Origin of the sequence: Mesorhizobium sp. M1406 (genome assembly GCF_040317555.1) — a bacterium.
Lineage (GTDB): Bacteria > Pseudomonadota > Alphaproteobacteria > Rhizobiales > Rhizobiaceae > Mesorhizobium.
The window spans coordinates 1-54,906 of sequence record NZ_JAMYKW010000035.1; the positions used below are offsets into that span (position 1 = coordinate 1).

At 60.7% G+C, this 54,906-nt stretch carries 58 protein-coding genes and 1 pseudogene; 47 read left to right on the forward strand and 12 right to left on the reverse strand.

Annotation, left to right across the window (positions count from 1 at the left end; genetic code table 11):
• A partial coding sequence (locus NKH03_RS23710; RefSeq protein WP_352970845.1) for an alcohol dehydrogenase catalytic domain-containing protein occupies positions 1-253 on the reverse strand: 253 nt, incomplete at its 3' end.
• Positions 254-636: 383 nt separating this feature from the next.
• On the opposite strand from NKH03_RS23710, the gene NKH03_RS23715 reads away from it, so the two are divergent.
• The 5 genes from NKH03_RS23715 (at position 637) to NKH03_RS23735 (ending at position 5,222) form a co-directional block, all read left to right on the forward strand.
• On the forward strand, positions 637-1,875 hold the full coding sequence (locus tag NKH03_RS23715; protein WP_352970847.1) for a lanthanide ABC transporter ABC transporter substrate-binding protein PedA1: 1,239 nt from the start codon (positions 637-639) through the stop codon (positions 1,873-1,875).
• 64 nt (positions 1,876-1,939) lie between these two features.
• A complete protein-coding gene (locus NKH03_RS23720; protein ID WP_502911067.1) occupies positions 1,940-2,866 on the forward strand; it encodes a PQQ-dependent catabolism-associated beta-propeller protein in 927 nt (308 codons plus the stop codon).
• Positions 2,867-2,932: 66 nt separating this feature from the next.
• Positions 2,933-3,721, forward strand: a complete 789-nt coding sequence (locus NKH03_RS23725) for a lanthanide ABC transporter ATP-binding protein PedB/LutE (RefSeq protein WP_352970849.1) — start codon at positions 2,933-2,935, stop codon at positions 3,719-3,721.
• A complete protein-coding gene (locus NKH03_RS23730) occupies positions 3,718-4,593 on the forward strand; it encodes an ABC transporter permease (protein ID WP_502913551.1) in 876 nt (291 codons plus the stop codon). Before NKH03_RS23725 ends, NKH03_RS23730 begins: the two co-directional genes overlap by 4 nt.
• Positions 4,593-5,222, forward strand: coding sequence for a hypothetical protein (locus NKH03_RS23735; protein WP_352970852.1), 630 nt, complete (start codon positions 4,593-4,595; stop codon positions 5,220-5,222). The genes NKH03_RS23730 and NKH03_RS23735 overlap by 1 nt, the downstream gene beginning before the upstream one ends.
• 24 nt (positions 5,223-5,246) lie before the next feature.
• Here the strand turns inward: NKH03_RS23735 and NKH03_RS23740 are convergent, their stop codons facing one another.
• Both NKH03_RS23740 and NKH03_RS23745 read right to left on the reverse strand, forming a co-directional pair.
• Complete coding sequence (locus NKH03_RS23740; RefSeq protein WP_352873240.1) at positions 5,247-5,447, reverse strand: hypothetical protein; 201 nt, start codon at positions 5,445-5,447, stop codon at positions 5,247-5,249.
• 219 nt (positions 5,448-5,666) lie between these two features.
• Complete coding sequence (locus NKH03_RS23745) at positions 5,667-6,656, reverse strand: LysR family transcriptional regulator (protein ID WP_352970854.1); 990 nt, start codon at positions 6,654-6,656, stop codon at positions 5,667-5,669.
• Between the two features lie 121 nt (positions 6,657-6,777).
• On the opposite strand from NKH03_RS23745, the gene NKH03_RS23750 reads away from it, so the two are divergent.
• From NKH03_RS23750 to gph, 10 genes are read left to right on the forward strand one after another with little or no spacing between them, the layout of a single operon-like run.
• Entirely contained in the window at positions 6,778-7,827 is a 1,050-nt protein-coding gene (locus NKH03_RS23750; protein ID WP_352970857.1) for a class 1 fructose-bisphosphatase, read from the forward strand.
• A gap of 8 nt (positions 7,828-7,835) precedes the next feature.
• The gene (locus tag NKH03_RS23755) at positions 7,836-8,708 is read left to right on the forward strand and encodes a phosphoribulokinase (protein WP_352970859.1); all 873 of its coding nucleotides are present in this window, start codon (positions 7,836-7,838) and stop codon (positions 8,706-8,708) included.
• Positions 8,709-8,718: 10 nt separating this feature from the next.
• Positions 8,719-10,725, forward strand: coding sequence for a transketolase (gene tkt / locus NKH03_RS23760; protein WP_352970861.1), 2,007 nt, complete (start codon positions 8,719-8,721; stop codon positions 10,723-10,725).
• Between the two features lie 11 nt (positions 10,726-10,736).
• Entirely contained in the window at positions 10,737-11,816 is a 1,080-nt protein-coding gene (gene fba / locus NKH03_RS23765) for a class II fructose-bisphosphate aldolase (RefSeq protein ID WP_352970863.1), read from the forward strand.
• 35 nt (positions 11,817-11,851) lie between these two features.
• Entirely contained in the window at positions 11,852-13,312 is a 1,461-nt protein-coding gene (locus NKH03_RS23770) for a form I ribulose bisphosphate carboxylase large subunit (protein WP_352970865.1), read from the forward strand.
• Positions 13,313-13,323: 11 nt separating this feature from the next.
• Positions 13,324-13,743, forward strand: a complete 420-nt coding sequence (locus tag NKH03_RS23775) for a ribulose bisphosphate carboxylase small subunit (protein WP_352970867.1) — start codon at positions 13,324-13,326, stop codon at positions 13,741-13,743.
• A 24-nt stretch (positions 13,744-13,767) separates the two neighbouring features.
• The gene (gene cbbX / locus NKH03_RS23780) at positions 13,768-14,706 is read left to right on the forward strand and encodes a CbbX protein (protein WP_352970869.1); all 939 of its coding nucleotides are present in this window, start codon (positions 13,768-13,770) and stop codon (positions 14,704-14,706) included.
• Positions 14,703-15,389 carry a ribulose-phosphate 3-epimerase gene (gene rpe, locus NKH03_RS23785; protein WP_352970871.1) on the forward strand — a complete coding sequence of 229 codons (687 nt, stop codon included), beginning with the start codon at positions 14,703-14,705 and terminating at the stop codon, positions 15,387-15,389. The genes cbbX and rpe overlap by 4 nt, the downstream gene beginning before the upstream one ends.
• Before the next feature lie 22 nt (positions 15,390-15,411).
• Entirely contained in the window at positions 15,412-15,969 is a 558-nt protein-coding gene (locus NKH03_RS23790) for a thioredoxin family protein (protein ID WP_352970873.1), read from the forward strand.
• Positions 15,966-16,667 carry a phosphoglycolate phosphatase gene (gene gph / locus NKH03_RS23795; protein ID WP_352970875.1) on the forward strand — a complete coding sequence of 234 codons (702 nt, stop codon included), beginning with the start codon at positions 15,966-15,968 and terminating at the stop codon, positions 16,665-16,667. Before NKH03_RS23790 ends, gph begins: the two co-directional genes overlap by 4 nt.
• 167 nt (positions 16,668-16,834) lie before the next feature.
• Here gph and NKH03_RS23800 read toward each other — a convergent pair whose 3' ends face one another.
• A complete protein-coding gene (locus tag NKH03_RS23800) occupies positions 16,835-17,215 on the reverse strand; it encodes a c-type cytochrome (RefSeq protein ID WP_352873260.1) in 381 nt (126 codons plus the stop codon).
• 515 nt (positions 17,216-17,730) lie between these two features.
• Between NKH03_RS23800 and NKH03_RS23805 the strand changes: the two genes are divergently transcribed.
• Genes NKH03_RS23805 through NKH03_RS23815 form a run of 3 tightly spaced genes read left to right on the forward strand, consistent with a single transcriptional unit; the run spans position 17,731 to position 20,253 of the window.
• A complete protein-coding gene (locus NKH03_RS23805) occupies positions 17,731-18,720 on the forward strand; it encodes an ABC transporter substrate-binding protein (RefSeq protein WP_502913552.1) in 990 nt (329 codons plus the stop codon).
• Complete coding sequence (locus tag NKH03_RS23810; RefSeq protein ID WP_352970881.1) at positions 18,717-19,544, forward strand: ABC transporter permease; 828 nt, start codon at positions 18,717-18,719, stop codon at positions 19,542-19,544. The genes NKH03_RS23805 and NKH03_RS23810 overlap by 4 nt, the downstream gene beginning before the upstream one ends.
• Positions 19,513-20,253, forward strand: coding sequence for an ABC transporter ATP-binding protein (locus NKH03_RS23815; RefSeq protein ID WP_352970929.1), 741 nt, complete (start codon positions 19,513-19,515; stop codon positions 20,251-20,253). Before NKH03_RS23810 ends, NKH03_RS23815 begins: the two co-directional genes overlap by 32 nt.
• Before the next feature lie 56 nt (positions 20,254-20,309).
• On the opposite strand, the gene NKH03_RS23820 is transcribed toward NKH03_RS23815, so the two are convergent.
• Entirely contained in the window at positions 20,310-20,663 is a 354-nt protein-coding gene (locus NKH03_RS23820; protein WP_352873262.1) for a hypothetical protein, read from the reverse strand.
• Between the two features lie 700 nt (positions 20,664-21,363).
• On the opposite strand from NKH03_RS23820, the gene NKH03_RS23825 reads away from it, so the two are divergent.
• From NKH03_RS23825 to NKH03_RS23870, 10 genes and pseudogenes are all read left to right on the forward strand, one after another.
• On the forward strand, positions 21,364-23,280 hold the full coding sequence (locus NKH03_RS23825) for a methanol/ethanol family PQQ-dependent dehydrogenase (RefSeq protein WP_352970883.1): 1,917 nt from the start codon (positions 21,364-21,366) through the stop codon (positions 23,278-23,280).
• 156 nt (positions 23,281-23,436) lie between these two features.
• Positions 23,437-23,961, forward strand: a complete 525-nt coding sequence (locus tag NKH03_RS23830; protein WP_352873264.1) for a c-type cytochrome, methanol metabolism-related — start codon at positions 23,437-23,439, stop codon at positions 23,959-23,961.
• 1 nt (position 23,962) lies between these two features.
• Positions 23,963-24,835, forward strand: coding sequence for a substrate-binding domain-containing protein (locus tag NKH03_RS23835; RefSeq protein ID WP_352873265.1), 873 nt, complete (start codon positions 23,963-23,965; stop codon positions 24,833-24,835).
• A 195-nt stretch (positions 24,836-25,030) separates the two neighbouring features.
• A complete protein-coding gene (locus NKH03_RS35060) occupies positions 25,031-25,129 on the forward strand; it encodes a pyrroloquinoline quinone precursor peptide PqqA (RefSeq protein ID WP_502911062.1) in 99 nt (32 codons plus the stop codon).
• Positions 25,130-25,279: 150 nt separating this feature from the next.
• Positions 25,280-26,218, forward strand: coding sequence for a pyrroloquinoline quinone biosynthesis protein PqqB (gene pqqB / locus NKH03_RS23845; RefSeq protein ID WP_352970886.1), 939 nt, complete (start codon positions 25,280-25,282; stop codon positions 26,216-26,218).
• The gene (gene pqqC, locus NKH03_RS23850) at positions 26,215-26,970 is read left to right on the forward strand and encodes a pyrroloquinoline-quinone synthase PqqC (protein ID WP_352970889.1); all 756 of its coding nucleotides are present in this window, start codon (positions 26,215-26,217) and stop codon (positions 26,968-26,970) included. Before pqqB ends, pqqC begins: the two co-directional genes overlap by 4 nt.
• The gene (gene pqqD, locus NKH03_RS23855; protein WP_352873271.1) at positions 26,970-27,266 is read left to right on the forward strand and encodes a pyrroloquinoline quinone biosynthesis peptide chaperone PqqD; all 297 of its coding nucleotides are present in this window, start codon (positions 26,970-26,972) and stop codon (positions 27,264-27,266) included. The genes pqqC and pqqD overlap by 1 nt, the downstream gene beginning before the upstream one ends.
• Positions 27,263-28,402 (forward strand): pyrroloquinoline quinone biosynthesis protein PqqE, encoded by a 1,140-nt coding sequence (gene pqqE, locus NKH03_RS23860; protein ID WP_352970892.1) that lies wholly within the window; start codon positions 27,263-27,265, stop codon positions 28,400-28,402. Before pqqD ends, pqqE begins: the two co-directional genes overlap by 4 nt.
• Before the next feature lie 309 nt (positions 28,403-28,711).
• Positions 28,712-29,617, forward strand: a pseudogene (locus tag NKH03_RS23865) (radical SAM protein); the annotation flags it as partial.
• A 599-nt stretch (positions 29,618-30,216) separates the two neighbouring features.
• A complete protein-coding gene (locus tag NKH03_RS23870) occupies positions 30,217-30,669 on the forward strand; it encodes a U32 family peptidase (protein ID WP_502913553.1) in 453 nt (150 codons plus the stop codon).
• A 570-nt stretch (positions 30,670-31,239) separates the two neighbouring features.
• On the opposite strand, the gene NKH03_RS23875 is transcribed toward NKH03_RS23870, so the two are convergent.
• Together NKH03_RS23875 and NKH03_RS23880 are read right to left on the reverse strand one after the other, a co-directional pair.
• Positions 31,240-32,445 (reverse strand): NnrS family protein, encoded by a 1,206-nt coding sequence (locus NKH03_RS23875; protein WP_352970895.1) that lies wholly within the window; start codon positions 32,443-32,445, stop codon positions 31,240-31,242.
• Between the two features lie 86 nt (positions 32,446-32,531).
• On the reverse strand, positions 32,532-32,972 hold the full coding sequence (locus NKH03_RS23880; RefSeq protein ID WP_352873339.1) for a pseudoazurin: 441 nt from the start codon (positions 32,970-32,972) through the stop codon (positions 32,532-32,534).
• A 219-nt stretch (positions 32,973-33,191) separates the two neighbouring features.
• On the opposite strand from NKH03_RS23880, the gene NKH03_RS23885 reads away from it, so the two are divergent.
• The gene (locus NKH03_RS23885) at positions 33,192-33,896 is read left to right on the forward strand and encodes a Crp/Fnr family transcriptional regulator (RefSeq protein WP_352970935.1); all 705 of its coding nucleotides are present in this window, start codon (positions 33,192-33,194) and stop codon (positions 33,894-33,896) included.
• Here NKH03_RS23885 and NKH03_RS23890 read toward each other — a convergent pair.
• Positions 33,893-34,108, reverse strand: a complete 216-nt coding sequence (locus NKH03_RS23890; RefSeq protein WP_352970897.1) for a DUF1858 domain-containing protein — start codon at positions 34,106-34,108, stop codon at positions 33,893-33,895. The genes NKH03_RS23885 and NKH03_RS23890 overlap by 4 nt on opposite strands.
• Positions 34,109-34,472: 364 nt before the next feature.
• Between NKH03_RS23890 and nirK the strand changes: the two genes are divergently transcribed.
• From nirK to NKH03_RS23910, 4 genes are all read left to right on the forward strand, one after another.
• Positions 34,473-35,576, forward strand: coding sequence for a copper-containing nitrite reductase (nirK, locus tag NKH03_RS23895; protein ID WP_352970900.1), 1,104 nt, complete (start codon positions 34,473-34,475; stop codon positions 35,574-35,576).
• 71 nt (positions 35,577-35,647) lie between these two features.
• Positions 35,648-36,520, forward strand: coding sequence for an SUMF1/EgtB/PvdO family nonheme iron enzyme (locus NKH03_RS23900; protein ID WP_352970903.1), 873 nt, complete (start codon positions 35,648-35,650; stop codon positions 36,518-36,520).
• A gap of 21 nt (positions 36,521-36,541) precedes the next feature.
• Entirely contained in the window at positions 36,542-36,991 is a 450-nt protein-coding gene (locus NKH03_RS23905) for a group III truncated hemoglobin (RefSeq protein WP_502913554.1), read from the forward strand.
• A 95-nt stretch (positions 36,992-37,086) separates the two neighbouring features.
• On the forward strand, positions 37,087-37,518 hold the full coding sequence (locus tag NKH03_RS23910; protein ID WP_352873333.1) for a potassium channel family protein: 432 nt from the start codon (positions 37,087-37,089) through the stop codon (positions 37,516-37,518).
• A gap of 13 nt (positions 37,519-37,531) precedes the next feature.
• Here the strand turns inward: NKH03_RS23910 and hemN are convergent, their stop codons facing one another.
• On the reverse strand, positions 37,532-38,902 hold the full coding sequence (hemN, locus tag NKH03_RS23915) for an oxygen-independent coproporphyrinogen III oxidase (protein ID WP_352970908.1): 1,371 nt from the start codon (positions 38,900-38,902) through the stop codon (positions 37,532-37,534).
• A 137-nt stretch (positions 38,903-39,039) separates the two neighbouring features.
• Here hemN and NKH03_RS23920 point away from each other — a divergent pair, with 137 nt between their 5' ends.
• Positions 39,040-39,768 carry a Crp/Fnr family transcriptional regulator gene (locus NKH03_RS23920; protein WP_352873329.1) on the forward strand — a complete coding sequence of 243 codons (729 nt, stop codon included), beginning with the start codon at positions 39,040-39,042 and terminating at the stop codon, positions 39,766-39,768.
• On the opposite strand, the gene NKH03_RS23925 is transcribed toward NKH03_RS23920, so the two are convergent.
• The gene (locus NKH03_RS23925; protein ID WP_352876399.1) at positions 39,765-40,181 is read right to left on the reverse strand and encodes a hemerythrin domain-containing protein; all 417 of its coding nucleotides are present in this window, start codon (positions 40,179-40,181) and stop codon (positions 39,765-39,767) included. The two genes, NKH03_RS23920 and NKH03_RS23925, sit on opposite strands and share 4 nt — an antisense overlap.
• 247 nt (positions 40,182-40,428) lie before the next feature.
• Between NKH03_RS23925 and ccoN the strand changes: the two genes are divergently transcribed.
• The 9 genes from ccoN (at position 40,429) to NKH03_RS23970 (ending at position 49,305) form a co-directional block, all read left to right on the forward strand.
• Complete coding sequence (ccoN, locus tag NKH03_RS23930; RefSeq protein ID WP_352873327.1) at positions 40,429-42,039, forward strand: cytochrome-c oxidase, cbb3-type subunit I; 1,611 nt, start codon at positions 40,429-40,431, stop codon at positions 42,037-42,039.
• A gap of 11 nt (positions 42,040-42,050) precedes the next feature.
• On the forward strand, positions 42,051-42,782 hold the full coding sequence (gene ccoO, locus NKH03_RS23935) for a cytochrome-c oxidase, cbb3-type subunit II (protein ID WP_352873325.1): 732 nt from the start codon (positions 42,051-42,053) through the stop codon (positions 42,780-42,782).
• A gap of 12 nt (positions 42,783-42,794) precedes the next feature.
• A complete protein-coding gene (locus NKH03_RS23940) occupies positions 42,795-42,944 on the forward strand; it encodes a CcoQ/FixQ family Cbb3-type cytochrome c oxidase assembly chaperone (protein WP_023759205.1) in 150 nt (49 codons plus the stop codon).
• Between the two features lie 2 nt (positions 42,945-42,946).
• Complete coding sequence (ccoP, locus tag NKH03_RS23945) at positions 42,947-43,810, forward strand: cytochrome-c oxidase, cbb3-type subunit III (protein WP_352970910.1); 864 nt, start codon at positions 42,947-42,949, stop codon at positions 43,808-43,810.
• Between the two features lie 183 nt (positions 43,811-43,993).
• Entirely contained in the window at positions 43,994-45,559 is a 1,566-nt protein-coding gene (gene ccoG, locus NKH03_RS23950) for a cytochrome c oxidase accessory protein CcoG (RefSeq protein ID WP_502913555.1), read from the forward strand.
• Complete coding sequence (locus NKH03_RS23955; RefSeq protein ID WP_352873321.1) at positions 45,556-46,053, forward strand: FixH family protein; 498 nt, start codon at positions 45,556-45,558, stop codon at positions 46,051-46,053. The genes ccoG and NKH03_RS23955 overlap by 4 nt, the downstream gene beginning before the upstream one ends.
• Positions 46,050-48,338, forward strand: coding sequence for a cation-translocating P-type ATPase (locus NKH03_RS23960; protein ID WP_352970915.1), 2,289 nt, complete (start codon positions 46,050-46,052; stop codon positions 48,336-48,338). Before NKH03_RS23955 ends, NKH03_RS23960 begins: the two co-directional genes overlap by 4 nt.
• Positions 48,335-48,490 (forward strand): cbb3-type cytochrome oxidase assembly protein CcoS, encoded by a 156-nt coding sequence (gene ccoS / locus NKH03_RS23965; protein WP_352873318.1) that lies wholly within the window; start codon positions 48,335-48,337, stop codon positions 48,488-48,490. The genes NKH03_RS23960 and ccoS overlap by 4 nt, the downstream gene beginning before the upstream one ends.
• 116 nt (positions 48,491-48,606) lie before the next feature.
• On the forward strand, positions 48,607-49,305 hold the full coding sequence (locus tag NKH03_RS23970; protein ID WP_352970917.1) for a CBS domain-containing protein: 699 nt from the start codon (positions 48,607-48,609) through the stop codon (positions 49,303-49,305).
• Positions 49,306-49,598: 293 nt separating this feature from the next.
• On the opposite strand, the gene NKH03_RS23975 is transcribed toward NKH03_RS23970, so the two are convergent.
• Positions 49,599-49,868 carry a DUF6455 family protein gene (locus NKH03_RS23975; RefSeq protein ID WP_352873315.1) on the reverse strand — a complete coding sequence of 90 codons (270 nt, stop codon included), beginning with the start codon at positions 49,866-49,868 and terminating at the stop codon, positions 49,599-49,601.
• A 229-nt stretch (positions 49,869-50,097) separates the two neighbouring features.
• A complete protein-coding gene (locus tag NKH03_RS23980; RefSeq protein ID WP_352970919.1) occupies positions 50,098-50,910 on the reverse strand; it encodes a putative universal stress family protein in 813 nt (270 codons plus the stop codon).
• Positions 50,911-51,103: 193 nt separating this feature from the next.
• Here NKH03_RS23980 and NKH03_RS23985 point away from each other — a divergent pair, with 193 nt between their 5' ends.
• From NKH03_RS23985 to NKH03_RS24005, 4 genes are all read left to right on the forward strand, one after another.
• A complete protein-coding gene (locus tag NKH03_RS23985) occupies positions 51,104-52,660 on the forward strand; it encodes a PAS domain S-box protein (protein ID WP_352970921.1) in 1,557 nt (518 codons plus the stop codon).
• Positions 52,647-53,261: a response regulator FixJ gene (gene fixJ, locus NKH03_RS23990; RefSeq protein WP_352873312.1), complete on the forward strand. Its 615-nt coding sequence runs from the start codon at positions 52,647-52,649 to the stop codon at positions 53,259-53,261. Before NKH03_RS23985 ends, fixJ begins: the two co-directional genes overlap by 14 nt.
• Before the next feature lie 442 nt (positions 53,262-53,703).
• A complete protein-coding gene (locus NKH03_RS24000) occupies positions 53,704-54,138 on the forward strand; it encodes a DUF2267 domain-containing protein (RefSeq protein WP_352970924.1) in 435 nt (144 codons plus the stop codon).
• A gap of 159 nt (positions 54,139-54,297) precedes the next feature.
• Positions 54,298-54,744 (forward strand): pyridoxamine 5'-phosphate oxidase family protein, encoded by a 447-nt coding sequence (locus tag NKH03_RS24005; RefSeq protein WP_352873308.1) that lies wholly within the window; start codon positions 54,298-54,300, stop codon positions 54,742-54,744.
• The last annotated feature ends 162 nt before the right edge of the window (positions 54,745-54,906 follow it).

A 54,906-nucleotide genomic window follows, 5' to 3' on the forward strand; every position in this document is an offset into this window, starting at 1 on the left:
TGACGTGATCGCCCTTCTTGACCGAGGTGACGCCCTTGCCGACATCGACGACGATGCCGGCACCCTCATGGCCGAGGATCGCCGGGAACAGGCCTTCAGGGTCGGCGCCAGACAGCGTGAACTCGTCGGTGTGGCAGATGCCGGTCGCCTTGATCTCGACCAGCACCTCGCCGTCGCGCGGACCCTCGAGGTCGACCTCCATGATCTCCAACGGCTTTCCGGCGGCGACTGCGACTGCGGCACGCGTTTTCATCAGGCATTCCTCCCAAGGCAGTCGAAGAATTTCATGTTCCGGCGGGTTTGCGGCCTGCCTCGCAATACAAAATGTCCGTTTCCAGGTTGCCGTGAGATCGTAATAATCCAACGATCCACCTCATAAGTCTATTCTACCAAGGTCCTCCACCTCACCCGCCTCAAGGCAGCCGCGTTATGGACACGATGCTGATCAGTTCGGAACTTTCCGACAGTTCCGGGGAAGCCCTGACGGCTACCTCATTGCCGCGGGAGTAGGACTAAAGCAGAGCCAGAACGCCTGCTCAAAAGGTTGATAAATCCCTCAGGTTCACTAAGCTCACCTGGGGCACCTTGGCTTCGCTCGGCAACGATCGAGTAAGCGCAAGAAGTGGTAATTTGTCGATGACAAGTGCGGTGCCGGGCACCTTGGCGGCCCTTTTGTGCTTTCTGTCCCTAACCGCTGGTGCGTTGGGCCAGCAAGTGACTTTGCAGCGGGCGGGCGCGATCAAGCCGGACGCAAAGATAACCGAAATCAAGATAGGCTATTTGCGGGCCTACGCGCCGCGACTGATGCTTTCGCTGCTCGACGTGCCGCCGCGTGACGAAGGTCTCGCCGGTGCCAATGTCGCTATCGGCGACAACAATACGACCGGGAAGTTCATCAATCAGAAATTCAGCCTCGACGTTACCGAGATAAGCCCGGAATCGGACGCGGTTCAGGCATTCGACGACCTAGTCGCCAAGGGCGACCGCTACGTGGTTGCGGACGTCTCGGCCAAACAATTACTGTCGATCGCCGACATCGCCCTCGACAAGAGCGTGCTGATCTTCAACGTCGGCGCCCCCGACGATAGCCTGCGCGAAGAGGACTGCCGCGTAAATGTCTTCCACATCGCGCCGACGCGAAGCATGCTCGCCGACGCGCTGGCGCAGTATCTCATGGTGAAGAAATGGCCGAACTGGGTGCTGCTTTACGGTTCGCATGAGCAGGACCACCTCTATGCGGACGCGTTACGCCGCGCGGCAGCCCGCTTCGGTGGCCAGATCGTCGCGGAGAAGGAATTCAAGGACACCGGCACGGCGCGCCGCACCGATACCGGAGCCACGCAGATACAGCAGCAGATCTCGGTATTCACGCAAGACTTCCCGGAGCATGACGTGCTGCTTGTGGCCGATGAAAGCGAGGTGTTCGGGACCTACGTACCGTACCGCACCTGGACGTCGAGGCTGGTCGCAGGCACGGCCGGTATCGTGGCATCATCATGGCACCCCGCGAGTGAGCAGTGGGGCGGCATCCAGATGCAAAGTCGCTTCCTGAGGACGACAGGTCGGCGAATGCTGTCCAAGGACATGTCGGCCTGGACGGCCGTGCGTGCCATCGGCGAAGCCACCACGCGCACCAATGGCGACGATCCGAAAAAGATCAGCGATTATATCCGCTCGGACGATTTCTCGGTCGCCGCCTTCAAGGGACAGAAGCTGACCTTCCGCAAATGGAACCTCCAGCTTCGCCAGCCGATCCTGCTTGGCGATGCCAAATCGGTCGTTTCGACATCTCCCCAGGAAGGCTATCTCCATCAGGTCTCCGAGCTCGACACCCTCGGCATCGATCAACCGGAAACGAAATGCGTTCTCAAGTAGCGCCAATCGGGAGGAATTCGTGCAGAGCCGAGCTTGCGTATTCGCCATTGTCGCATTCGGCCTCATGGCCGGCTCGGCATCGGCCTACACGGCCTATGTCTCCAATGAGAAGGACAATACGATGACTGTCGTCGATACGGCAACCATGCAGGTTGTCAAGACGGTCGACGTCGGCCAGAGACCGCGCGGCGTCACCATCTCGCACGACGGCAAGTTCATCTACTTGTGCGCCAGCGACGACAACGCAATCCAAATCATCGACACCGCGACGCTGCAGGTCGTCGGCACGCTGCCCTCCGGCGACGATCCCGAATTGTTCGTGCTTTCGCCCGACGGCAAGACGCTCTACGTCGCCAACGAAAACGACAATCTGGTCACCGCGATCGACGTCGACAGCAAGGAAATAAAGACCGAGATTCCGGTTGGTGTGGAGCCGGAGGGCATGGCCGTCAGCCCCGACGGCAAGACCATGGTCAACACCTCAGAGACCACCAGCATGGCGCATTTCATCGACACCGAGAGCCATGACGTGACCGACAACGTGCTGGTTGACACGCGCCCGCGCTTCGCTGCGTTCACGCCCGACGGATCGCAGATCTGGGTCAGTGCCGAGGTCGGCGGCACCGTCAGCGTCATCGATAACGCCAGGCGCGAGGTCGTGAAGAAGATCAAGTTCGCGATTCCGGGGTTACGGGCCGAAACTATTCAGCCGGTAGGCATCGCCATCAGCGCCGACGGCAAGAAGGCCTATGTCGCGCTCGGCCCGGCGAACCATGTCGCGGTGATCAACACCGAAAGCTACGGCGTGGAAAAGTACATCCTCGTCGGCCAGCGCGTCTGGCATCTGGACTTCACCCCCGATCAGAAAACACTGATCACCACAAACGGCAATTCCAACGACATCACTTTCATCGACACGGCGACCGACGAACCGGTTCAGTCGGTCACCGTCGGCCAGCAGCCCTGGGGCGTGGTCATATCGCCCCAATGAAAGCAGCCGGAAGACTGACGCCGGCGACGTCGAGCGCGCTATGCAAACATCCTGAAGGAGCCATCCATGCAGCATGTCAGGGCGGGGCAAGACGGAGATGAGGTAGCGGCGCTCGACGTCGCCGGCGTCTGCCATTCCTATGGTCCGAAGCGGGCGCTCAACGACGTCTCGTTTTCGATCGCGCCGGCGACTTTCACCGCCCTGCTTGGTCTCAATGGTGCCGGCAAGACAACTCTGTTCTCGTTGATCAGCCACCTTTACGACACGCGCCGGGGATCGATCCGCATCTTCGGCCATGACGTCAGCCGTGCTTCCGGCGAGGCGCTCAGACGTGTCGGCATCGTGTTCCAGGCACGCACGCTCGACCTCGATCTGAGCGTATACCAGAACCTTTCCTATCACGCCTCGCTGCACGGCATCGGACGGCATGAAGCCCGGCAGCGCATTGCAGCGCTGATCGAGACAGTCGACATGCGGGGCCGTCAGCACGACAAGGCTCGCAGCCTTTCCGGCGGCCAAATGCGGCGCATCGAGATCGCCAGGGCGCTGCTCCACCGTCCCCCCCTGCTGCTGCTCGACGAGGCGACGGTTGGTCTCGACATCCAGTCGCGCGCGGGCATTCTTGCCACCATCCGGAACTTGGTCGAAAGCGAGGGCATCGGCGTGCTTTGGGCCACCCATCTGATCGACGAGGTTGATGACGGCGACCATGTCATCGTGCTGCGGCAGGGTGACCTGGTCGCCAAGGGCAAGGTGGCCGACGTCGTCAAGGCAAGCGGTGCTGGTTCGATCCGCGACGCCTTTTCGAGGCTCAGCCGCAGCGAAGCAGCCGGCATTGCGGAGATCTCGCCATGAGCGCTTCCGCAATGCCGGAAAAGGTCGCCGCCGTCACGCCGGCGACATCCGGCGCATTCGGCCTTCGTCACTATCTCATCTGTCTCAAAGGTGTCGTCGTACGGGAATGCCTGCGCTTCCTGCACCAGCGCGAACGTTTCATCTCATCGCTGGTTCGCCCGCTCGTCTGGCTGTTCATTTTTGCCGCCGGATTCCGGCAGGTGCTCGGCGTCTCGATCATCCCGCCCTACAAGACTTATGTGCTCTATGAGGTCTACATCACGCCAGGCTTGTGCGGCATGATCCTGCTGTTCTCAGGCATGCAGTCTTCGCTGTCGATGGTCTACGACCGAGAGATGGGCAATATGCGCATCCTGCTGGTCAGTCCATTCCCCCGGTGGTACCTGCTGTTATCGAAGATGCTCGCCGGTGTTTCCGTGTCGATCGCGCAGGTCTACGCGTTCCTGATCATTGCCTGGTTCTGGGGCGTCAAGGCGCCGCCGCTCGGCTATTTGTTCGTGCTGCCGGCCCTGTTCCTGTCAGGCATGATGCTTTGTGCGCTCGGCATGCTTTTGTCCTCGATGATCAAGCAGCTCGAAAACTTCGCCGGCATCATGAACTTCGTCATCTTTCCCGGCTATTTCGCTTCTCCGGCACTTTATCCCTTGTGGCGCATCCAGGAAGCGAGCCCGCTTCTTTACAAATTCTGCCTTGCCAACCCTTTCACCTACGCCGTCGAACTTATCCGCTTCGCCTTCTACGGGCAGGTCGACTGGGTGTCGCTGGGCGTCGTCGCCGGCTGCACGCTGCTGTTCCTGGGAGGCGCCATCATCGCTTATGACCCTTCGCGCGGCCTGATGATCCGCAAACAAGGCACGGGAGGAAACGGTTGATGGAACGGATGAGCCTCGCTCGCAGCCTGGTTGCGGCTACCATGCTCGTACCGCACGCCAGCGCTATAGCCGCGAATGCCGATCCGGACTGGCCCTGCGTGCAGCGCAAGGTGCCGCAACTCTCGCTCGGCCAGGTTTGGAACGGACCGGACTTTCCACCAGCGGCGAAGGACTGGTCGGAGGACCGGCTGGTCTCAGCCCTTGTCGAGGAGGTGGCAGCTCGCAGGCTGCCGATTGCAGACGCACAGAAGAAGATCAGGGATTTTGCGTCCTCCCTGCCGGCCGGGCAGCTTGCGGCGAAAATGGCGATGCTCGAGCAGGGCATGTTCGACCACATGGACGCCGAGCGTTCGCACGTGATTTCCGGCATTTCCCGTTACGCCCACAGACAGCTCGAAATGGCCGCCGAATTGCGCAAGGAAGCGTCCGAAGTCGATGCGTTGCGTGCAAAACCCAACACGGATCAGGACGAGGTCGAGCGGCGGACAGACCAGCTGAATTTCGCGACGCGAATCTTCAATGAGCGTGCGCAATCGCTGACTTATGTCTGCGATGTGCCCACGATAATCGAGCAGCGGCTCTATCAGCTGTCCAAGACTGTCTCGGAAACGCTCGCCCCCAAGAAATAGCACTTGCTTCGAAGACGCGCCCCGTCAGGTTCCCCGGCCGGGCAGCACACGCCAACGCTGCACGAAATAGCCAGGATGTGTCTCCAGCCAATGGGCGACCAGCGGCTGCGCCTGCATGAAGGCCACTCCGGGATTCATGGCCAGGCCGTCCGCCATTTCCTCGCGTTGCTCGCAGATCTGCGGCACCGCCGTCATGCAGACCATCATCACGATTGTATAAAGCATTGCCCCTTCCCTTCGAACTCCCGAACCCATGCCCGGGACGCATAGCGATTTGCCTGCAGGGTTGGTTGCCCATCCGTCTAGCTGCGTTTGTGAAGCGCCTGCCCCTGCCCTTCCACGCAGCAACATAACATGCGAGCCGGCCGACCACCATCGGCGGCCACCGTTGTTCACGCCCTTCTCGGGGCCTTTTCGCACGATCACGACGGCCGATATTGGGATTCACCCCGGTCGTTTTCCGGGCGCCATCGTTTGTTGCCTCGGTACTGCTTCATTCGCTTCGGGGTATGGATACAATTTGCCGAACAGGGGCAGGTACGTTGCGCCCTTGCGCATCAGAAAATCGTTGAAGGTCGCCAGGGCCGGCGAGATCACGTGATCGGCGCGCATCACCGAAAACCATTGCCGGCGGATCGGCATGCCGATCACGTCGAGAATAACGAGCCGGCCGGCTTCCGTTTCCGCGGCAATTGTGTGGGCGGAGATGAAAGCGATGCCGAGACCTGCCATCACCGCTTGCTTGATAGTCTCGTTCGACCCCATCTCGATGCCGAGATCGTCGATCCGGCCGGGCACGTCACCCAGGAATATCTCCAGCGAGATGCGCGTGCCCGAGCCCGGCTCGCGAATAAGGAAATGCTCCTCGGCGATCCTTTCCTTGGAAATGTCGCGTGCCGACGCCAGCGGGTGTTCGGGCGGTGCGATGATAACCAGCGGATGATCGCCGAAGACCGAAGCGCGCACCAAAACTTCCTTGGGCGGACGGCCCATCAGCGCGATGTCTATGTCGTGATTCTTCAGACTATCGATCGTTCCGGCGCGATTGCCGATGGCAAGCCGCATGTCGATGTCGGGATGCTCCTTCATGAAGCCGGCCATGAGCCGGGGCGCGAAATATTTGGCGGTGGAAACGACGCCGAGTCTCAGCCTGCCGGTGCGCACGCCCTTGATGGCGTCCATCTCGTCGTCGAGCAGGCGGAGCCGGTCCTCGATAGCCTGCGCCGCCTCGACAAAAGCCAGTCCTGCGGCGGTGGGACGCATGCCGTCCGATGTCCGGTCGAACAAGGCCAGCTGGAACTCCTCCTCCACTTGTCGCAACTGGATCGTCAGCGCTGGAGGAGAAAGGCCTAACATCTTGGCCGCGCTGACGATTTTCCCCAGGCTGACGATTGCCTGCACGGTCTTGAACTGCTTAAGCGTCAGGTTTCTCATGAGGCATACTAAATTATTTTTATTGGTCAAGTAAAGTTATTGAATTTTACTTATCACGGATCGTTTGGTTTCATCTCTCGCAGCCGGCCCTGAGCAGACAAGGGCCGGACCGGAGGTTGCGATGCCAGCGGCAACGCTCGACGCTTTTCTCAACTCCTACCTCGGCGACCCGCCGGACGAACGCCGCTCCGCGGTCGTGGCCACCGTCCGTCAGCTCACCCAGGCTGCCACTAGGGTCCGCAATGCCATCAACCAAGGGGTGCTAGGCGCCGCTTTTGCCGGGACCCGCGGCGCCAATGCCAACGGCGATGTCCAGACGGATCTCGACGTCTTCACCGACGACATCTTCCTCGACGCCATGCATCACGCTCCGGTCGCGCTCTATGCCTCCGAGGAGCTGGAGCAGCCAGTCCTGCTCGACAGCCAAGCCCCCCTCGCCATCGCCATCGACCCGCTCGATGGCTCTTCCAATATCGACACCAACGTGTCGGTCGGGACGATTTTCTCCCTCTTCCCTGCAACTGGCGCGCCGAACGCCTCTCCGGCCGCCTCCTTTTTGCAGGCAGGCGTGAGCATGCTGGGCGCCGGGTTCTTTATTTACGGCCCGCAGCTGGCGCTCGTTCTGTCGCTCGGCAGCGGCACGCATGTCTTCGTGCATTCGACCAGGTTGGGCACCTTCGTCCAAGCTTACGAGAGCCGGATCATCCCCGAGCGGACCCAGGAGTTCGCCATCAACGCCGCCAACTACCGCCACTGGGACGAGGCCGTGCGCCTCTATGTCGACGACTGCCTGGAAGGCATCGAAGGCCCACGGGAGAAGGACTTCAACATGCGCTGGATCGCCTCGCTTGTCGCCGACTGCTATCGCATATTGATGCGTGGCGGCGTGTTTCTGTATCCCGGTGACCAGCGCAAGGGTTACCGACAGGGACGGCTGCGCCTCGTCTATGAAGCCAACCCGATCGCCTATCTGATCGAACAGGCAGCCGGCGCTGCCACCGACACGATCACCCGCATCCTCGAAATCGAACCCGAGAGCCTGCACCAGCGCGTACCCGTGGTCTTTGGATCGGCGCGCGAAGTCGCGCGCATCACCCGCTACCACACCGAACCCAGCGCTATCGGCGAGCGTGCGCCGCTGTTCAGCCGCCGCGGCCTGTTCAGAGCCTGAGCGACACCATGTCAGCCAAGCATCCCATCATCACCATCACCGGGTCGTCGGGCGCCGGCACAACCTCGGTCAAGCGCATCTTCGAGCTGATCTTCCGGCGCGAGAACATCGAGGCAGCCTTCATCGAAGGCGACGCCTTTCATCGTTATGACCGCGCGGCGATGAAGGTCGAGGTCGCCGAGAAGGAAAAGGCGGGCAACCCGAACTTCACCCACTTCCATGCCGAGGCCAACGAGTTGGAGATTCTCGAGGAGATTTTCGAGGAATATGGCCGCCGGGGAACCGGAAGGAGCCGCACCTACGTCCATGACGAGGACGAGGAGAAGCTATACGGCACACCGCCGGGGACTTTCACCGAATGGCGCGAATTCGCTCCGAGTGACCTGCTCTTCTACGAAGGCCTGCATGGCTGCGTCGTCACCGACAAGATCAACCTGGCCAGGCATGCGGACCTCAAGATTGGCGTGGTGCCGGTCATAAATCTCGAATGGATCCAGAAGATCCATCGCGACCGCGCTACGCGCGGCTATTCCACCGAGGCGGTAATGGACGTGATCCTGCGCCGCATGCCGGACTATGTCCGCTACATCGTCCCGCAATTCTCGCAGACCGCGATCAACTTCCAGCGCGTGCCGATCGTCGACACCTCCAACCCGTTCATAGCGCGCTGGATTCCGACCCCCGACGAATCGATGCTTGTCATCCGCTTCGCCAATCCTCGCGGCATCGATTTCCCTTACCTGCTGTCGATGATCCACGACAGTTTCATGTCGCGGCCGAATTCCATCGTGGTGCCAGGCAACAAGCTCGACCTTGCCATGCAGCTGATCCTGACTCCGCTCATCCTGCAATTGATGGAACGCAAGAACCGTATGTCGTGAGGAGGACGCCATGAACAGCCAAGCAGCATTGAAATCTGTCGCCGCCGCCGTCTCGGAGCGCGACATGGCAAACGCCATTCGCGCGCTAGCGATGGACAGCGTCCAGAAAGCGAATTCCGGACATCCAGGCATGCCGATGGGCATGGCCGACGTCGCGACCGTGCTGTTCAGCCGCTTCGTCAACATCGACCCGTCCAAGCCCGATTGGCCCGACCGCGACCGCTTCGTGCTTTCGGCCGGGCATGGCTCGATGCTGCAATATGCGCTGCACCATCTGCTCGGCTACGAAGACATGCCAATCGAGGAATTGCAGCGATTCCGTCAGCTGGGCAGCCGTACCGCCGGACATCCGGAGCATGGCCACGCACTTGGCATCGAGACGACGACCGGTCCGCTCGGGCAAGGCATTTCGACCGCCGTCGGCATGGCGCTGGCCGAGCGCATGCTTGCCGCTCGCCATGGCGCCGACCTCGTCGACCATTTTACCTACGTGATCGCCGGCGACGGCTGCCTGCAGGAAGGCATCAGCCACGAGGCGATCGACATTGCCGGTCACCTGAAGCTCTCCCGTCTCGTCGTGTTCTGGGACGACAATGCGATCTCGATCGATGGTCCGACATCGTTGTCCACTTCGATGGATCAGCCGGCCCGTTTCAGGGCCGCCGGATGGCTTGTCAAATCGGTGGACGGCCACGACTTGGAGGCCGTCGCCGCGGCAATCGAGACCGCGCGGCACTCGGATCGGCCGTCTCTGATCGCCTGCCGCACGGTCATCGGCAAGGGTGCGCCCAACCTGGGCGGTTCGGAAAAGACGCATGGTGCGCCGCTAGGCGATGCGGAGATTGCCGCGACGCGCCAAAACATCGGCTGGGCCTACGCACCGTTCGCGGTGCCGGACGATATCCTTTCCGCATGGCGCGAGATTGCCGAGCGCGGGCAAGCAGCGCGGCGCGCCTGGGAGCGGCGGCTTGCCGCCTCGCCCAAGCGGAAGGCCTTCGAGCGCGCGATCGGCGGCAAATTGCCCGACGCGGTATTCGAGGCCCTTGGCGCCTTCCGCAGCGAGCACGTCCAGAAGGCAACAAAAGTTGCAACGCGGAAGGCCTCCGAAATGGCGCTTACCGCGATCAACGGCGCAACCGAGCTTACGGTCGGCGGCTCCGCCGATCTCACGCATTCGAATCTGACGATCACCAAAGGCATGGATCGGATAGTGCCAGGTGGTTATGCGGGCCGCTACATTCACTACGGCATCCGCGAGCACGGCATGGCCGCGGCCATGAACGGCATCGCGCTGCACGGAGGGTTCGTACCCTACGGCGGCACCTTTTTGTGCTTCGCCGACTATGCTCGCGGCGCAATGCGGCTTTCGGCGCTCATGAGCCAGCGTGTCGTCTATGTGATGACGCATGATTCCATCGGCCTTGGCGAGGACGGCCCGACCCATCAGCCGATCGAGCACCTGGCGATGTTGCGGGCGACACCGAACCTCAACGTCTTCCGTCCGGCCGACATCATCGAGACGGCGGAATGCTGGGAACTGGCGCTGAAGAGCAGGAAGCGGCCGAGCGTGCTTGTGCTCTCGCGCCAGAACCTGCCGATGCTGCGCCAGGCACACTGCCACGAGAACCTGTCCAGGCGGGGCGCTTACATCTTGCGCGAGCCATCCACGCACCGCGCGGTGACGCTGATCGCTACCGGCTCGGAGATCGAGATCGCCGTTGCCGCCGCCGAATGGTTGCAGAGCGAACACGGCATAGCCGCCGCGGTCGTCTCTATGCCTTGCTGGGAACTGTTCGAGGAACAAGATCCCGACTACCGGAAGTCGGTCCTCGGCTCTGCGCCGCGCGTCGCCGTTGAGGCGGCCGCCCGTCTCGGTTGGGACCGCTGGATCGGCGATATCGGCATCTTTGTCGGCATGACCGGCTTTGGCGCCAGTGCTCCCGCCTCGGACCTTTACCGGCATTTCGACATCACACCCGAAGCCGTCGCTGCGGCGGCGCTGAAGCTCATCATCTAAGAGGACCGACAATGGCCCGCATCACCCTTCGCCAGCTTCTCGACCATGCCGCCGAGCACGGTTACGGCGTGCCTGCATTCAACATCAACAACATGGAACAGGGCCTCGCCATCATGGAAGCGGCCAGGGCCTGCGACGCGCCGGTAATTCTCCAGGCCTCGCGCGGCGCCCGCTCCTATGCCAACGACATCATGCTGGCCAAAATGATGGAGGCGTTGACAGAACTCCATCCGGCCATTCCGCTGTGTTTCCATCAGGATCACGGCAACAGCGAAGCCACCTGCCTTTCGGCGATCCGCCACGGCTTCACCTCGGTGATGATGGATGGGTCGTTGATGGCGGACGCCAAAACCCCGGCAAGCTATGACTACAAAGTCGCCATCACCGAACGCGTCGCGCGCCTGGCGCATTGGGTCGGTGCTTCCGTCGAAGGCGAGCTTGGCGTCCTCGGCTCGTTGGAAACCGGCCAGGGCGAGGCCGAGGATGGTCACGGCGCAGAGGGCACGCTATCGCACGACCAACTCCTGACGGACCCCGACCAGGCGGTCGACTTCGTGATCGCCACCCACGTCGATGCGCTGGCGATTGCCTGCGGCACCTCCCACGGTGCCTACAAGTTCACGCGCAAGCCGGATGGCGACATTCTGGCCATGCAGGTGATCGAGGCGATCCATGAGAAGCTGCCGAACACGCATCTGGTCATGCACGGTTCGTCCTCCGTGCCGCAGGAACTGCAGGACATCATCAACACCTACGGCGGCGAGATGCCCCAGACCTTCGGCGTTCCGGTCGAGGAGATCGAGCGCGGCATCCGCCACGGGGTGCGCAAGGTCAACATCGACACCGATTGCCGCATGGCCATGGCCGGGCAATTCCGTCGCGTCGCGACGCAGCATCCGGGCGAATTCGATCCGCGCAAATTCCTCAAACCCGCAATGGACGCCTTGAGCGACCTTTGCGGCGATCGTTTCGAACGCTTCGGCACCGCGGGCAACGCCTCCAAGATCAAGGTCATCGCCATGGACGAGATGGCGAAACGCTACGCCGCGGGAAAACTCGACCCGCAAATCGCAACCGCGAAAGCCGCCTGAGCGGCGGTCCGCCAAAAAAGGAAAGGACCAGCGTCATGCCCAACAGATCAGAAACCGTGACCGGCAAGGAGCGCTACAGATCCGGTGTCATGGCATACAAGAAGATGGGCTATTGGGAGCCCGATTATGAGCCGAAGGATACCGACATAATCTCGGTGTTCAGGATCACGCCGCAGGATGGCGTCGACCCCATTGAGGCCGCGGCAGCCGTCGCCGGCGAATCCTCGACCGCGACCTGGACGGTGGTCTGGACAGACCGGTTGACGGCGACAGAAAAATATCGCGCCAAGGCCTATCGGGTCGACCCGGTACCGAACGCGCCCGGCCAATATTTTGCCTACATCGCCTATGACCTCGACCTGTTCGAGCCGGGTTCGATAGCCAATCTTTCGGCGTCGATCATCGGCAACGTCTTCGGTTTCAAGCCGTTGAAGGCATTGCGGCTGGAAGACATGCGTTTTCCTGTCGCATACGTAAAGACCTTCCAGGGTCCGGCGACCGGCATCGTCGTCGAGCGCGAGCGCCTCGACAAGTTCGGCCGTCCGCTGCTCGGCGCCACCGTCAAGCCGAAGCTCGGCCTTTCGGGCCGCAATTACGGCCGTGTCGTCTACGAGGCGCTGAAAGGCGGGCTCGATTTCACCAAGGACGACGAGAACATCAACTCGCAGCCCTTCATGCATTGGCGCGAGCGCTTTCTCTACTGCATGGAGGCGGTCAACAAGGCACAGGCAGAGACGGGCGAGATCAAGGGGACCTATCTCAACGTGACCGCGGCTACCATGGAGGACATGTACGAACGGGCCGGCTTCGCCAAGGAACTCGGCTCCAACATCGTCATGATCGACCTCGTGATCGGCTACACGGCAATCCAGTCAATGGCGAGATGGGCGCGCAGGCACGATATGATCCTGCACCTGCATCGCGCCGGCCATTCGACCTACACACGGCAGAAGTCGCATGGCGTCTCCTTCCGCGTCATTGCCAAATGGATGCGGCTTGCCGGCGTCGACCACATCCATGCCGGCACCGTCGTCGGCAAGCTCGAAGGCGATCCCGCGACGACAAGGGGCTACTACGACGTCTGCCGCGGGAACTATAACCCGATGAAGCTGGAGAACGGCATCTTCTTCGACCAACACTGGGCATCGCTCAACAAGCTGATGCCAGTGGCATCGGGCGGCATCCATGCCGGCCAGATGCATCAGCTCATCGATCTGCTCGGCGAAGACGTCGTGCTCCAGTTCGGCGGCGGCACCATCGGCCATCCGATGGGGATCGCGGCCGGCGCTACCGCGAACAGGGTGGCTCTCGAAGCGATGATCTTCGCCCGCAACGAGGGCCGCGACTACCTGCGGGAAGGGCCCGACATCCTCGAGCACGCCGCCCGGTCATGCCTGCCGCTGCGACAGGCGCTCGATGTCTGGAAGGACGTGACATTCAACTACGCCTCGACCGACACGCCGGACTTTGTCCCTGTGGCAACGGCGGCCGAATAAGGAGAACAGTCATGCGTATCACCCAAGGGGCCTTTTCTTTCCTGCCCGACCTGACGGACGGCCAGATCCGCGCGCAGGTGCAGTATTGCATCGACAACAGGTGGGCTGTCAGCCTCGAGTTCACCGACGATCCGCACCCGCGCAACACCTATTGGGACATGTGGGATCATCCGATGTTCGACAATCCCGACGCGGCGGCGCTGATGCTGGAGCTGAACGCATGCCGCAAGCTCTATGGCGACCGCTATATCCGGGTCGTCGCCTTCGATTCCTCGCATGGCTGGGAATCGGTCAAGCTCTCCTTCATCGTCAACCGCCCGGTAGAGGAACCCGGCTATCGGCTCGAGCGGCAGGAGAGCGCAGGCCGCATGATCCGGTACACCACCAAGCCCTATGCCGCCGACAAGCCAGCTGGAACGAGGTACGGCTGATCATCGGGACAAGAGGAGAATGCCATGTCGGCGCCAGCCTTTGCCGAAACGGAAGTGACCCAAAACGCCGTCCCTGCGGCGATCGACCTGCATGAGGAATTCGAAACTTCCGGCGTCAAGGACATCCTGACCGAGCTCGACCGCGAGCTGATCGGGCTTGCCCCGGTCAAAAGACGAATCCGCGAGACGGCGGCGCTCCTGCTGGTTGAGCGGGCGCGCCGCCGCATGGGCCTCGCCCACGAAACGCCGACACTGCATATGAGCTTCACCGGCAATCCCGGCACCGGCAAGACGACCGTCGCGCTGCGAATGGCCGACCTGCTGCATCGGCTGGGCTATATCCGCAAGGGCCATCTGGTTTCGGTTACCCGGGACGACATGGTCGGCCAGTATATCGGCCACACCGCCCCGAAGACCAAGGAGATCCTGAAGAAGGCGATGGGCGGCGTGCTGTTCATCGACGAGGCCTACTACCTCTATCGCCCCGAGAACGAACGCGATTACGGCCAGGAGGCGATCGAGATCCTGCTGCAGGTGATGGAGAACCAGCGCGACGACCTGGTGGTGATCCTCGCCGGCTACGTGCAGCGGATGGAGCGCTTCTTCGAAAGCAATCCGGGATTCCGCTCGCGCATTGCCCACCACATCGACTTTCCCGACTATTCCGACGACGAGCTTCTCAGGATCGCGGAACAAATGCTCGACCAGCAAAATTATCTGTTTGATACGAAGGCAACCGCCGCAATGGCCGACTACGTTGCACGCCGCCGCGCGCAGCCGCATTTCGCCAATGCTCGTTCGATCCGCAACGCGCTCGACCGGGCACGGCTGAGGCAGGCCAGCCGCCTATTCGAGAGCGCCAAGGGACCTCTCGACGCAAAGACGCTGTCGACGATCTCCGCCGAGGACATTACCGCCAGCCGGGTGTTCGCGGTTGATCCAAGGGAAAGAGAAAGCAAATGACCGCAAAGACCATCATCGCCGCTTCCGTTCTGTCGTCAGCTTTCTCGCGGCTTGGCGACGAGGTCGAAGCGGTCGCGCGGGCAGGCGCTGATTGGATTCATCTCGACGTGATGGATGGGCATTTCGTTCCTAACATCACCTTCGGCCCGCCGGTGATCAAGACAATCCGCGATCGAACGGACAAGGTCTTCGACTGTCATCTGATGATCGCGCCGGCCGATCCCTATCTCGCTGCTTTCGCCGCTGCCGGTTGCGATATCATCACGGTGCATGCCGAGGCCGGGCCGCATCTCGACCGTTCGCTGCAGGCGATCAGGAGTCTCGGCAAGAAGGCCGGCGTGTCGCTGAATCCGTCGACGCCGGAAAGCGTCATAGAATATGTTCTCGACCGGCTCGATCTTGTGCTTTTGATGACGGTCAATCCGGGTTTCGGCGGCCAGGCCTTCATTTCAGCGGTTATCGACAAGGTCAGGCGTGTCAAAGCGCTCGTCGGCCAACGTCCCATCGACATCCAGATCGACGGTGGGGTCACGCCTGAGACAGCTCCCCTGGTCACCGCAGCCGGCGCCAATGTACTGGTCGCCGGGTCTGCCGTCTTCAAGGGCGGCACCGAGGTTGCCTATCGCGCCAATATCGGCGCGATCAGACAGGCCGCCGACGGGGCAATCCGGCGAGCCACGTGAACCGCTTGGTTCGGAGGATGATATGGCGGCAATCCCACCTGTGTGCGATTTCGGCTGGCAAGCCGTCGATGCCGTTTTGCCCGGCACCGACGGCAAATCGCATTCGATCTTCGGCCAAGCCGGCCCCAACGGGCTGGTCGTCGCCTTCATCTGCAATCACTGCCCCTATGTGAAGGCGGTGATCTCACGCATCGTGCGCGACGCCAACGACCTCAAGGCCGAAGGGGTGGGCTTTGTCGCGCTCAACCCCAACGATGCCGACCCCTATCCGGACGATTCCTTCGACAACATGAAGCTCTTCGCCAGGGCGAACGCTTTCGCCTTCCCCTATCTCCATGACGAGTCGCAAGCGGTGGCGCACGCCTATGGAGCCGTGTGCACCCCGGATTTCTTCGGCTTCAACAGCGAGTTGACTCTGCAATATCGTGGCCGGCTGGACGCATCGCGACGGGATGCCGGCCTACCCGGCCTGAGGCGCGATCTGTTCGAAGCGATGAAGCAGGTCGCTCGAACTGGTGACGGACCGCTAGACCAGATCGCTTCGATCGGCTGCTCGATCAAATGGAAGGAGGCCGCATGAACGTCGGCGCGAGCAGGCCGTTTGGGTCGAAGAGGGCGATCCTGTTCGATCTTGACGGCACGCTGATCGATTCGGCGCCCGACATCGCGGCGGCCGTCAACGAACTGCTGGCGGACCACGACCTGCCGCCGCTGCACGTGGATCGGGTCAAGGCAATGATCGGTGGCGGCGTCAGGAAGTTGGTCGAGCGGGCTTTCGCGGCTTCCGGAACCCCGCTTCTCGCCAGCGCGCTCGAAGAGGCCAACCGCGCCATGGCGCCGATCTATTGTAGACATCTGACCGGGCTGACGAGGCTGATGCCCGGCGTCAAGGAGATTCTCACCCGCTTCCACCTGAACGGAATAGCCATTGGCGTTGTTACCAACAAGCCGCAATTGGCCACCCGCGAAATCCTGCTGCATTTCCACTTGACTGAATATCTCGGCGCGATCGTCGGCGGAGACGCGGTGACATACCTGAAACCGGCACCCGACTCTCTGCTGATGGCGCTCGACCAGCTTGGGGTCGAACCCACCGACGCGCTGATGGTGGGAGACAGCAGCAGCGACGTTGGCGCCGCGCGCGCCGCCGGCATGCCCGTCGTTCTGCTGCGCGGCGGCTACACCCAGGTCCCCGTTGAAGAGCTTGGCGCAGATATTGTCTGCGACAGCCTGCTCGATCTGCCCGCCGCGATGCAGAGACTGCGTGCCGCCGCTTAAAGCCGCGTCGCGTCGAAACAGATTGAGGCGACGCGCTTCAAGTTTTTTGTTTGATGCATGTGGTTCTCCCAAAACTGCTACGCACTTTTGGGGGACATGCATTGACCCGCAGCATCGACTAGGAAGATATTCGCCGACCGTTCGCAAAACGACTGGCGGCGAAGCCGTTACTTCGAGAATTGCTTGAGATAGGCGATGACATTGGCCACGTCCTTGTCGTCCTTGAGGCCGGCAAACGCCATCTTAGTGCCTTTCACCATGGCCTTTGGATCATGGAGATAGGTCGTCAGCGTTGGCTCGTCCCATTTCACACCAGATTTTCCAGCCGCAACCATAGCTTGGGAATAGCTGAATCCCGGATGCGTGCCGGCCGTACGGCCGACGACGCCGTTCAACGACGGACCGACTTTGTTCTGGTCCTTGTCCGCGACGTGACAGACCTTGCATTTCATGAAGACCTTCTCACCCGCCGCGGCATCCTGCGCTTGGGATTGGTTCGTGATGAAAGTCGCCAAGGATACGACGGCGAAAAATGCGATAGCGCGCATGGCAGTTCCTTATCGATCGACAAAGCCCCGGATGATTTGCATGCCATTGCTTTGACGAAGTCAACCGTACGAAGGTCCAGAGCAACTGTCCTTTCGGCTTTGTTGACGGCCTTTTGGCGAACGCGTAGCTTCAGGTCATTCTGGAATCCCATGGGCACCTCGGGAACCTGGTCGGGCTGAGTTTGTCCGGCTGATATTTTCCCAGGCAATGGGGCGGGCAGGATTTCGCCAGAACAGGCGTCTATGCGCGCAAGAGGTGCTGGATGAATATGGTCGACCTCATACTGACGGTTTGCCTGAGTGCCAATCCTGGCAACTGCCGAGACGAGCCTCTCTCTATTTCGAGAGCCGCGGCTCCCTGATCCAATGCATGGTCCTGGCACCCAGCCAAATCGCGAAATGGTCGCAGGAACACCCGACCTTCAAGCTCAGGCGCTGCAAATGCGCTTTCCCGACGAAAGACCGGGCGATCTGATCGGACCCCCTGGTTTGTTGCAGTCGCGGGAGGAAACACGATGATTTCGCGGCGCGGAACGCTCCGATTGGCGGCTTTTGCAACGGCCGCGATGCTTGGCTCGCACCCCATTGCCGCATCTGCCGCGTCCAAGGTTCGCATCGGCGTGCTGAAGTTCGGCACGGTAAGCTGGGAGCTTGAAACGCTGAAAGACCACAAGTTCGACGCGACCAACGGGATCGATCTGGAAGTTATCTATTTCGCCGGCGAGGATGCGACCAATGTCGCGATACTGGCCGGTGCGATCGACATGATCGTGACCGATTGGCTGTGGGTCTCACGCCAGCGCTCGGACGGCGGCGATGTCACATTGGCCCCCTATTCGACGGCCGTCGGGGCGATCATGGTAAAGGACGCATCGCCGATGCGCACGCTCACCGATCTCAAGGGAAAGAAGATCGGCGTCGCCGGCGGGGCCCTCGATAAGAGCTGGCTGCTGATACAGGCGCTGGCCAGACGCGATCACGGCCTCGACCTGCCGGCGATCAGCGACGTCGTCTTCGGCGCGCCGCCGCTGATTTCGGAAAAGGCGATTCAGGGCGAACTCGATGCGGTGCTCAATTTCTGGCATTTTTGCGCCCGCCTCGAGGCGAACGGCTTTCGCCGGCTGATCGGCGCCGAAGATGCCGAGAAGGCGCTCGGAGCGTCGGGCCCGGTGTCCGCGCTTGGCTATGTATTCCACGAAAAATGGGCTGACGAAAATCCGCAAGCCGTCCGCGGCTTCCTCAAGGCTTCCGCGCGGGCCAAGGATCTGCTGGCTAGGTCCGACGAAGAATGGCAGCGGCTTGCGCGCGTTGTCCGCGGGGAAGGCAAGGAACTGGCAAAGCTGCGCGACCGCTATCGCGAGGGCATCCCCAGGCGGCCGGTCGCCAAGGAAGCGGCCGATGCCGGCAGGCTCTATCGTGTGCTGGCCCGGATCGGTGGCGAAAAGCTGGTCGGCAGCGCGCCGGAGATGGCGCCGGGCACGTTCTGGCAGGAGCCGGCGAAATGACCGCGACAGAGCCCGGCGATCGCACGCCTGGCGACTTGGCCGACATTTCCGGCCGTGCCAGCCCTCGAGCGATGCTGATACCTGCGTTGACGGTGACGGCCTCCCTGCTCGGGCTTTGCCTGCTGTGGGGCCTGGCGGCGAATGGCTGGCCGAACCGTGCTTTTCCGGGGCCGGGACAGGTCTGGCAGGTATTGCTGAGAGAGGCGGCGAGCGGCGACCTTTTCTATCATCTCGGCGCAACCCTCGGCCGGGTTGCCGCGGCATACGTCGTCGCGATGATTTTCGGATCTGTCATCGGCATTCTCCTCGGCAGCTACCGTGGCGCGGACCGGTTCTTCAGTCCCTGGATAATCCTGTTCCTCAACATCCCCGCGCTGGTGGTCATTGTGCTGGCCTACATCTGGTTCGGCCTCAACGAGGTGGCGGCGATAGGCGCGGTTGCCGTGAACAAGATCCCGAATGTCGTCGTGACCATTCGCGAGGGCGCCAGGGCGCTTGACCCCAGCTACGCCGAAATGGCGGCTGTCTACCGCTTCGGTCCCCTCGATCGCGTTCGCCATATCCTGCTGCCGCAGTTGCAGCCCTATCTGGCCGCGGCCTCGCGTTCGGGGATCGCCCTCATCTGGAAGATCGTTCTGGTGGTCGAACTGCTCGGTCGCTCCAATGGTGTCGGCTTCCAGATCTATCTTTATTTCCAGCTTTTCGAAGTCGCTGCCATTCTCGCCTACACGCTGGCGTTCGTGGCGGTGATGCTTGTCATCGAACTTCTTCTGGTGCAGCCCGTTGAACGACATGCAACCCGTTGGCGCCGTCGCCCCGCTTAGGGTCGACATTACCGAAAAGACCTTCAGATCCGCGCAAGGCGTCTCGGTCACGGCGCTCAAAGACCTTTCCTTCGAAGTCCGGCAAGGCGAATTCGCTTGTTTGCTCGGACCATCGGGATGCGGCAAGACCACGGCGCTGCGTATCCTGCTTGGGCTCGACAGGCAGTTTTCCGGCTCTTTTCAGCTGCCTGAAGGCGGCTCGAACCGCATAGCCGCCGTGTTCCAGGAACCCACCCTGCTGCCCTGGCGGACGGTTGAGCAGAATGTCAGGCTGGCGTTGCCGAAAGAACTGCGAACGAAAAATCTCGACGGGCTGTTTGACACCCTCGGTCTCGCCGGCATGCGCTCGCTCTATCCGGCGGAGCTTTCGCTTGGCCTTGCGCGAAGGGCAGCACTTGCGAGGGCCTTCGCGACCGAACCGGCGGTGCTTTTCCTGGACGAGCCCTTCGTCTCGCTCGATGGGCGGACCGCCGAGCAGCTGCGGCACCTGCTTCTTGCGGTATGGTCGGCCAGGCCTACTACCGCCCTGATGGTGACGCACAACCTGATCGAGGCCCTGGCGCTGTCGGATCGCATCATCGTGCTCGCGCCACGGCCCGCGCATGTGCTCGGCATTTTTGACGTAAGGCCGCCCCGGCAATGCCGCAGCCCAGAGGCCATAAGCGACCTTTTGCGGTCGTTCCATCGGAAATTTCCAGGCGTGATCTGATCGCCCAGCATCGGGCGGGAATGCCCTCGAAGGGGCCCTCGAACAGCCGATGCATATCAAAAACAACGCACGTCGGCTTCCGCCTGGGCCCGCTTCAACTCCGTTCGCGCGGCTTTTGCCGGTGCGCTTTCACGAAACAGGCCGGCATTCTCGCCTGTCGTCAGAGACATGCTCTTGAAGGTCTCGGCCCTTTCATAATGCTCGTAAGGGAGGATCGAGGCGATGACATCGATCGAGCAGGAACAACTCTCCAAGGCCTGACGTGTCTGTCCGTTTGTCCGCATGCAGCCGAGCACATAATCGACAATCGTCACCGTCGGGTAGTCTCCCGCAGCACCGGCTGGGTTCGCAAAGACCATAGTTGACGAAAAAAGCAGCGGCAGGATCGAAAATCCACCATATCTGACCATGAGAAATCTTCTCCTGTTGCCTGGCGCGAGGAAGCGAGGCAGCGAGGCAGCGCCATCGCGGCCAGTTGGCGACATGCCGCAAGGCCCGTCAACCTCCAACCGCCTCCATATAGGACCAAAGGAGGAATGCCCTGCCCATCGACAACAGCGCTTCGGGGCGACCCCATGACCCACCCCGCACCTGTCTTCTTGCGGTATGCTGACACCTCGCTTACTACTGGTGGACAAAGCCGGCTTCGCCGAGAAGTTTGGTGAAAATATGCCTAAATAAGAGGCAATCTCAGCATACCGTCAATACGTACAGATAAGAGTTTTATACGTATCGGGGCCGCCTTTAAGCCATTTTGGCCGCTAATCATCGGGCAGCGATTCTAGCTACATCTTTATATTGCATCGCAACATAATGATGCCGCACACGCAAGATTCCGACGGGTTTTTCCTTGCCTGCCATTTTGTAATGACATAGCCTTACCTCATTTCCGGCTTCAAGGACGTCGCCATAATTAGGGAATGGCGGCAGTCTTTCGTAGACCAACTGGGCGGGTAAGGGCTAGACTGTTTGGTTAGAGGTTAAAAACACCTCTGCTGGTTGAGTCTAGGTCGTGACACGCTGCCGGAAATACTTCCCAAACTGAATCGCTTGTTGAGGCCTTTGCGGGCTTAACAATCGATTTCCCGTTGTGAACCTGGGAGGATTGTGATGCGCGCACTTATACAAGCTACCTACATCGTAACGGCCTCTGCGCTGCTGCCGTTCGGTGCGCTCTATACGGCGTCAGCCAACGAAGAGCTCGCGAAAATGGCCAAAAACCCGAAAGACTGGGTGATGCAGACGGGTGATTACGCCAATACCCGTTATTCCCCGCTCAAGCAGATCACCAAGGAGAACGTGAAGAACCTGCAGGTCAAGTGGACATTCTCGACCGGCGTGCTGCGCGGCCATGAGGGCGGACCGCTGATTGTCGGCGATGTGATGTATGTGCACACGCCGTTCCCGAACACGATCTACGCTCTCGATCTCAGCAAGGACGGAAAGATCCTCTGGAAGTACGAGCCCAAGCAGGACACGAACGTTATTGCGATCATGTGCTGCGACACCGTCAATCGCGGCGTTGCCTACGCACCTGCCGATGGCGACCGCCCGGCGATGATCGTTCTCAATCAGGCTGACACCAACGTTGTCGCGCTCGATGCCAAGACCGGAAAGCTTATCTGGTCAGCCAAGAACGGCGACGAGATCAATGGTGGAAAGGGCGAATCCGGCACGTCAGCGCCCGTCGTCATCAAGGACAAGGTTCTCGTCGGTGTCTCCGGCGCCGAATACGGCGTCCGCGGCTGGATAACCGCATACAATCTCAAGGACGGCAAGCTCGCTTGGAAGGCTTATTCGGAAGGTCCGGATGCAGACACGTTGATCGATCCCGACAAGACCACCCAGCTCGGCAAGCCGGTAGGAAAGGACTCAGGCACCAATACCTGGGAAGGCGAACAGTGGAAGACGGGCGGCGGCACGACATGGGGCTGGTATTCCTATGATCCCAAGCTGAACCTCGTCTACTACGGCACTGGCAATCCCTCGGCGTGGAATCCGGTCCAGCGCCCCGGAGACAATCGCTGGTCGATGACCATCTTCGCCCGCGATGCCGACACCGGCATGGCCAAATGGGTCTACCAGATGACCCCGCACGATGAATGGGACTATGACGGCGTCAACGAGATGATCCTCGTCGACGACATGGAGATCAAAGGCAAAAAGCATGATGTGCTGGTGCATTTCGACCGCAACGGTTTCGCCTACACCATGGATCGCGCCAACGGCGAGCTTCTCGTCGCCAACAAGTATGATCCGGCGGTGAACTGGGCCACCAAGATCAACATGGACCCCAAGAGCGACAAGTACGGTCGTCCAGAGGTCGTTGCGAAATACTCTCCCCAGGCGAACGGTGAAGATACGAACACCACCGGCATCTGCCCCGCGGCGCTGGGAACGAAGGACCAGCAGCCGGCGACCTACTCGCCGAAGACGGGCCTGTTCTACGTGCCGACCAACCATGTCTGCATGGACTACGAGCCTTACAAGGTCAGCTACACGGCCGGCCAGGCTTATGTGGGCTCTACTGTGTCGATGTATCCCGCACCGGGCGGCGAGAGCATGGGCAACCTGATCGCCTGGGACGCCGCGAAGGGCGAGATCGTCTGGTCGAAGCCCGAGCAGTTCTCGGTGTGGTCCGGGGCACTCGCGACGGCCGGCGACGTGGTCTTCTACGGCACGCTCGAAGGCTACCTCAAGGCGGTCGATAAGAACGGCAAGGAACTCTATAAGTTCAAGACCCCATCCGGCATCATCGGCAACGTCACGCCCTTCGAGCACGACGGCAAGCAGTACATCGCCGTTCTGTCGGGAGTCGGCGGCTGGGCCGGCATCGGTCTGGCAGGCGGATTGCTTTCGCCCGACCAAGCCGCAGCCTGGCACGGCGCCATCGATCAGGGCCGGGCGCAAGGCGACCAGAACACAGTTGTAGGCACGGCCGGTCTGGGCGCTGTCGGCGGCTATGCTGCACTTGCAGACTACACCACGCTGGGTGGCCAGCTGACCGTCTTCGGTCTTCCCGATTGACATCCGGGAGGGCTCGGAGAGCGACGGCCTGAAATATGAGAGCCCGGATCACCTGGAGGGACTTCCGGGCTCTCGATTTGCCGCTCACCCGAAACATCCATCAGTGTCCTCGCGACGGCACAACCTTTGTCCTTGGCAAAATAAGGAAGCGTCTGAATGTCTTCTCGCATTGCAATTTCCATTCTCGCCGTCGCTCTTCTCACTCTCGCCAGCTCAACTCTGGTGCGGGCCGAAGACAGTGCCGAAAAGGCCAAGGCGGTGAAGAACGACGGCGGCAAGTATTTGGACGCGGATGGAAACCCAACCTACAAGATAGAAAACGGAACGGTGGACTGGTACACGTTCAGTGGTTACCGCCGCTATCACTCGGACTGCCATGTCTGCCACGGACAAGACGGCACCGGCTCGAGCTATGCGCCGGCCCTGGCCAACAGCCTGAAAAACATCGACTACCCCACCTTCCTCTCGATCGTGGCCCAGGGCCGCAAGAATACCGGCAACGGCAAGGAAAACGTCATGCCTGCCTTCGGCGACAACAAGAACGTCTATTGCTACCTGGACGATCTTTACGTCTATCTGCGCGCACGCGCCGACGGCGCGGCGCCGCGCGGCAGGCCACCCAAGCACGAAGACAAGCCCAAGGCGGCGAAGGATGCCGAAGCATCCTGCATGGGGGGATGACATGACCGGCGGCGTTGCATCGAAGCTGCGCGTAATCCTGCCGATCCTCGGAGCGCTTGCCATGTTGCCGTCGAGCGCCGGGGCGCAGGGCGCCGGTCTCGGCGCTGCCGGAGAGCTGGTCGATCCCGACATCCTGCGCGTCTGCGCCGATCCTTCGAACATGCCATTCACCGACCAGAGCGGCCAGGGCTTCGAAAACAAGCTGGCTGAGCTCGTTGCAAGGAAGACAGGGCGGAAGACGGTCGCCTACACATGGTTTCCGACCGTCATCGGCTTCGTGCGCAACACGCTTGCTGCCAACCGATGCGATGTCATCATGGGCTATGCCCAAGGTGATGAGCTGGTGCAGAACACCAATGCCTACTATCGCTCCTCCTACGTGCTCGTGCATCCGAAGGACGACGACCTCGAGAGCGTCGAGACGATCGAGGATCCGAAACTCGCCGGCAAGAGGATAGGTGTCGTCGAACGCACGCCGCCAACTGCCAACATGGCCGCCAACAAACTCTTGCGAACGGCAAAAATCTACCCGCTGGCGGTCGATACGCGCGTCACCCCGTCGATGGGAGAGGTTGTGCTCAAGGACATGCTCGCCGGCAAGATCGATGCCGCGATCCTGTGGGGACCAATGGCAGGCTACTACGCCAAGCAACTCAACGCGAACGTTACGATCGTCCCCCTGGTCAAGGAAAAGACCGGCTCGCGCATGTCCTACCGCATTACCATGGGAGTACGTCCATCCGACCAGGAATGGAAGCGTACGCTCAACAAGGTGATCCGAGAAAACCAGGCTGAGATCAACAAGCTGCTGCTAGACTACAACGTCCCGCTGATCGACGAACATGACAACCCTATCACGGCGACGCCGGGGTGAGCTTGATCGGCATCAGCGGGAGAGAGGAGGGAAGGAACTGACCTTTGAGGTTGCTTTATTGCTTTGTTTTTTGGCTGTTTGAGTACCCAATCTTTCATTTGTCCATTTGTGAGGTAATGGACGAGCCATTGCATCGCCCGCAATGGCGCCAACGATATGACCGGCCCCTTCGGGCTGGCAGAAGAGGAGAATGCAATGAAGAAGAAGAACTGGAAGAAACCCACCATGTGCCAGGTGGCTGCGGGCTTCGAAATTTCGCGGTATCTGCCTGCTGAAATTCCTCCCAGGAAGTAGGCCGCAAAGGTGCGTGTCCTTGGCAACAGGGGCATGCACCTCCTTGCCGCGTGAGATCTTCGCGACGGCTTTGCGCGGAAAACGCGGGCGCGAAACCTTTTGCAGCGAGGATTTCCTGCCGCTCGGATGGGCTGCGGAGCGGGCATCATCATGCACGTGAAGATCATCGGATCGGCGGCGGGGGGCGGCTTTCCGCAATGGAACTGCAACTATCGCCTGAGCCGCGCAGCTCGCGCCGGGATGTCCGGCGTGCATTCACGAACCCAATCATGCATTGCCGCGTCGGCGGACGGGACAGGCTGGGTTCTCTTCAACGCTTCGCCCGACATTCGCCAGCAGATTGCGCAGACGCCTGACCTGCGGCCCGCAGCCGAGGCGCCGCTGCGCTCGACGCCTATCCGCGCGGTGGTGCTGACCAACGCCGATATAGACCATATCGCCGGCCTGCTCAGCCTGCGTGAACGACAGCCCTTCGCCGTCTATGCGACCGCACAGGTGCTGGCGACGCTGGAGGCGAATTCGATTTTCAGCGTTCTCGATGCGGCGATCGTGCCGCGACGCCTCCTGGCGCCAATGGGAGAACTGGCGATCTGCGATGCGGGCGGCCGTGAGACCGGTGTGGTCGTTGACGTCTTCCCCGTGCCCGGGAAGATCGCGCTCTATCTCGAGCAAAGTGGCGATCCCAGCGCCGATTTCAGCTCCGAAACGGGCGACACGATTGGAGTGCGCATCACCGGGGCCGGCAGTCGTGGCGCGGCCTTCTACATCCCGGGCTGCGCGCGCATCGATGCCGCCCTGCGCACGCGTCTGGCCGATGCCGCCTGCCTTTTGTTCGACGGCACCCTCTACACAGACGACGAGATGATCGCTGCCCAGGTCGGCCAGAAAACCGGCGCGCGCATGGGGCACATAGCAATGTCTGGAGAAGCAGGTTCGATTGCCGGTCTGGCCGATGTGAAGATCGGCCGCCGAATCTTCGTCCATATCAACAACACCAATCCTGTTCTCGACGAGAATTCCGCCGAACACGCGGCGGTCAAAGCGGCTGGCTGGGAAGTCGCCAGCGATGGAATGGAGCTGGAATTTTGAGCGATTTCCAACACGCGGCCAGAGATGGCCTGTCCAAGAGCGAGCTCGAGGCCTTGCTGCGGCAGATCGGTGCAGAGCGCTATCACAACCACCATCCTTTCCACCACAGAATGACCAGTGGCGCCCTGTCGAAGGCCGAGATGCAGGCCTGGGCGTTGAACCGGTATTGCTATCAGGCCGTCATTCCGCGCAAGGACGCCATGATCCTGGCACATGCCGTGGATCCGGCGTTTCGCGCCGCCTGGCGCAAACGCATCGAGGACCATGACGGCGAGGACGGCTGGAGCGGCGGCATAGCGCGCTGGTTGCATCTGGCCACCTCGCTCGGGCTCGATGCCGAAGCCGTCAAGAGCGAACGGCTGGCGCTGCCGGCGACCCGTTTCGCCGTCGGCGCCTACCTTTCCTTCTGCACGAACCGGACGCTGCTGGAGGCGGTCGCATCGTCGCTGACCGAAATGTTCTCGCCGCTCATCATCGGCGAGCGTGTGCCGGCAATGCTGGCCAAATATGATTACGTCACCGAGGATACGCTCGCCTATTTCAGCCGGCGGCCCGAACAGGCAGCGCGTGATGCCGACTTCGCCCTCGCCTACGTGCTCGGCCATGCCGATACGGCCGAACGCCAGCAACAGGCGATCGATGCACTGGTGTTCAAATGCGATATACTGTGGGCCATGCTCGACGCGCTTCAGCATGCCTATGGCGGGTCGGGAAATATACCGCCCGGCGCCTTCCGCCCGAAGGCAACCTGATGAGGGCGCTGCGCGAAAAAGCCATCGCGTCGTTGCGATCGGTGCCATCCCTGCCGAAGCACGTGCGCATACAGTACGACCCCGTGCGACAGGCCTTCGCCGTGCTTTCGCCGGAGAAGGTATTCTGGCCCAACGAAATCAGTCTCGACATATTGCGCCGATGCGACGGGCGATCCACGGTCGGCCACATCATCGCCGATCTTGCCGCCGATTATGACGCAGAACAGGAAGTCGTGGCGGCGGACGTCATCGCCTTCCTGCAGGAATGGTCGGACAAGCTGCTGGTGAAGCTATGAGTGAGCCCATTCTCCCTCCGATTGGCATGCTGGCGGAACTGACGCATCGCTGCCCGCTGCAGTGCCCTTATTGTTCCAATCCGCTCGAATTGCTGAAGGCCAATCGCGAGCTCGACACGCAGACCTGGCTCGATCTCTTCTCGCAGGCCGCCGATCTCGGCGTTCTGCAGGTGCATCTATCCGGCGGCGAGCCGACGCTGCGCCGCGACCTCGAACAATTGATCGCCGGTCTTTCGGCGCGCGGTGTGTATACCAACCTCATCACCGCCGGCATCAACATTGCCGAAGGCCGCCTCGAGGCCTTTGCCGAAGCCGGTCTCGACCATCTGCAGCTAAGTTTTCAGGGTGCCCATTCGGCGACCACCGACCGTATCGGCAACCACCGGGGCAGCCATGAAAAGAAGCTGGAGACGGCACGCCAGGCCCGCGCGGCCGGGCTGCCACTCACCATTAATGCCCCGATCCATCGTCACAACATCGAGCAAGTACCGGAGTTCATTGATCTTGCCCTCTCGCTGGGCGCGGAGCGGCTCGAGATCGCCAACGTACAGTATGCCGGCTGGGCGCTGGCCAACCGCGATTGGCTGATGCCCGAACGTGCCGCGGTCGACCGGCAGGCGGAGATCGTCGCGGCGGCGCAGCAACGGCTTGCCAGCATCATCAACATCGACTTTGTCCCGCCGGACTATTTTGCCATCTATCCAAAGCCGTGCATGGGCGGCTGGGCGCGAGACGCCTTCATGGTGACGCCCGACGGGACCGTGCTGCCGTGCCACGCCGCGCAGACGGTTCCTTCGCTCCGCTTCGAACGCTTCGGAACGCGCTCGCTCGCCGAGATCTGGACCGATTCGCCGGCGTTCAATGCCTTCCGCGGGACCGAATGGATGCAAGAGCCATGCCGAAGCTGCGAGCGGCGCGAGATCGATTGGGGCGGCTGCAGATGTCAGGCAATGGCGATTGCCGGCGATGCCGCCGCAACGGATCCGGTCTGCATCAAGTCTCCGATCCACGCTCGAATGGCCATGCTCATCGAAGAAACGCAACACACCGTGGCAAATACTGCGTCGGACGAAGCTTTCATCTATCGTCGGATAGGAGTTGGCTCGGAACAAGAGCAGTGCAAAAGTGTTCGCTAGCCTTGTTTCCGTCCATGACGCTTCTTTTCGCGAACATTTGCAACCACCCCTAGCAATCCAATATCGAGGCCTTCACGGCTTGGATGAGATCGATGACGAAATGTGGCCACGACCATGCCGTCGCGGAGGTTGCAATTCGAGAAGAGCGCGGGCCCACCAGCGATGAGTTTGAGGCGTCCGCCTGGACGCCGAGATCCTTTTGCGGTCAGTTCGGGTTTGCGCAAAATTCGTGCGGATTTGGCATAGAGCAAAGAGGCGCGACCTCATTGCGGCTAGGAGTGGCCAAGCATCAATTGGCAGGAGAGCTCCGTGCAACCTTCAATTCTGGATAAATATGGCGAGGCGCGCCTGCCGCGCTATACAAGCTACCCGACGGCGCTGCGGTTCTCGTCGGCGGTCGGCGGCGACGCATATGGAAACTGGCTGAGGAACCTGCCAGCCAGCGATCCCGTATCGCTATACCTGCACATCCCGTTCTACCGGTCGATGTGCTGGTACTGCGGTTGCCATACGACGATAACCCGGAAGGACCGCCCGATCCTCGACTACCTCGGCGTGCTAGGCGAAGAAATCAGCCTGGTTGGCGCGCGAGTTCCCAACCGCCTGCCGGTGGCCGAAGTACATTTCGGCGGCGGCACGCCAACTATAATTTCCCCTACGGAGTTCCTTGTGCTGATGGCCCTTATGCGTCGGCATTTCGCATTTTCCGACCTGACGGGGATCGCCGTGGAGATCGACCCGCGCGGGCTTACGGCCGAAATGGCCGACGCGCTGGGCATCGCTGGTGTCAGCCGGGCGAGCCTCGGCGTCCAGAGCTTCGATCCAATGGTGCAGAAGGCCATCAACCGGATCCAAAGCGAGAAGCAGACTGCCGGGGCCGCCGACCGTCTCCGCTCCGCCGGTGTTGGTGGCATCAATTTCGATCTGATCTATGGCCTGCCGCACCAGACGGCCTGCGTCGACACTGCCAATGCGGCAATCGCCATGCTTCCGAATCGCCTTGCCGTGTTCGGCTACGCGCACATCCCGACGTTCAAGAAACACCAGAGGATGATCGACGAAAACGCCCTGCCCGATGCCGCGGCGCGCAACGACCAGGCCAAAGCGATTGCCGAGACGCTGGTCGCCGCGGGCTACAGGCAGATCGGCCTCGACCACTTCGCACTGCCTGGAGACGACCTCGTCGAGGCGCGGGAAGCGGGCCGGCTGAGACGCCGGTCGAGACGGATACGGCAAGGAAATCCCGTAAGGTCAGTCGAGGCGAAATCCCGAAGCGCCAAATATGAGGTGGCGACCCGTAATCAGGGGAACTTTGAGGACAGGCCCCTCCTCATTCCATCCCTGAATCGGTGAGCCCGCGACATATGAATGACTCTTCAGCGTGCCCTGCCAGATCGTCGGGAAATCAACGCCCCTACTTCGTCTCAGATTGCATTCCCTGACAAGCCTGGAGACAATATCGGCCAAAGGGCGACCTCTTCGATAAACTGATGATTTTGAAAGAGTTCATGATCTCAGGCGCCCGCATTGATTCAAATCAATATGGCTCGGGCATTTCGCTCACTGGTGTCGCCAGACTCGAATCTCCCACGGTCGCCGCATAGCCGATCGACGGGATCGACCGATCAATCGCAAACCGCGGCGATATCTTAGCGTCGGTCATATTCGGCATCAAAAACGCGAGTCTTTGCGGCAGCGCAAAGAACCCTTTCATTCGTGGAATAAGCAGACAAATAGGTTCATGTTTTCGGCTTGTCGATCCGGGACAAGCTGAGCCAACCTCATCTTCGCCGTCGCTTGCCGCGGTCGGTGGGATGGCCGGCGCGTGTCCCGGCGCGGAGTTCGAGGTCTTCGTCTTCGGCCGGCTGCCGCTTGCACTGTCGGGCCGATGTTACCACGCCCGCATTCATGGCCTGCACAAGGATTCCTGCCAGTTCACCTGCGAAAAAGACCCGGATGGCCTGGCAGTCGAAACCCTCCACGACCAGCCTTTCCTGGCGGTCAATGGCGTGCAGACTCTCTCTAACCAGATGCAGGCCTTCTGCCGCACACCCACCGATCTCGCCTCGAAAGGCGTCGGCCGCATCCGCCTGTCTCCCCACACTTGCGACATGGTCGAGGTGGCGAAGACCTACAAATCGCTTCTAGACGGGATCGAGGATCCCAAGGGTGCTCGCTTTGTCCTCTCTTGCCTTGATCTGCCCGGGTCGCTGGTCGACGGATACTTCCATGGCAAGCCGGGATGGCAAGCGACCACTTCGATCTGAAGAAGGCGGACTTTGACGGAAAAATGACCCAGATCGCAATCGTGACCGTATCGGACCGTGCAAGCCGCGGCCGAGCAGATGGCGAGGGAGAAACTGGAGCACGCCCGTCTTCCGCGAATTGAACGCCGGCGTCCATTCCTTTCCCATCGTGAGGCGGGAGCAGCGCCTGCAGGCTCCCGGGTTTTTGCGGTGATGGAGGACCAGATCGCGACCCCGTCTCGACGTGTATGCTCGGTTTCGAAGGGAAGATGACAGGCCAGTGCTTTGCGATCTGGCGGCGGGGGCGCGAAATCTTGCACAACAGCTCATTGCCTCTCCGCTCGGAACAACCAACTCGATCGGAAGCCGGCCGCCTGGTTCCCTGGATGCATTCTGCGAATTCGCGGCCGAGTCTTACGTCAATGCGGGCGACACCCTCGCCTTGCAGGTCGACCGCGACCGATCACAAATCCTTGCAACGAGCGCGATCAGGCGCCTGGCTACTTTGAGGTACATCGAGGAGCAGCAGGCTTGATGATCTCGCCATTGTGGCGGAGCCCGCATGCGGCTGGTCGTACCAGCAGCCAGGCGTCAAATGGGCGCTTTGGTCGGTTGTCGCGCCCGTAGTTTTGGTCGAACGAGCATGCCGCCAAACAGGACCGCAAAGCCAAGAAAAGCTGCCGCCCATAGGGCGGCCGATATGTGAAGGAGCATCACTTCCCCAGGTGCGAACGCCGCACACAGGCGAAAAACGGCGGCAAGCACAATCACGACAAAGATCGTGCATACACCGATGCTAGCCCGCAATTCGCGGCCTGTATGTCCAAGCGTGGTGCGGGTCATGACGGCGAGCGTCATACACGCCACCGCTCCCACGCCAAAGGCGTGAATGCCTGCTACCGGTGGGATCCTCTCGGGAAGAATGATTGCCAGGCCGGCGAGAAGAAAGCCGAGTGGCACAAAGGCGAACGCGACGTGCAGGATCAGCACCAGCGGATCACGCAACGTGCGATAGCCAGCCCAGCGTATGATCCGGATAGTGTTGAGGACTCCCCCGGCAATCAGCATTGCGCACGTCCAAGCGCTCCCGGGAAAAACAGCCCATGCCATTAATGCGGTCCCGGAGAGAGCGATCGTCACGACGTCGAGACGGCTGAATGGGGCGGGCAGGCGTCCTGGATTTTCGCGCGCCAACCAATTGCGGGTGAAACTGGGAACAATCCGTCCGCCTATGATCATGATGAGAACGACCGCGGCAGCGAGCCCGAGCCGGCGGCTTATATCCGAGACGCCTCCGTAGTGCGCTTCGGCATGAAACATCACGTTGGCTGCCAGAAGCACGGCAACAGGCAGCAGCACCTTGAGGTTTCGCCAGTTTCGACCCGCGATGATTTCGGTCGCGGCGGCGGTGGCGACAGCCAGGAGGAAGGCGCAGTCGATCGCGGCTCCGACGAGCCAGCCGGTCTCGGCCGAAAAGAATACGGCGAAGCGACCCGCAAGCCACAAAAGGACAAGTGCCAGAAGGGGCAGGCCTTGCACCGGCAGCCGTCCGGTCCAGTTCGGGATGGCGGTCAGCAGGAATCCTGTCACGACCGCCGCAAGATAGCCAAACAGCATCTCGTGGACATGCCAATCGATTGGCTGGAAGACGCTGAAGGTTTCGAGGCGGCCGTAAAACAAGGGCAGCCACAACAGGATAGCCGCTCCAGCATAGAGCGAGCCGAGAAGAAAGAACGGCCGGAAACCGTAAGACAGAACCGCCGGATAGGCGCCCGGCCGCGTGCGTGGAATTGCCATGGCGTGCATTTCAAAGATGGAAACCCCGGGCAGGTTGTGTCTGCCGCAAGGTTTCCGTGATTTTCAAAGCGAGATATTCTCGGCCTTCAATTGCCTGCTGGAACTTGAGCCAGCAATGCCTCGAACACCTTCTTCGCCTTGCCCGGCTGCTTGACGGTTGTGGCCTGTTCGAGGTTGACCGGTTTGCCGACCACGATCAGGGCCACCATACCCATCCCGTAGTGAGGCGTGCATTTCACGCCGTAGAGGCCCTCTTTGTCGAGCTTGACCGTGATCTGTTCGCCGGCCTTGCCCTTGAAGGGCTCGACACCATCCGGGAGCATGCCCTTGATGCTTTCAGCATCGTGGCCCTTGTCGGTCGGCACGAAGGTGACGGTGTCGCCAGGTGCTGCCTGGACGAAGTCGGGCTGGAAGACCATAACGCCTTTCTCGCCCTTGTTGAGCATCTGGACCTGGTGATCGGCCGCCTGGGCAGCCCCGGCCAATACTGTCGCCGCGAGCGCAGCGACGATGGTTGCGTATCTCATGATCTTGCCTTTCTGTCCGATTATTGTCGACGGTGTTCACCGCTGCGGTTCTTTTAGGCCGGCTCCGGTATTGGGACTTTGACGCAGCGCAAACTCGATTTGAGAATCGAAGAAAAAAGGCCGCGGCAAGTGCCGCTTGCCGCGCGTTGGTCGCCCATGACATTGTGAGGCTGGAAAACATGAACTGATCACAGTCAAGACTTGGAAGGGGAAATGCAGTTGAGTCGCCTGGATCGCTCGCTGATTGCCGGGCTGTCTGCCTTTCAGGGCATAGCCCCGACGGATCTTGACTTCATGATCGGCCAAGCCCGGTCGTTGCGGATTGCCAAGGACCAGCCAGTGTTCGAGCAGGAGCAGGAAGCGCACGCTTTTTTCTTGCTGCTCGATGGACACGTCCGTGTCGTGAAAACAACAGCCGATGGGCAAGAGATAACCGTGCGGTACATTAGCCCCGGCGAACTAATGGGCATCGCCCACGCGATAGGCCTCACCACTTATCCGGCCAGTGCAATGTGCGCCGTCGATTGCGTCGTGCTTGCCTGGCCAGGCCATTTCTGGTCGAAATTCGCCGATGCTTTCCCGAGTTTTGGCGCCAGCACCTACAAGACCGTGGGCAGTAGGCTGCAAGACGCCCACACACGTGTCATCGAGATGTCCACCGAACAGGTCGATCAACGCGTCGCCCATGCCTTGCTCAAGCTGGTTAAGCAGACAGGCAGGAAGACCGAGGAAGGTATCCTGATCGACTTCCCAATTTCACGCCAGGATATCGCCGAGATGACAGGAACGACGCTCCATACGGTGAGCCGGCTGCTCTCGTCGTGGGAGGAAAAGGGTCTGGTCAAAAGCGGGCGCCAGAAGGTGACCGTTGTCGAGCCGCACCGCCTGCTCGTACTCGCCGAAGGGCGCACGGACAAAAACTAATTCGCGTCTTTTCGATCGATCGCGGCCTGGAGCTCGCTGCGCAGCAGTTCCTCGCTCAGGCCGTGCTCGTGTGCTGCGTCGGATATTGTGTGGAACGAGGCAATCGGGCAGCCGACGCAAAGCATGCCGAGTTGGAGAATGACCCTGTTGGTCGCTGGCCAGCTTCGCATAATTGCGTCCATTGTTGCGTCGTCATTGAACCGCGGTTTCATGCCAGTTGTCCCAGCTTGGAAGTAAACACATTGCCGCCGCGGTGCGTGTTGTTCGTTGCGCTTGGACAAAGAGGCACCCGTTCTCGTCTCGCCTCGCGCAAAGAGAGGCTAACCGTCATGCCGGCGGCGGGAGACTGGTTTCAATCCTCCGCAACCCCTCCAAACGGTCGCAGTTACGCAACAATCAACAGGGCAAGCGGCAAACTCGCCACTCGGCCGGGCGCCTCTCTCCAACGATGCCACGTGCAAAACGGCCCATATCAGCCTGTCCTTCGCTGGATTCGGATTTGCGCCAACGCAAAGACGGGCCACGCAATCAGGCTATTTTAGCACCATCAAATGGGTGAAGCCAAAGGAGACGGAAATGCTTACCAGACGTGAAGCTTTGTTAGGATCTGTCCTTACCGCTGCCGCAGTTGCAGCGATTGGCACAATGCCGGTAGTGGCAAACGCAAAGGAAGTTGCGGGGTTGCCGCGTGAAAAGGTGACGTTGGTCGCGCCGCCACTCGTCCACGCCCACGATCAGGTCGCCAAGAGCGGCCCGAAGGTCGTTGAATTCACGATGACGATCGAGGAGAAGCCGATGGTCATCGACGCCGACGGCACGCAGCTCAACGCGATGACCTACAACGGGTCGATCCCCGGCCCCTTGATGGTTGTCCATGAAGGCGATTATCTCGAGCTCACGCTGATCAACCTCGACACGAATACGCTCGCCCACAACATCGATTTCCACGCCGCGACTGGCGCGCTGGGTGGCGGCGGACTGACGCTGGTCAATCCCGGCGAGCAGGTCACGCTGCGCTTCAAGGCTACCCGGTCGGGAACCTTCGTCTACCACTGCGCGCCTGGCGGAGCGATGATCCCGTGGCACGTCGTGTCCGGTATGAGCGGGGCTGTGATGGTGCTGCCGCGCGACGGCCTCAAGGACGACAAGGGCAAGCCGATCAGCTACGACCACATCTACTATGTTGGCGAGAACGACTTCTACATCCCGCGCGACGAGCAGGGGAAATTCAAGAAGTACGACTCGGCCGGCGACAACTACGACGATACCGTCAAGGTCATGCGCGGGCTGATCCCGACCCATGTCGTGTTCAACGGCAAAGCAGGATCGCTGACCGGCGCGAACGCCATGAAGGCCAAGGTCGGCGAAACCGTTCTGATCGTCCATTCCCAGGCTAATCGCGATACCCGTCCGCACCTGATCGGCGGTCATGGCGACTATGTCTGGGAACAGGGCAAATTCGCCAACCCGCCGGCCAAGGACCTGGAAACCTGGTTCATCCGTGGCGGGTCGGCAGGTTCGGCACTCTACACCTTCTTGCAGCCGGGCATCTATGCCTATGTGAACCACAATCTGATCGAGGCGGTCGAACTCGGAGCGACTGCGCACTTCACGGTCGAAGGAACCTGGGACGACGATCTGATGACGCAGGTCGAAGCGCCCAAGGCAATTGCCTCGTAGACGGGAGATCCGATCCTCGGTGCAACCCTTCGGCAAAGATGAAGGGTTGCACTCGCGGCGGGCTTGATGCCATGTCCTTCGATCCTGTCTTCACCTTCGGAGCAATTGGGGCCGCAGCGCTGATCGGGCTAGGCCTGTCCCAAGCGCTCGAGAGCGGTTCTCCGGAGTCTCCTCGGCCACTCGGCGCAAGCGAACTGGTTGTTCTTGCGACCGGGTCGTTTGACCATCCGCAACCGGGTGAATTCCTGAGGGAGAGCCATCCGGTCGCGGCACCGGTCGTCAGGGAAACCATCGATACGCCACTGGAAATCATGAAATATCAGGTAAGCGTGTCGGACTACGGCCGCTGTGTGGGTGATGGCGCCTGCAAACTTGCCGACTCACGCAAGATCGGCAACGTTCCCGTTACCGGCGTGAGCGACATGGATGCCGAAGCGTATGCGACCTGGCTGTCAGCCCGCACGGGCGAGACATGGCGGCTGCCGACGGACGTCGAGTGGGTCTATGCCGCCGGCGAACGATTCCGGGGCGACATAGAGAGTGATGAAAGCGACCCGAATAACCCGGCGCTGCGCTGGCTCGCTCAATACCGCATCGAAACGGCGCTTGGGCGCAAGCCGGATCCTGAACCAAGGATCCAAGGTGGCTTTGGTGTCAATTCCAAGGGAGTGGCGGACGTTGCCGGCAACATCTGGGAATGGACGTCGACGTGCTACATTCATGCAACCATGGCCAGCGACGGCATGGGCGTTGCGAGTTCGATCGACAATTGCGGAGTGCATGTTGTGGAAGGCTTCCACCGCACTTACATGTCGAACTTCATCCGCGACGGCAAGAGCGGCGGCTGTGCGGTTGGAACCCCGCCCGACAATCTGGGTTTCCGGCTGGTCCGCGATCGGCCCAGTCTTGTGCAAGCTACCCTTCGGCGCCTCGGATTATCCTGACAACATAGACAAGACTGCATGATGACATCGAAATCAGCGTTGACAGATCGGGCTCGCCCCGTCGCCGAACAGCCTTTGGACCATGCTGGCGTCGATCGGGGGTCAATTGGAAAACTGGTCCGCGCGTTCTATGCCAAGGTCAGGAGCGACGAGCGGCTCGGGTCGATTTTCGCACGCGAGATCACCGGCGATTGGGAACCACATCTCGAGAAAATGACGGACTTCTGGTGTTCGGTCATTCTGAAGAGCGGTGACTATCACGGCCGACCGGTGCCGGCGCACCTCAAGCTCAAGGATGTCACGGAGGTCGACTTCGAGATCTGGCAGGCCCTGTTCGGTCAAACGGCAGCCGAACTCTTGGCCCCGGAAATGGCGGCGGTGTTCGTCGACCGCGCCGAACGGATAGCGACAAGCTTGAAACTCGCGATGTTCTTTCGCCTCACTTCCGCCACGACAGGCGGCGGCCAATAGGCTGGCTTTGGCGAAACAAGGCCGGCGCCTCAAAGGCCAGCGCCAGATTTGATTTTGCGCAAGGAAAGTGTCCTCGGAATTCCTAATTTCGTTGCATGGCTCTCAATCTCTTCATTGGCACGATCGTCATAAGCCTGACGGTCCTGGTTCACACGTTTGGTCTGATCGCCGTTACGCATGCGATGGGATACTTGGTCGCGCGGTTTCGTATGCACGGACGCCGCAGCCGTATCGTCGCTATGATCAGCGTGGTGATGGGGCTCTTTGCCGTCATGACCGTGGAGGTCTGGCTCTGGGCAGGCCTATACAGGTTGCTTGATATCTTCGCCGACTTCGAAACCGCGCTCTATTTTTCGACCATAACCTTTTCGACCGTCGGCTATGGCGACATCGTGCCCGCTCACGCGTGGCGTGTCCTGGCGGCGCTCGAGGGCGTGAACGGGTTCTTGCTTATCGGCTGGTCGACCGCCTATCTGATCGCGGCAGGCACCCGCATCGGCCCGTTCAAGGCCGGGGAGCATTTCTGACCCGAGCCGATGCTCAGACCGCTGCCGAATGCTTGGCTTTGCCGGTTTCGAAATACTTATCGAACTTCGCCGCGATGCTTCTGACAAAGGGGCGACTTTCCGCCGGCACGACGAAACTATCGCCATCAAGCTCAAGCAACCTTTTGGGGTCCTGTAGGGTGGAACTTGCCTTGAGCAGCAGCCTTTGGCCGGCTTCGCCAAAGCGCTCCACCAGTTCGATCGCCGAGAAGGCGAAGTCACACATCAGCCGCTCGATGATCCAGCCACGAACACGGTCGTCGTCGGAAAGAGCGATGCCGCGGACAGCCGCCAGCCCGCCATTAGCAACAAGGCGTCCATATTCGCTGGTCGAAGGCATGTTCTGTGCATAGCCCTGCCGAAACTGGCTGATGGATGACGGGCCGAGCCCGATCAATGTTTCGCAGCGATCCTCCGTGTAGCCCTGAAAGTTCCGGCGCAGAGTTCCTGCGCGGGCTGCAAGCGCCAGCGCATCGCCCGGTTTGGCGAAATGATCGAGGCCGATTGCTTCGTATCCCCGGTCCACGATCGCCCGTGCCGCCAGTTGCGATTGAGCAAACCGTTCCGTGGGACCGGGCAGCCACACCTCATCGATCATCGTTTGATGCTTCTTGAACCAGGGCACATGCGCGTAGCCGAAGAGCGCCATCCTGTCTGGTTCCAAAGTCAGCGCCTGCGCCACGGTGGAACAGACGCTTTCACTGGTCTGATGAGGCAAGCCGTAAAGCAGGTCCAGATTGACCGATTCGACGCCGCGCGAACGAACGCCGTCGACGACCGCCTTGGTCTGCAAGAAGCTTTGCTCGCGGTTGATCGCTTTCTGCACTTTCGGATCGAAATCCTGCACGCCAAGGCTCGCTCGCGTCATGCCTATTTCGGCGAGCGCATCGAGGCGCGCTTCGTCCATGTCGTTGGGTTCTATCTCAACGCTGATTCTTGCATCCGGAAGAAAGTCAAAGCAGTCTCGCAAGACAGTTCCCAGTGCCACCATATCGTCGGGTCTCAGCATGGTTGGCGAGCCGCCGCCGAAGTGGGCGGCGCGGACACGGCCCTTGCCGCTGACAAGACGGGCTACCGTCGCGATCTCCGCGTGCAGCGAGCGAAGATAAGCAGCCACCGGCTGGTAGTGACGGGTCTGTTTGGTATGGCACGCGCAGAACCAGCACAGCTTGTCGCAATAGGGAATATGCAGGTACAACGATATCTCGTCATTGCCCTCGATCGCATCCATCCAGCTGCGAACCACTACGGCATCGATCCCCGCATGAAAGTGCGGCGACGTCGGATAGCTCGTATAGCGCGGAACGTTTTCGCCCGCCGCGACGGTCGGATTTGCTTGTATGTCGTTGGCGGCTGTAGTCTGCATGAGCGGCAATCTAGAAATAGCGAAGTGCCTAAACCTTGATTTCAATCAAGGCGGCCTGCCGCAAGGACAAACTGACGCAACATTTTCTCGCGGCAGCGGTGGTATCTTGCCGGCACGCTGATCTCGAGCCCATGAAAATGACCATTAGACAGGACGTTCACAGTGCCGGCATTCCAGTGCTTTGCCAGTCGTGCGAGGCACGGCATCGCGGTGTTTGTGGTGCGCTCGACCCGGACCAACTGGTCGGACTGGCCAAGGCCTCGTCGAAGCAAGAGGTTGGGCCCGGTGCGGAGCTGGTGGGTGACGCTGAAACCGTCGACAGCTTTTCAAACGTCCTGTCCGGTGTGGTAAAGCTGACCAAGAGCCTTTCGGACGGGCGCCAGCAGATCGTGGGCCTCCAGTTCGCGCCCGATTTTCTGGGGCGGCCTTTCAAGGTCGAAAGCGCCATCAACGCCGAAGCGGCAACAGCCGTGTCCCTGTGCTCCTTTCCGAAGTCCGCTATCGAACGGATGATGAAGGAATCACCGGAGCTCGAGCATCGCCTGCTCAGGCAGACCCTGAACGAACTCGACGAGGCGCGTGATTGGATGGTCACCTTGGGACGCAAGAGTGCCTCGGAAAAGGTGGCCAGCTTTCTGCTGATGATCGCCAGAAACATTGACCCAACTCTTGATCCAGACACCAACGCGACGAGCTTCGATCTGCCGCTCACGCGTGCCGACATCGCCGATTTCCTCGGCTTGACAATCGAGACGGTCAGCCGCCAGCTGACCAGGCTGCGAACGGACGGGGTCATCCGGATCGAGAACAACCGGCATGTGGAAGTCGAAAGCCTTGGCCGGCTTGAGCGCCGCTCCGGCGCCTAGCTCGCGTCTCCGATCCCGATCATCGGCAGGACATGTTCGCGTTCAAATGCGATGTGCCGGCGCAAGTTCTCGAACAGGCCGCGCAACATGAAACCGATGGCCTCGGGGTTCTCGACTGTCTCGCCATGACCGATGGCCAGCAGAATTTCGGTCACCTCATCGGCAAAGCATTCATCTTCTACATGTTCGGCCCGCAGTCGCCGGGTTGAGGCAAGGTTCGCATTGCTGCCGACCACGGCCTCCTCGTAGGCGGGGAAGATTACCGTCTCTTCGTATCGATGAATGTCGCGCAGCAGAGGAACGATCGCGTTGGCCGTGCCGAGGCATTTCAGGCGATCGACGCTGGGCAAGGCATCTGCAATTCTCTCCAAAGCATCGCAGAGTTGCAGCTTTTCCCTGTGCGCGCGCTTCATCACCGCGGCCGGGACCACGTCTCCGGATCGATCAGCTGGTTCGGGATTTCCATCGCCTGCTTCGAACAGCGACGATTCCTGCCCATTCTTCCGGGTCAACGGCGACCTCCAGTCATTTGCGGACCGACGCTGCCCAATCCGAAAGCACTGGGCTTTGACATGGATCAAGGCGGCGACAACGCGACTGCTGAATTGGTGTCAAGCGGATTGGCGTCCGCGCGTCGGAATCGGAGGTCGGGGACAGGTCATGAAGTTCGGCACGCAAATCTTCGCTTTGGGCCTGTTCACATTTGGGGCTCTTGTGGCAGCCGGGTTCGGTGTGGACGAGCCATTCCGGCAGCATATGTGGGTGCTGTTCTTTGTGCTGCTCGGCTTTGTCGCCATCCTCATCCGCAACACGAATTTCAAAGTGGCTGCTCCGATCGACCCGTCTGCCTACATGGATGGGCCAATCCGCTATGGCGCCATCGCCACCATGTTCTGGGGCGTCGTTGGTATGCTGGTCGGCGTCGTCATTGCGCTGCAGCTTGCCTATCCCGATCTCAACATTCAGCCCTGGTTCAACTTCGGTCGTCTGCGGCCATTGCATACGTCGGGCGTCGTCTTCGCCTTCGGCGGCAATGCGCTGCTCTGCACGTCCCTGTATGTCGTCCAGCGCACCTGCCGCGCCCGGCTATTCGGGGGCGATCTCGGTTGGTTCGTGTTTTGGGGCTACCAGCTCTTCATCGTTATGGCCGCGACCGGCTACCTGCTCGGCATTACCGAGAGCCGCGAATACGCCGAGCCCGAATGGTATGTGGATATCTGGCTGACCATCGTCTGGGTCGCCTATCTCATCCTGTTCCTCGGCACGATCCTGAAACGCAAGGAGCCGCACATCTACGTCGCCAACTGGTTTTACCTCTCCTTCATCGTCACCATAGCGATGCTGCACGTGGTCAACAACCTGTCGATGCCGGCCTCATTCCTGGGTTCCAAGAGCTACTCGGCCTTTTCCGGGGTCCAGGACGCCCTGACGCAATGGTGGTACGGGCACAACGCCGTTGGCTTCTTCCTGACTGCCGGCTTCCTCGGCATGATGTATTATTTCGTACCCAAGCAGGCAAACAGGCCGGTCTATTCCTATCGCCTGTCGATCGTCCATTTCTGGGCAATTATCTTTCTCTACATCTGGGCCGGGCCGCATCACCTGCACTACACCGCCCTACCCGATTGGGCGCAGACGCTCGGCATGGTGTTTTCGATCATGCTGTGGATGCCGTCATGGGGTGGCATGATCAACGGCCTGATGACGCTGTCGGGCGCCTGGGACAAGCTCCGCACCGATCCGATTATTCGCATGATGGTGATGGCCATCGCCTTCTACGGCATGTCGACCTTCGAAGGTCCGATGATGTCGATCAAGGCGGTCAACTCGCTGTCGCATTATACCGACTGGACCATCGGGCACGTCCATTCGGGCGCACTCGGCTGGGTTGGCATGATTTCGTTCGGCGCGCTCTACTACATGGTGCCGAAGCTCTGGAACCGTCACCGTCTCTATTCGCTGCGGCTGGTCACCTGGCACTTCTGGCTGGCGACGCTCGGGATCGTCGTCTACGCCTCGGTCATGTGGGTGTCCGGCATCATGCAGGGCCTGATGTGGCGCGAATACGACGAGCAGGGCTTCCTGGTCTACTCCTTCGCCGAAACTGTCGCCGCTATGCACCCCTACTATGTGATGCGCGCGATCGGTGGAGCCATGTACCTCTCCGGCGCCCTGATCATGGCCTGGAACATCGCCATGACCATCCTTGGATACCAGCGCGAGGAAGAGCCGATGCCCGGCTCCGTTCCCGCCCTTCAGCCTGCCGAATAAGGAGCCAGAAAATGGGCTTGATGGACAAACACGCGCTGATCGAGAAGAACGCCACGCTTCTTCTCGTAGGTTCACTTCTCGTCGTCACCGTGGGTGGCATCGTCGAGATCGCACCTCTCTTCTACCTCGACAATACGATCGAGAAGGTCGAAGGCATGCGGCCCTACTCGCCGCTCGAGCTCGTCGGGCGCAACATCTATGTGCGTGAGGGATGCTATCTCTGCCATAGCCAGATGATCCGACCGTTCCGTGATGAGGTCGAGCGCTACGGGCATTACAGCTTGGCGGCCGAGTCGATGTATGACCATCCCTTCCAGTGGGGATCGAAGCGTACCGGCCCGGACCTCGCCCGGGTTGGCGACCGCTATTCCAATCTATGGCATGTCGAGCACCTCACGGATCCTCGTTCGGTGGTGCCCGAATCGATCATGCCGAGCTACGCGTTCCTGAAGGACACACCGATCGAGGTGAAGGACTTCTCAACGCACCTGGTCGCCAACCGGCGTGTCGGCGTCCCCTACGGCGATGACATGATCGCACACGCGAACGCCGATCTGTTGGCGCAGGCTGATCCCAACGCCGATACATCCGGCCTCGAAGCCCGCTACCCCAAAGCCAAGATCGGCGACTTCGACGGAAACCCACGACAGGTCACCGAAATGGATGCCCTCGTCGCCTATCTCCAGATGCTCGGCACGCTGGTCGATTTCAAGAACTACGACGAAGCCGCCGGCTACCGCTGAGGACTTTTATCCATGGATTACAATTTGATGCGGGAGTTCGCTGACAGCTGGGGTCTGGTCGCCATGGCTCTGTTCTTTGTCGGCGCAATCGCCTTTGCCCTACGCCCCGGCAGCCGCAAGCTCGCCGACGAAGCTGCCCGGATTCCCCTTGAGGACGAGTGATCATGAGCGACGAGCACATCGATGAAATCTCTGGTGTTTCAACCACTGGCCACGAATGGGATGGTATCCGCGAGTTGAACAACCCGCTTCCGCGCTGGTGGGTCATCACGTTCTACATCACCATTGTCTGGGCGATCGGATACACCATCGCCTATCCGGCATGGCCTTTGCTGCATTCGGCAACAAAGGGCATGCTCGGCTATTCGAGCCGTAACGAAGTCAAGAACGAGCTGTCGGTGGCTGAAGCGGCGAAGGGGAAATATGTCGCGGCGATCGAGTCGAAGAGTGTTTCGGAGATCGCGGCGGACGATACCTTACGCGAATTCGCCGTCGCCGCCGGCAGTGCCGCGTTCAAAGTCAATTGTGTGCAGTGCCATGGCTCCGGCGCCCAGGGCTCCAAGGGCTTCCCCAACCTTAATGACGACGACTGGCTGTGGGGCGGCAAGGCGGATCAGATCCAGCAGACGGTCACGCATGGCATCCGCTTCGCTTCCGATCCGGATACGCGCCTTTCGGAAATGCCAGCCTTTGGCGACATCATCACCGCCGACCAGATCAAACAGGTCAGCGCCTACGTGGCCAGCCTGTCCGAAACCGTCAGCGATCAAACGTTGGTGGTGCCCGGCGCCAAGGTCTTTGCCGACAATTGCGTCGCCTGTCATGGCGACAACGCAAAAGGCAACAAGGAGCTCGGCGGCCCCGATCTGACCGATGCCATCTGGCTCTATGGGTCCGGCGAGGCAGCCATCGCCGCCCAGGTCCGCGCGCCGAAACAAGGCGTGATGCCGGCCTGGGGCGGGCGCCTGGGCGAGACCAAAGTCAAGGAGCTGGCGGTCTACGTGCATTCGCTTGGCGGCGGAGAATAGGAAGCGGGGGGCCCATTCCCATCCCTTCACCGCCCAAGCGACGAGGCCCGGCTCAGCCGGGCCTCGATTTGCGTTTCGGCACCCCGATTTGACTTGCATCAACGCGCCTGGCCCTGCCCTGCGGCAAGACTTTCGTGCGCTGGCGGCTCAGGCATGGGCAAATTGCGGCTCGCACGAGTGGAGATGCATGTGCTGGACAATACGCAGGTAGAAAGGCTCGAAGCCGAGGCGGTCAACTCCGCCAAGATGCGCCAGCCAATGTATGCCGCGCGCAAGAAGATATTCCCAAAGCGGGCCTCGGGCAGCTTTCGCCAATTCAAATGGCTGGTGATGGCGGTCACGCTTGGTATCTATTATCTGACGCCGTGGCTGCGGTGGGACCGTGGCCCGTTTGCCCCTGACCAGGCAGTGCTGCTCGATGTCGCCAACCGGCGTTTCTATTTCTTCTTCATCGAGATATGGCCGCAGGAATTCTACTATGTCGCCGGCCTTCTGGTCATGGCCGGCGTCGGTCTTTTCCTGATCACCTCGACTGTCGGCCGTGCCTGGTGTGGCTACACATGCCCGCAGACCGTGTGGGTCGATCTGTTCCTGGTCGTCGAGCGAGCCATCGAGGGTGATCGGAATGCGCGCATCAAGCTCGATGCCGCCTCCTGGAGCGCTCGCAAGCTCGCACTGCGGGTATCGAAACACGCCATCTGGCTGATCATAGGTACGGCGACCGGCGGTGCCTGGATATTCTATTTCGCCGATGCGCCGACGCTGCTCGGCGAACTCTTCACCGGCACGGCAGCGCCTGTCGCCTACATCACCGTCGCGGTGCTGACGGCAACGACCTACACGTTCGGCGGGCTGATGCGCGAGCAGGTCTGCACCTATATGTGCCCATGGCCGCGCATCCAGGCAGCCATGCTCGATGAAAGTTCGCTCACCGTCACCTACAATGACTGGCGCGGCGAACCGCGCACGCGTCATGCCAAGAAGGTGCTGGCCGCAGGCCAGCTCGTGGGCGACTGCGTCGACTGCAATGCCTGTGTCGCGGTCTGCCCGATGGGGATCGACATTCGCGATGGCCAGCAGCTCGAATGCATCACTTGCGCGCTCTGCATCGACGCCTGTGACGGCGTCATGGACAAGCTCGGCAAGGAGCGTGGGCTGATCGCCTATGCGACGCTCTCCGACTACAACGCCAACATGATGCTGGTGACCGCGGGCGGGTCCAGCTCAGTCAATCCGGCGCTGGTCAGGACGGATGACGGCGTGTTCTCGGACAGGGTGGCTCATTTCCATATCCGCAAGATCTTTCGCCCGCGCACATACGTGTACATGGCTATGTGGTCGTTGATCGGCCTGGGCCTGCTCTATTCGCTGCTGACGCGCGACCGGCTCGAGATCAATGTCTTGCACGACCGCAATCCGCAATTCGTGACGCTGTCCGACGGCTCCATCCGCAATGGCTACACCGTCAAGCTGCTGAACATGATCCCCGAACCAAGAACGATCATCGTCACCCTTGGGGGTTTGCCAGGCGCAGAGATGAGCATCGTCGGTGTCGACCTCCCCGCCGGTCGCTCTTTTGCGATCCAGGTCGAACCCGACCGGCTGAAGATGTTGAAGGTTTTCGTGCGCCTGCCTGCTGATCAGATCCATGGCGAAGCGCAGACCTTCACATTTCGGGTCGAGGACAAAGCGAGTTTCGAGTCGAACGAATACACCGCCACATTCAACGCACCGGAGATCGCCAGATGAGCGCAACCACGCGAAAATCACGCGAATTCACCGGCAGGCACATGCTGGCCATCATCCTTGCCTTTTTCGGCGTGGTCATCGCTGTCAATCTGACGATGGCGACGCTTGCCAACATAAGCTGGACCGGCCTTGTCGTCGAAAACACCTATGTCGCCAGCCAGCAATTCAACAGGAAGGCCGAGGAAGGGCGCGCGCAGGCAGCCCTCGGCTGGACCGGCAAGCTGACCATGGCATGGGGCGAAATCCGCTACAGCCTCACCGACGCCTCCGGCACGCCGGTTCCCTTGCACGGCGTCAAGGTGCTGTTTCGCCATCCCGCTTACGAGAAAGAGGATGAGTCCATCCAGCTCGCCCTCGCCTCGGGTCAGGAATTCGCCGCCCAGCATATGCCGAAGGACGGTGTCTGGATCGTCGAAATCGACGCCGATGCCGGTCTGGCAAGACCATATCGCGACGTGCGCAGGATCATGATTTCCCATGGAGCGCTGAAGTGAGCTGCTGCGCGCCGGGCGCCGAAATGGCGCTGGATTTGGTTAGCGCCACCTCGGTCCTGCCATCCAGCCAGGAAATCAGGCTGGCGAGCCGATCGCTTGGCGATGATCTTCGTCAGACCGACCTTTCCGTACCGACTGTTCACTGCGGCGCCTGCATCCAGACCATCGAGACGGCGTTGGGAAAACTCGATCACGTCGAGGCCGTTCGCGTCAACCTGTCGACCAAACGGGTCTCGGTCCGGTGGCGCGGGGGCGAGGTTCCACCGTTCGTCGTCGCGCTAGGGCAGCTGGGCTACCAGGCGCATCTGTTCGACCCGGAGATCGACGACAAGGACAAGACTCTTTCGGAGTTGATCCGTGCCGTCGCGGTTGCGGGGTTTGCGGCGGGCAACATCATGCTGCTTTCGGTCTCGGTCTGGTCCGGTGCCGAAGGCGCGACACGCGACCTGTTCCACTGGGTCTCGGCACTGATCGCCATCCCCGCGCTAGCCTTCGCCGGCGGCATCTTCTTCCGCTCGGCCTGGAATGCGTTGCGCCACGGCCGCATGAACATGGACGTGCCTATCGCGGTCGGCGTGTCGCTTGCCTACGCCATGAGCCTTTACGAGACGATCACCCATGGCGACCACGCCTATTTCGACGCGTCGGTGTCGCTGCTGTTCTTCCTGTTGATCGGCCGAACGCTCGATCACGTCATGCGGGAGCGCGCCCGGACCGCCGTGAAAGGCCTGTCGCAGCTGGCCGCGCGTGGCGCAATGGTGCTGCGCGCCGACGGTGCGCGCGACTACCTGCCGGTTAGCGAGATCGAACCAGGAATGCAGTTGCTGATCGCAGCCGGCGAAAGGATTCCCGTCGACGGCAAGATCATTCGGGGGGCGTCGGATCTCGACTGCTCGCTGGTTTCCGGCGAAAGCACGCCCCGAAACGTGGCGCCAGGCGAACCCGTGCAGGCTGGCGTGCTTAACCTTACCGGCTCGCTGACGATCAAGGCGACAGCCGACGCGAAGGATTCGTTCCTGGCGGAAATGGTTCGGCTGATGGAGGCCGCCGAGGGCGGCCGGGCACATTATCGCCGGATCGCCGATCGCGTTTCAGCGCTTTATGCTCCGGTGGTTCATCTTACCGCCTTCGTGACGTTCCTTGGCTGGATGGCGGTGACCGGCGACTGGCACCGGGCGATAACCATCGCCATTGCCGTTCTCATTATCACATGCCCATGCGCGCTCGGCCTCGCCGTGCCGATCGTTCAAGTGGTCGCCGCGCGACGCCTGTTCGAGCACGGCATCATGGTCAAGGACGGTTCGGCCATGGAGCGTCTGGCGACGATCGATACCGCAGTCTTCGACAAGACCGGAACGCTCACGCTCGGAAAGCCCCGGCTCGTCAATGCGTCGTCGATCGATCCGGCGACGCTGGCAATCGCAGCCGACATGGCCGCGCATTCGCGCCATCCGTTTTCAAAGGCCATAGCCGGCTTTGCCTCGCCTGGCGGGCAGAGCAAATTCGATGCCGTCACCGAGCACCCGGGCTTCGGCATCGAGGCCGCTGCCGCCGGAAACATCTGGCGGCTGGGTCGACGCGGATGGGCTGGATGGAAAGCCCGCACCGGCGGCGAAGGCAGACATGGCTATGGCGGGACGGTTCTGACGAAAGACGGGATCATTGTCGCGACCTTCGATTTCGAGGATGCGCCGCGTGCCGACGCCAGGGCTGCGATCGAGCGATTGAACGATGCCGGGGTGTCGGTGCGGATGCTGTCGGGCGATACAGCAGGCGCCTGCGGCGAAGTCTCGAAAACGCTGGGCATCGACGATTTCGTTCCGTGCCTGCTGCCGTCCGGCAAGGTCGAATGCATCGAAACCCTGGCGAGAGACGGACACCGGGTTCTGATGGTTGGCGACGGCCTCAACGACACGCCGGCACTGAGCGCCGCGCATGTCTCGATAGCGCCGGCCACCGCGGCCGACATCGGCCGCAATGCCGCCGATTTCGTATTCTTGCGTGAAAGCCTTGCGGCAGTGCCTCTCGCGCTGGACGTCTCGCGCAAGGCGGGAAGCCTGATCCGCCAGAACATCGCGATCGCCATCGTCTACAATGCTGTCGCCGTTCCGATCGCCATTCTGGGGCACGTTACGCCACTGATCGCAGCGATCGCCATGTCCGCCTCATCGCTGCTTGTGATCGGAAATGCTCTGCGTCTGCAAGGCTCTGCGTCGAACGCAGCGGCGCAAGATGCACGACAGGACGGGCGCCACGGCGTCAGCCAGTTGGCACAACTCCAATGACGACCCTTGCCTACCTCATACCCGTGGCCCTCTTCCTTGGTGCCCTTGGACTGGGGGCCTTTCTGTGGGCCTTGAGAAGCGGTCAATACGAAGATCTCGATGGAGCCGCCGAGCGGATCCTGATCGACCGGGACGACAAGCCGCAGGGCTGACTCGGACGCCGTGCCATCCAAGGCGCCGATGCGGCTGGGGCTCCGGAAAATGACCCAGATCAAAGCGCGCAGCGCATAGATCTGGATAGTCAAGGATAGATATCCGAGGAGCGAACATGCGAGCCGAAGCCATAATGACGAAGCCGGTCGTCGGCATGGACCCGGCTGCATCGATCGCCGAGGCGGCCGGGCTGATGCTCTCAAAAAAGATCAGCGGCTTCCCCGTCATTCGCAGCGACGGCGTACTGGTGGGGATCGTCAGCGAGGGTGATTTCCTGCGTCGGGGAGAACTGGGCACGCAGCGCAAGCGCCCACGCTGGCTGGAATTTCTCGTCAGCCCTGGAAAGGCGGCCGATGAATATGTCCGCACCAATGGCCGGCGGGTTGAGGAGGTGATGTCACAGGATGTCGTCACGGCATCCCCTGACTCATCGCTCGCCGAGATCGTCGAGCTCATGATACGCCACCACGTCAAACGCATTCCGGTCGTCGACGATGGGAAAGTCGTCGGCATCATCACCCGCTCTGATCTTCTGCGGGTATTGCTCAGCGTCCTTCCGGACAGGGCTGCTACGGTCATCGACGACGAACAGATCCGTCAGAGCATCATTGCCGAGCTTATGGCGCGGAAATGGGCCGGCAGCGACTTGATCGACGTGATGGTCAACGAGGGCGTGGTGAAACTCAGCGGCGCTATCTTCGACGAACGCGAGCGCCAGGCAGCCATCGTCGTCGCCGAAAATGTCGCCGGCGTCAAGGCTGTCAGGGATGATCTCTTTTGCGCCGATCCGCTGTCCGTCATCCTTGTTTCGTAGCTGCTGGACGTGCCCGACGGGCTTAGCGTTGCAAACTGTCGGCCCCAGGATCAATATCGCTCGCTCGATAGCGAATGGTCGAGAATGACGACATCACCAGCCGAGGGGCCAGTGCCAACGGGTTCCGATGCTGGGCTTAAGATATGGTCCGCAACTAGGAGAGGTCTGCGCTTTCAAGCGCCCCAAAGCGGCCATGGATTCCACAGCCCGCGAACCTCGTTGCGCGGGACCTCCGAGATGTGCGTCGCCGAAGATTGAATGAAGCCTTCGATTCAGCCTGAGCGCTCGGCGCTTTAGCGTTGTCCGGTCGCATGCTGCAGCCGCGCGATCAAGTCCCGGTTGCGGCAGTAGTCTGGCGGACTATCGGCTTGCTGGTGTTCATCGAGCCAAATCGAGCATTCATCTTGGTGGCCACAGGAACGGCAGCGGTCCACCGCCCGGTTGGTGACGGCTGCATGGTCGGGTACGACTTTCAACTGTCTGTCGACGCCCAGCTTCCGCATCATGCGGTCCATCAAGACGGTCCTGGCATCAACTGAAATCAGGTAATCGAGAAAGGTCATGCGGATCACTCCTGCCCACTGGCCATCATTTCCATATTGACGGTCGGCTCGCGTTGATCTCGATCAACAGGCGGCATCGTTGCCAATGCCTGAGCCTAAACGGGAGCTTGGGACGCTAGACCTTTGCGACAAGACGGTCGAGAAATGGCCGTTGACCGACAACCAACTTGTCCGGACCAATAGGCGACGTCGTCTGGCGAGACGGATCGCCGGTCGGCTTCGCCTATCATCAATACGACATGAAGCGGCTAATGCCGCTCTCTTCGATCAGCGTGCGGGTCACGCCGCCAAACGCCCATTCTCGCAAGCGGCTATGGCCGTAGGCGCCCGAGACGATGAGGTCCGCATGGATCGAGTGCGCGAATGTCAGCAACCGGTCGCCGTCGGCTTCGCCGGCCAACATCTCGGTTCGTGCCATGATGCCGTGATGTTCCAGAAAGACCGCGACATCGGCAAGGCTGTCGCGAATGCTTTCGTCGCGATCGGTAGCGATCGTGGCGACCACGACTTCGCTAGCCTTGGCCAGGAAAGGCAACGCATCAGTCATCGCCCGCCGTGCCTCCCTGGTGTCCTTCCAGGCAACCAGGACAGTTTTTGCAAGGACGTGTTCGACATTGCTCGCGGCGATCAGGACCGGACGACCGGCACCGAGTGCAAGGCTGCCGATATCCACAGCGCGAAAGACGTTGTCTCCATCCCTGCCACCGGTGACGATGAGGTCGGCCGCCCTGGCCGAAACGCTGAGGAACCGAGTCGGGCGGCAGACGGCTTGGCCCCATTCGCTAAAGATTGAAGCAGGAACCAGCCTCTCGAACTCGGCACGCAGTTCGGCAAGCCGTTTTTCGATTTCCGTTCGCTGGATCTGCATGATCTCGCCTTCGTAGACCATGCCGTCACCTGTCGCGACCAGGGGCGGGACATCCGCTGCCGCCAAGCCGATAAGACGGGCTTCAAATCGTTCCGCGAGTTCGATCCCCACCCTTACAATAGGTGCAGGAGGCCCATCGACGGCGAGGTTTACGATGATTGATTTGTAGGACATTGCCGCCGGGCCTTTCGCTGAAACGATGGAATGCGTGATGAATTGCATTCGCCAGCGTCTGATGCCTTGATGCGCGTCAAAGACCCGCCAATCGCATCCGCATCCGAAAAAGTCGGGATCGATCCGTTTTTGCGTGTATGGAGACAAGTGATAGGTAGCCTTCGTTCAGGCGTCTCGAACCCAGGGATATCAGGTGAGTCAGGACGAAGCGATTATTTTGTCGACCGGCGGGCCGATGCTGAAATCAGTTTTGTCGCAAATGTTCGAGCAGGCTCCGGGCTTCATGGCTCTGATGCGTGAGCCGGATCATGTCTTCGAACTGACCAATGCCGCCTACCAACGGCTGATCGGCCACAGGCGGGTGATTGGAAAATCGGTCCGCGAGGCCCTTCCCGAACTCGAAGGCCAAGGGTTTTTCGAACAGCTGGACCATGTGCACAAGACTGGCGAGCCCTATAGGGGCCAAGGCGTGAAGGTCGGCCTTCGCAACATCGACGACGGGCCGATTGAAGAGCGCATCCTGGATTTCGTCTATCAGCCTATCAAGGCCGACGATGGCCGTATCACCGCGATCTTCATTGAAGGCACGGATGTCAGCGAACTCTCCTTTGCGAACGCCGCGCTTCGGCTGCGTGAGGACCATTTGCGATCGATCCTGGCTACAGTGCCAGATGCAATGGTTGTCATCGATGAGCAGGGCGACATTCAATCCTTCAGCACCGCTGCCGAGGCTCTGTTCGGCTACCAATCAGGCGAAGTCATTGGTCAAAACGTAAAAATGCTGATGCCTTCGCCCTACCGCGACGAGCATGATGCCTATCTGCTTCGCTACCTGACGACGGGAGAGCGCCGGATTATAGGGCTAGGCCGCACCGTCACCGGTATGCGCAAGGATGGCTCTACCTTCCCGATGGAGCTTTCCGTGGGCGAGATGCATCCCGGAACCGGGCGCTTCTTTACCGGCTTTTGCCGCGACCTGACTGAACGCCACCGGGCGGAAGCAAGAATCCAGGAGCAGCAGCGGGAACTGCTGCACATGGCACGGTTTACCGCACTCGGCGAAATGGCCTCAACGCTTGCACATGAGATCAACCAGCCGCTTACCGCCATCACGAACTACCTCAAGGGCAGTCGTCGGCTGCTCGATAAGAGCACGGAAGAGAACGCGCCCATGCTGCGGGATGCGGTAGAAAAGGCAGCTGAGCAAGCCCTGCGGGCAGGAGACGTCATTCGTCATCTGAGGGAATTCGTCGCAAGAGGCGAAAGCGAGCGTCAGGTCGAACGTTTGCCGGCACTGATCGAGGAAGCCTCGTCCCTGGCCCTGGTTGGTGCCAGGGAGATAAATGTCCTCGTCAGTTACAAACTTGACCCCGCCGCCGAACTTGTCTTGACTGACCGCATCCAGATTCAGCAGGTTTTGCTGAATCTCATGCGCAACGCGGTGGAGGCCATGCAGGACGCGCCGCGCCGCGAGTTGCAGGTCACAACTGTCGCCCGGGATGACGGGATGGCCGAAGTGAGCGTGATCGATACGGGCGCAGGCCTCGCGCCGGAGGTCTCGGCCCAGCTTTTCCAGCCATTTGTCACCACCAAGAAGCAGGGCATGGGTGTCGGGCTCTCGATTTGCCGCACCATCGTTGAATCGCATGGCGGTCACATATGGGCAGAGGCAATACCGACCGGCGGAACCGCTTTCCGGTTTACCCTGCGCATCGTGGAGAAAGAAGAGGTCACAAATGGCCAGCAGTGATCTGGTTCATGTCGTCGACGACGACGTGGACGTTCGCAAGTCTCTCGGTTTTCTCCTAGGAACAGCAGATTTTGCAGTGCGCCTGCACGAATCAGCCACGGCTTTTCTATCGATGTCGACGAGTAGTCTCGACGGCTGCATCGTCACCGACGTGCGCATGCCGGGCATAGATGGCATCGAGTTCCTGCGCCAACTCAGGACCCGAGGACACACACTTCCGGTGATTGTCATGACGGGCCATGCCGATGTGGCGCTCGCCGTTCAGGCGATGAAGGAAGGCGCTTCCGACTTCATCGAAAAGCCGTTCGACGACGAGATGCTGATCGACGCGATCCGCTCCGCGTTGGCCAACCGCAACCAGGCGCCTGCGGCGCATCCACAATCCGCGGAAATCAACGGACGTCTGTCGACATTGTCGGAGCGGGAGCGGCAAGTGCTGGACGGACTCGTCTCCGGTCTGCCAAACAAGACGATCGCCTATGATCTGGGCATCAGCCCGCGCACGGTCGAGATCCATCGTGCCAATGTCATGAGCAAAATGCAGGCGAGCAGCCTGTCGCATCTCGTACGCATGGCATTGATCGTCGAATCCAGACCCTAGGGACGGTCTCCGAAGGCGTTGCCGTTGCCTGCGGCCTCCCTACCCGGCTCCCAATCGCGCCAATGGGTCGGGCGAATGTCAACACGGACGCCAGTCGCGGCGTTTTTCCAACCCTCCCGTCCCTTTGTGCAGGGAAATACGAGCGCATGCTCCCCTTCGTCATCGAAGACGGCCAGTTCGAGGTCCCGACCAAACGGTGCGTTTGAGATTGGCTCCCACATCGTCTTATCTTTGACGGAAACAGCCCGGCGCGCTTTGACCTGGATCATTTCAGGAATTGCTGAACCTCTTTCCGCAAGACGCCACCTTCCCTTGATCGTGATCAAAGACGCTCCACAGAGCGTCGGCTCACCTCGAATTGAGATAGGCCAATTGATCCGGCGCAATGCGCGGACGCCTTCAACGCTTCAGGAGGACGATGAAAACGTCAAGGAGTACCCTGATGAGCCAGATGTCCCATACCTCTTTCGCCAGTTTCAGCCACGCTGCCCAGCAGGCGCAGCAGTGGGTCAATGAGCTCGCCAAGGATCTCTGCTGGAGCGAACCGAGCGCGTGCCGCCTCTTGCGGTCCGTTCTGCACACGGTGCGGGACTGGCAGTCGCCAGAGGAAATGGCCGATCTTTCCGCGCAGCTGCCTGTTTTGGTTCGCGGCATCTACTTCGAAGGCTGGAACCCGTCGGCACCTGCGAGTGAGCGCAAGAAGCACGACTTTGTCGTCAGTGTCAGAAACAGTTTCGGCTATGATGACGAGGTTGATTTCGACGTCGCGATCAACGCGGTGTTCAAGTTGCTCGACCGCCATATATCGCATGGTGAGATCGTGCGGATCAGAAACCCGATGAAGAAGTCGCTTCGAAAATTGTGGCCCGTGGATTGACCGATGTTCCGCGACAGGGAGGACGCTGGAGTGAAGCTTGGCTGTTCGGTCGAAAACCAGCAGGCAACACCGAAGCGGGCAACAGACCACCGGCCACGGTTCAAAAGCCGCCACGAAATCAATCCCACAGAATGACCGAGAGAAATAGGAGATCACGTCATGCTGATCCGCACGCTTTCCGCCTTGGAATGTACCAAAATGCTGACGGCCAATCGTGTTGGCCGCCTGGCGTGCGCGAAGGATGGGCAGCCCTACGTCGTACCTCTTTACTACGCTCATTCCGATGCGCATCTTTACGCGTTCTCCATGCCTGGCAAGAAGATCGAATGGATGCGAGCCAATCCGCTGGTATGCGTCCAGGTTGACGAACATGGCCAAGGTCGAGGGTGGAGAAGCGTCGTTGCCGACGGCCGATACGAAGAGTTGCCGGATCGAATTGGCCACAAACTCGAACGCGATCATGCGTGGTCGATGTTGAGCAAACATACCGACTGGTGGGAGCCCGGCGCATTGAAGCCGGTCTCGCCTCCCGTTTCGGACAGCGCTCCGCACGTTTTCTTCCGGATCCTGATTGAACAGGTGTCCGGACGAGAAGCCGGCGAGTAGTCGTTCCATCGATTCGTTGCAAGAAATGGAAAGGCCCGCGCCAATAGCCCGGCCCGTTGTTAAAGGCCGTTGCATTCGATAACCCCCAAAAAACCCCCCCCGACCCAACCGAGAAGCACCACATTGCGCCACCCCCCAAAAAAACCAAAACCGCGCGGGTGT

Bases quoted from the DNA above. Each gene is read 5' to 3' on its own strand.
- NKH03_RS23715 (WP_352970847.1), top strand. From the start codon at position 637: ATGACAAGTGCGGTGCCGGGCACCTTGGCGGCCCTTTTGTGCTTTCTG.
- NKH03_RS23720 (WP_502911067.1), top strand. From the start codon at position 1,940: ATGGCCGGCTCGGCATCGGCCTACACGGCCTATGTCTCCAATGAGAAG.
- NKH03_RS23725 (WP_352970849.1), top strand. From the start codon at position 2,933: ATGCAGCATGTCAGGGCGGGGCAAGACGGAGATGAGGTAGCGGCGCTC.
- NKH03_RS23730 (WP_502913551.1), top strand. From the start codon at position 3,718: ATGAGCGCTTCCGCAATGCCGGAAAAGGTCGCCGCCGTCACGCCGGCG.
- NKH03_RS23735 (WP_352970852.1), top strand. From the start codon at position 4,593: ATGGAACGGATGAGCCTCGCTCGCAGCCTGGTTGCGGCTACCATGCTC.
- NKH03_RS23740 (WP_352873240.1), bottom strand. From the start codon at position 5,447: ATGCTTTATACAATCGTGATGATGGTCTGCATGACGGCGGTGCCGCAG.
- NKH03_RS23745 (WP_352970854.1), bottom strand. From the start codon at position 6,656: ATGAGAAACCTGACGCTTAAGCAGTTCAAGACCGTGCAGGCAATCGTC.
- NKH03_RS23750 (WP_352970857.1), top strand. From the start codon at position 6,778: ATGCCAGCGGCAACGCTCGACGCTTTTCTCAACTCCTACCTCGGCGAC.
- NKH03_RS23755 (WP_352970859.1), top strand. From the start codon at position 7,836: ATGTCAGCCAAGCATCCCATCATCACCATCACCGGGTCGTCGGGCGCC.
- tkt (WP_352970861.1), top strand. From the start codon at position 8,719: ATGAACAGCCAAGCAGCATTGAAATCTGTCGCCGCCGCCGTCTCGGAG.
- fba (WP_352970863.1), top strand. From the start codon at position 10,737: ATGGCCCGCATCACCCTTCGCCAGCTTCTCGACCATGCCGCCGAGCAC.
- NKH03_RS23770 (WP_352970865.1), top strand. From the start codon at position 11,852: ATGCCCAACAGATCAGAAACCGTGACCGGCAAGGAGCGCTACAGATCC.
- NKH03_RS23775 (WP_352970867.1), top strand. From the start codon at position 13,324: ATGCGTATCACCCAAGGGGCCTTTTCTTTCCTGCCCGACCTGACGGAC.
- cbbX (WP_352970869.1), top strand. From the start codon at position 13,768: ATGTCGGCGCCAGCCTTTGCCGAAACGGAAGTGACCCAAAACGCCGTC.
- rpe (WP_352970871.1), top strand. From the start codon at position 14,703: ATGACCGCAAAGACCATCATCGCCGCTTCCGTTCTGTCGTCAGCTTTC.
- NKH03_RS23790 (WP_352970873.1), top strand. From the start codon at position 15,412: ATGGCGGCAATCCCACCTGTGTGCGATTTCGGCTGGCAAGCCGTCGAT.
- gph (WP_352970875.1), top strand. From the start codon at position 15,966: ATGAACGTCGGCGCGAGCAGGCCGTTTGGGTCGAAGAGGGCGATCCTG.
- NKH03_RS23800 (WP_352873260.1), bottom strand. From the start codon at position 17,215: ATGCGCGCTATCGCATTTTTCGCCGTCGTATCCTTGGCGACTTTCATC.
- NKH03_RS23805 (WP_502913552.1), top strand. From the start codon at position 17,731: ATGATTTCGCGGCGCGGAACGCTCCGATTGGCGGCTTTTGCAACGGCC.
- NKH03_RS23810 (WP_352970881.1), top strand. From the start codon at position 18,717: ATGACCGCGACAGAGCCCGGCGATCGCACGCCTGGCGACTTGGCCGAC.
- NKH03_RS23815 (WP_352970929.1), top strand. From the start codon at position 19,513: ATGCAACCCGTTGGCGCCGTCGCCCCGCTTAGGGTCGACATTACCGAA.
- NKH03_RS23820 (WP_352873262.1), bottom strand. From the start codon at position 20,663: ATGGTCAGATATGGTGGATTTTCGATCCTGCCGCTGCTTTTTTCGTCA.
- NKH03_RS23825 (WP_352970883.1), top strand. From the start codon at position 21,364: ATGCGCGCACTTATACAAGCTACCTACATCGTAACGGCCTCTGCGCTG.
- NKH03_RS23830 (WP_352873264.1), top strand. From the start codon at position 23,437: ATGTCTTCTCGCATTGCAATTTCCATTCTCGCCGTCGCTCTTCTCACT.
- NKH03_RS23835 (WP_352873265.1), top strand. From the start codon at position 23,963: ATGACCGGCGGCGTTGCATCGAAGCTGCGCGTAATCCTGCCGATCCTC.
- NKH03_RS35060 (WP_502911062.1), top strand. From the start codon at position 25,031: ATGAAGAAGAAGAACTGGAAGAAACCCACCATGTGCCAGGTGGCTGCG.
- pqqB (WP_352970886.1), top strand. From the start codon at position 25,280: ATGCACGTGAAGATCATCGGATCGGCGGCGGGGGGCGGCTTTCCGCAA.
- pqqD (WP_352873271.1), top strand. From the start codon at position 26,970: ATGAGGGCGCTGCGCGAAAAAGCCATCGCGTCGTTGCGATCGGTGCCA.
- pqqE (WP_352970892.1), top strand. From the start codon at position 27,263: ATGAGTGAGCCCATTCTCCCTCCGATTGGCATGCTGGCGGAACTGACG.
- NKH03_RS23870 (WP_502913553.1), top strand. From the start codon at position 30,217: ATGGCCGGCGCGTGTCCCGGCGCGGAGTTCGAGGTCTTCGTCTTCGGC.
- NKH03_RS23875 (WP_352970895.1), bottom strand. From the start codon at position 32,445: ATGGCAATTCCACGCACGCGGCCGGGCGCCTATCCGGCGGTTCTGTCT.
- NKH03_RS23880 (WP_352873339.1), bottom strand. From the start codon at position 32,972: ATGAGATACGCAACCATCGTCGCTGCGCTCGCGGCGACAGTATTGGCC.
- NKH03_RS23890 (WP_352970897.1), bottom strand. From the start codon at position 34,108: ATGAAACCGCGGTTCAATGACGACGCAACAATGGACGCAATTATGCGA.
- nirK (WP_352970900.1), top strand. From the start codon at position 34,473: ATGCTTACCAGACGTGAAGCTTTGTTAGGATCTGTCCTTACCGCTGCC.
- NKH03_RS23900 (WP_352970903.1), top strand. From the start codon at position 35,648: ATGTCCTTCGATCCTGTCTTCACCTTCGGAGCAATTGGGGCCGCAGCG.
- NKH03_RS23905 (WP_502913554.1), top strand. From the start codon at position 36,542: ATGACATCGAAATCAGCGTTGACAGATCGGGCTCGCCCCGTCGCCGAA.
- NKH03_RS23910 (WP_352873333.1), top strand. From the start codon at position 37,087: ATGGCTCTCAATCTCTTCATTGGCACGATCGTCATAAGCCTGACGGTC.
- hemN (WP_352970908.1), bottom strand. From the start codon at position 38,902: ATGCAGACTACAGCCGCCAACGACATACAAGCAAATCCGACCGTCGCG.
- NKH03_RS23920 (WP_352873329.1), top strand. From the start codon at position 39,040: ATGACCATTAGACAGGACGTTCACAGTGCCGGCATTCCAGTGCTTTGC.
- NKH03_RS23925 (WP_352876399.1), bottom strand. From the start codon at position 40,181: ATGAAGCGCGCGCACAGGGAAAAGCTGCAACTCTGCGATGCTTTGGAG.
- ccoN (WP_352873327.1), top strand. From the start codon at position 40,429: ATGAAGTTCGGCACGCAAATCTTCGCTTTGGGCCTGTTCACATTTGGG.
- ccoO (WP_352873325.1), top strand. From the start codon at position 42,051: ATGGGCTTGATGGACAAACACGCGCTGATCGAGAAGAACGCCACGCTT.
- NKH03_RS23940 (WP_023759205.1), top strand. From the start codon at position 42,795: ATGGATTACAATTTGATGCGGGAGTTCGCTGACAGCTGGGGTCTGGTC.
- ccoP (WP_352970910.1), top strand. From the start codon at position 42,947: ATGAGCGACGAGCACATCGATGAAATCTCTGGTGTTTCAACCACTGGC.
- ccoG (WP_502913555.1), top strand. From the start codon at position 43,994: ATGCATGTGCTGGACAATACGCAGGTAGAAAGGCTCGAAGCCGAGGCG.
- NKH03_RS23955 (WP_352873321.1), top strand. From the start codon at position 45,556: ATGAGCGCAACCACGCGAAAATCACGCGAATTCACCGGCAGGCACATG.
- ccoS (WP_352873318.1), top strand. From the start codon at position 48,335: ATGACGACCCTTGCCTACCTCATACCCGTGGCCCTCTTCCTTGGTGCC.
- NKH03_RS23970 (WP_352970917.1), top strand. From the start codon at position 48,607: ATGCGAGCCGAAGCCATAATGACGAAGCCGGTCGTCGGCATGGACCCG.
- NKH03_RS23975 (WP_352873315.1), bottom strand. From the start codon at position 49,868: ATGACCTTTCTCGATTACCTGATTTCAGTTGATGCCAGGACCGTCTTG.
- NKH03_RS23980 (WP_352970919.1), bottom strand. From the start codon at position 50,910: ATGTCCTACAAATCAATCATCGTAAACCTCGCCGTCGATGGGCCTCCT.
- fixJ (WP_352873312.1), top strand. From the start codon at position 52,647: ATGGCCAGCAGTGATCTGGTTCATGTCGTCGACGACGACGTGGACGTT.
- NKH03_RS24000 (WP_352970924.1), top strand. From the start codon at position 53,704: ATGAGCCAGATGTCCCATACCTCTTTCGCCAGTTTCAGCCACGCTGCC.
- NKH03_RS24005 (WP_352873308.1), top strand. From the start codon at position 54,298: ATGCTGATCCGCACGCTTTCCGCCTTGGAATGTACCAAAATGCTGACG.